The sequence below is a fragment of the Kitasatospora sp. NPDC056731 genome (assembly GCF_040687675.1).
GTDB lineage: Bacteria > Actinomycetota > Actinomycetes > Streptomycetales > Streptomycetaceae > Kitasatospora.
Map to the genome: position 1 here is coordinate 1 of NZ_JBFBNR010000048.1, position 56,135 is coordinate 56,135.

Consider the following 56,135-nt stretch of genomic DNA (forward strand, 5'->3'; position numbering starts at 1 on the left):
CGCGCTCATGGAGTCCCGCCTCGCCGACGTCGCCCGCACCACCCCCGCCTTCGCAGCGGCCCTGCGCGGCTACCGCCACGCCAAGGCCGCAGGCGGCGCCGAGCGGCCCGACCTGGTGGCGATCACCGCGGCGATGCTCCAACCGGTCGGCCTGGCCCGCTTCGCCAAGGCCTTCCCGGAGCGCACCTTCGACGTCGGCATCGCCGAGCAGCATGCCGTCACCTCCGCCGCCGGCCTCGCCACCGGCGGCCTGCACCCGGTCGTCGCCGTCTACGCGACCTTCCTGAACAGGGCCTTCGACCAGGTCCTGATGGACGTCGCCCTGCACCGGCTCGGCGTCACCTTCGTCCTCGACCGCTCCGGGGTCACCGGCACCGACGGCGCCTCGCACAACGGCATGTGGGACATGTCGATCCTCCAGGTCGTCCCGGGCCTCAGGCTCGCCGCCCCGCGCGACGCCGAACAGCTGCGGGCCCAGCTGCGCGAGGCCGTCGAGGTCGAGGACGCCCCCACCGTGGTCCGCTTCCCCAAGGCCACCATCGGGCCCGCCGTGCCGGCCGTCGAACGGATCGGCGGGATGGACGTCCTGCTGCGCACCGGCCGGCCGTCGGAGATCCTCCTGGTCGCGGTCGGCACCACCGCCGCCGCCTGCCTGGACGCCGCCCGGCTGCTGCTCGCCGAGGGCTTCACCGCGACCGTCGTCGACCCCCGCTGGGTCAAACCGGTCGACCCGGCCCTGCCGGAACTGGCCGCCGCCCACCGGCTGGTCGTCACCGTCGAGGACAACGGCCGCACCGGTGGCGTCGGCGCCGCCGTCGCCCAGGCGCTGCGCGACGCCGACGTGGACGTGCCGGTGCGGGTGCTCGGCCTGCCGCAGGAGTTCCTCGGCCACGCCGCGCGCGGGGAGATCCTGGAGGAGACCGGCCTGACCGGCACCGGAGTCGCCGCCCAGACCGCCGTCTTCGCCAAGAACCTGCTACCGAACCGAGGAGCGAACCAGCGCCATGCCGGCTGACCCCGACCGCACCGCCGCCAGCTTCGACCTCGCCGCGCTGATCGCCGAACGCGGCGCCGAGCGGTACGAGCTGCACGGCCGCCACCTCAACCCGCAGCTGCCGCGGATGCTGCACACCATCGGCTTCGACAAGTACTACGAGCGCGCCAAGGGCCCGTACTTCTACGACGCCGAGGGCAACGAGTACCTCGACATGCTGGCCGGCTTCGGCATCTTCGCGCTGGGCCGCCACCACCCGGTCGTGCGGTCGGCGATCCAGCAGGTGATGGACCTCGACCTGCCGGACCTGGTCCGCTTCGACTGCTCGCCGCTGCCCGGGCTGCTCGCCGAGCGACTGCTCTCGTACGCGCCCGGGCTGGACCGGGTGTTCTTCGGCAACAGCGGCACCGAGGCGGTGGAGACCGCGCTCAAGTTCGCCCGGTACGCCACCGGCCGCAGGCGCGTCCTGTATGCCGACCACGCCTTCCACGGGCTGACCACCGGCTCGCTCTCCGTCAACGGGGAGAGCGGTTTCCGCAAGGGCTTCGACCCGCTGCTGCCGGACACCGCCATCCCGCTCGGCGACCTCGGCGCGCTGGCCAGGGAGCTGAAGCGCGGCGACGTCGCCGCCCTGATCGTCGAGCCGATCCAGGGCAAGGGCGTCCTGGCGCCGCCGCCCGGCTGGCTGCGTGCCGCGCAGGCCCTGCTGCACGAGCACAGGGCGCTGCTGATCTGCGACGAGGTGCAGACCGGGATCGGCCGTACCGGCGAGTTCTTCGCCTACCAGCACGAGGAGGGTGTGCTGCCCGACCTGGTCTGCGCGGCCAAGGCGCTCTCCGGCGGCTACGTGCCGGTCGGGGCGACGCTCGGCAAGAGCTGGATCTTCGAGAAGGTGTACTCCTCGATGGACCGGGTGCTGGTGCACTCGGCCAGCTTCGGTGCCAACGCCCAGGCGATGGCGGCCGGACTGGCGACCCTGGAGGTGATGCGCGAGGAGAAGGTGGTGGAGAACGCGCGTCAGGTCGGCGATCAGTTGCGCGAGCGGCTGGCCGCGCTGGTCGACCGGTACGAGCTGCTCGCCGAGGTGCGCGGCCGGGGTCTGATGATCGGCATCGAGTTCGGCCGACCCAAGTCGCTCAAGCTGCGCACCGGCTGGACGGCCCTGCAAGCGGCGCGCAAGGGGCTGTTCGCCCAGATGGTGGTCGTCCCGCTGCTCCAGCGGCACCGGATCCTGACCCAGGTGTCCGGGGACCACCTGGAGGTGATCAAGCTGATCCCGCCGCTGATCATCACGGAGCGCGACGTCGACCGGTTCGTGGACGCCTTCACCGACATCATGGATGACGCGCACCGGGGGAGCGGGCTGATGTGGGACTTCGGGCGGACGCTGGTGAAGCAGGCGATCGGCAGTCGCTGAGCTGGTCCTGAGCCCGTTCCGAGCCGGTCCTGGGCGGGTGCTCGGCGGCGGTGCGGGAGTGTTGCGGGAGTGGGAAGTCGGCCGGGCCGACTTCCCACTCCGTGGGAGACACCGTGTCAGAGCTCGGTCCGGCGGCGCCGGATGACCACGACGAGATCGACAGTGGCGAACAGGGTGAGCAGACCGCAGGCGATGGCGAAGCCGGTGAGGGTCCCCCGGCTGGGGGCGCCGTCGGCGGGGGAGGCCGCCGCCCAGATCGCGAAGCCCGCCGTCGCGAGCGCGAACAGCGGCGTGAAGGTGAGCGACAGCAGGTAGCGGAGCTTGAGGTCGCTGCGGGCGGTGGCCGGCTCGGTGCCGCTGCGCCACGGCCGTCGCGGAGTGGTGGTGCGCATCGCCGTTCACCTCCGGGCCGCGCGGGTGGGGGCTACGATTCCAGCGTACGTCCGTGGGGGAGAGCGGGGGAGACGCGATGACGGGGTCGGACGCGGCGGCGGACGCCGAGGGCTACGCGGGGCTGCGGATCGAACGGGCCCGGGAGCTGGCCCGGCGGCACGGCTGGGCCTCGGTCCGGGTGCTGGAGCCGGGGGCGATGGTGACCATGGACCACCGTGAGGGCCGGCTCAACCTCGCGGTGCGCGACGGCGTGGTCGAGCGCAGCTGGGAGGGGTAGGGCCGCCCTCCCGGTGCTCGACCTTTCCGGTGGTCGGGGTGGCCGGTGGTCGCGGTGGTCGTGGCGTGCGGGCTCAGTGGCCCGGCCGCCGGGCCAACCGCTGTTCGGCGGCGACGACCAGCGGCTCCAGCAGCGGCAGCGAGAGCAGGACCAGCAGTCCGGCGGCCCAGCCGGCTAGCACGTCGGTGACCCAGTGGGTGCCCAGGTAGAGCGTGGTCAGGCCGATCGAGCAGGCGGTGGCGGCGGCGATCACCGCGCCGGTGCGCCGCCAGCGGACCGCGAGGTAGGCGAGCACGCCCCAGGTGACGACCGCGTTGGCGGTGTGACCGGACGGGAAGATGGTGCCGCCGGAGAACAGTTCGGGCGAGCCGACGTACTGGGCGTAGTGCGGGCCGAGCCGGCCGGTGACGATCTTGACCGCGCCGACCGTGACGTTGAGCAGCAGCAGCGCGACGGCCATCACCAGCAGCGGGCGCAGCCGCCCCAGCCGGTGCGCGCGCCAGCCGAGCCAGACGAAGGCGGCGATGGCGGAGGGGCCGCGTTGCCCGGCGACCACCCAGGTGTCGAGCAGCGGTTCCAGGCTGGGCCAGCGTTCGTAGGGGCGGAACAGCCGGACCGACCAGTCGAGGTCGACCAGGGCGGTGTTGAGCAGGACACCGGCCAGGACCAGCAGGTAGGCGACGCAGGTCACGGCGAGCAGGGCGGCCTGTCGGCGGCCCATCGGCGGCCAGCCGGGCTCGCGGCGGTGGGCTCGTTCGGGGCTCGGGCGCTCGCGGTGGGTGGTGGTGAGCTGCTCCGGCCCCTGGTTCGGATAGGGCGCGGGGGTACTCGGGGCTTGCACGGGGGTGACCTTACCCATCCGGCCGGGGCTATTCCGGAGGGATTTGTCATTTTCCCGTGAAATCGACAATTGGCGGGGAGAGGTCCGCCCGGGGAGTGATTTCCGCGATTCTCGGATCGAATGCCAGTGTGGTGTTCGAATGATTCTGCAAAAGCCCCGGTAAAGAAAACGGAGTGGGAGGCCGGCGCGGCCGGCTTCCCACTCCGTGGTAACCCTGTGTAGGTTCCGTGCTCAGTCGAGGGGGCCGCCCGCGACGTAGATCACCTGCCCGGAGACGAAGCCGGCGCCCTCGCTCGCGAGGAAGGAGATGGTGTGGGCGACGTCCTCAGGCAGACCGACCCGCTGGACCGGGATCTGGGAGGCCGCAGCCCGCTTGAAGTCTTCGAAGTCCATGCCGACCCGGGCGGCGGTGGCCGCGGTCATGTCGGTGGCGATGAAGCCGGGGGCCACGGCGTTGGCGGTGATGCCGAACTTGCCCAGCTCAATGGCCAAAGTCTTGGTGAAGCCTTGCAGACCGGCCTTGGCGGCCGAGTAGTTGGCCTGGCCGCGGTTGCCCTGGGCGGACGAGGAGGACAGGTTGACGATGCGGCCGAAACCGGCGTCCACCATGTGCTTCTGCACCGCGCGGGTCATCAGGAAGGCCCCGCGCAGGTGGACGTTCATGACCGTGTCCCAGTCGGACTCGGACATCTTGAAGAGCAGGTTGTCGCGGAGCACGCCCGCGTTGTTGACCAGCACGACGGGGGCGCCGAGCTCGGCGGCCACCCGGTCGACGGCGGCCTGCACCTGGTCGGCGTCCGAGACGTCGGCGCCCACGGCCAGGGCCCGGCCGCCGGCCGCGGTGATCCGGTCGACGGTGTCCTTCCCGGCGGTCTCGTCCAGGTCGAGGACGGCCACGGCGTAGCCGTCGGAGGCCAGTTGCACGGCGGTGGCGGCACCCAGGCCGCGGGCGGCGCCGGTGACGACGGCGACCCGGGGGGCGGTGCTCTGCTCGGTCATGCTCGCTCTCGTCTCTCTCGGGGTGGTCTCCGCGGGGAGCGCCCCGGGGAGGGTGGCCACACCCTACCCGCGAGTAGGGAGGGCGAACAGGGTCGGAGAGTCGCGGGTGACGGTCGGTAAGGACCGACCGGTCGGCTTTCTACTGAGAACGGGTTACCGAGAGGGCGTGGCGGGCGCGTAAATATGCCAATGTTGCCGAACCTGCGTCTACTATCCGCCCCTGCCTGCCAGCAAGGGCCCGCCGTTTGTATAGTGTCCGCCAGCAGCCACCGGCTGCACGGCTGGAGCGCCCTCCCTCATAGCTGGACGCCCACTCGCCGTTACTGCCCCACCCGGGTGTCCCACACACACCGGGTGTGACATCGGGACGGATACATGGTGCTGGGGGAGATCCCGACGACCCGCGTGTCCGCGCGACTGCAACAGTCGCCCGGACACCTGATTCGCGTTGCACAGCAGGTTCACACCAGGCTGTGGTCCGAGCATGTCGGAGCCGATCTCACGGCTCCGCAGTTCGCCGTCCTGCTGGTCCTGGCCCTCGAACCGGGTGCCGACCAGCGGACGGTCGGCGAGCGAGCCTCGCTGGACAAGGCGACGATGGCGGAGATGGTCGCGCGGCTGGTCCGCCGCGGCTTGGTGCTGCGAAGGCGTGACCCGGCCGACGGCCGGCGAAAACTGCTCGCTCTCTCGCAGAGCGGTGCCCAGGCGGTGCGTGAGGCCACCGGCGGTGTGGTCCGCGTGCAGCGCACCCTGTTCGAGCCGCTGACGGCGGAGGAGCAGGTGGAGATCGTGCGGGTGATGGCCAAGATAGCCAGGCTGGAGCCCGCCGCGGTCGCCGTGTTCTCCGACGCGCGGCCGACACTGGACGCGCAGCGGGCGATCGGCTACCTGATCAGGGTGGGCCAGCAGGTGCACACCAAACTCTGGTCGGAGCACGTAGGTGCGGAGCTGACGGCTCCGCAGTACGCGGTGCTGGACGCGCTTGAACTGGAACCGGGCGCCGACCAGCGCACGGTCGGTGAGCTGGCCTCGCTGGACAAGGCGACGATGGCCGAGATGGTGAGCCGGCTGGTGCGCCGTGGTCTGGTGCAGCGCCGGCGCGACCCCTCGGACGGGCGCCGCAACCTGCTGTCGCTCTCGCCGGCGGGCCAGGACCTGCTGCACCGTTCGACGGCCGGCGTGGCCGAGGTCCAGCGGCTGCTGCTCGCCCCGCTGGACGAGAGTGAGCACGGGCCCGCGCTGGCGCTCCTCGGCAAGGCGGCGCGGCTCTAGAGGGATCCTTTGAGCGCCAGCCAAAACGATTCGCCAACGTACGGAAGGCCTGGTGTGTTGAGGGCTTGAGGCGTTGACGGCTCAAGGTGCTGGTGGCCTGAGGTGCCGGAGGCCGCTGCTCGTCGGCGTCGGCGGATCGTGGCACACCGAAGACCGCCCACCCCTGCAGGGGTGGGCGGTCGTTCGACATGACCGCTCGTCAGAGAAGTCGGACGGCGGGTGCCGTCAGTTCCAGTCGAACTCCTGCGGGTCCGGACCGATCCGCGTGCCGGTGGCGACACCGGCGATCGCGGCGAGGTCCTCGGCGTCCAGCTCGAAGCCGGCGACGTCCAGGTTCTCCCGGATGCGGGCGGGGGTGACCGACTTCGGGATCGCGATCACGCCGCTCTGCAGGTGCCAGCGGAGCACCACCTGGGCGACCGTGCGGCCGTGCTTCTCGGCGATCTTCGCCAGCACCGGCTCGGCGAGCAGCTCCTTGCCCTGGCCCAGCGGGCTCCAGGCCTCGGTGGCGATGCCGTGCTGAGCGTGGAAGGCGCGCAGCTCGGTCTGCGGGAAGTACGGGTGCAGCTCGACCTGGTTCAGCACCGGGACGACCGAGGTCTCGTCGAGCAGTCGGGTGAGCTGCTCGGGCCCGAAGTTGGAGACGCCGACCGACTTGACCCGGCCGTCCGCCTTCAGCTGCTCGAAGGCCTTCCAGACGTTCAGGTAGCTGCCGTGCTTCGGGCGCGGCCAGTGGATCAGGTAGAGGTCGACGTAGTCGAGACCGAGCTTGGCCAGCGACGCGTCGAACTCGCGCAGGACGGCGTCGCGACCCTGCTCGCCGGACCAGTCGCGGGTGCCCGAGTTCCACAGCTTGGTGGTGATGTAGAGGTCCTCGCGGGCGACGCCGCCGGCCAGGGCCTCGGTGATCGCCTGGCCGGTGCCGGCCTCGTTCTCGTAGATGGCCGCGGTGTCGATGGAGCGGTAGCCCGCCTCGATCGCGGTGCGGACGGCGGCCGTGGCCTCGTCGTCCGGGACCTGCCACACGCCGAATCCGAGCTGCGGGATCTGCGCGCCGTCGTTCAGCGTGACGTTGGGGATGTTGCTCACGGGAAGGGGTGCCCTCCTGGTTGTCCGTCTGATTCCAGAAGGGGGCAACTGGGACCCGGGCGGGATTGTTCCCGCCGTTCGGGGGAATCTTGCGGGGCCGGAGGCCCGCTCCGGCGGGGATCCGGGGGCCGGGCGGAGAAAAAACCTGTTGCGCAGATCACATCGGGGTTGGCAGGCTCGTGGCCATGACCTCCTGAGATCCGGGCCCTTCGTGCCCTTCCCGCCCCCGTCCGGCCGTCCCGTCCGGCGGTCCCGTTCGGTGCCGCCCCGGACGCGCCGATGCCGCCGGGCGAGGCGCCGCGCTGTCGCCCGCCGCCGCCCGTCTTCCGCTGTTCGCGCGAGCCGGGCCTGCGGTGCCGCGAGACCCGTGCCTCCGGCTCGTGACCTTCTCCCGGCGTGCCCGCTCACGCCTGCTCGCACCCTCCAGGACCTCCAGCACCGTCCCGCACCCTCCTGTATCGGAGTGTCATGCTGCTCACCCCCCTGCCGTTGGCCGACCCCGGTAGTCCCGATCTCTCCTCACCCCCGGCCTTCCTGCGCTGGCTCCAGCGCGGCCAGCGGCGCGGGCAGGTGCTCGCCACCTGCTGGGCGCTGTTGGAGATGGGCGGCCAGGCGGCGCTGCCGATAGCGCTCGGGTGGGGCGTGCAGGCCGCTGTCGACGGCGAGGCCGCCGGGATCTGGCGGGCCGGCGCCCTCGCGGTGGCGCTCGCCGTGCTGTCCGCGCTCGGTGCTGTGCTGCTGCACCGGCAGGCGATCTGGAACTGGATCCACGCGGCGTGCCACGTGAAGCAGCTGGTGGCCCGGCAGGCCTCTCACCTGGGCGCCGGGTTGTCCCGCCGGATCGCCACCGGAGAGGTCGTCGCGGTCGGCAGCGGGGACGTCGAGCGGATCGGCTGGTACGTCGAACTCGTCGCCCGGGTCCGGGCCGCGGTGATCGTCTGGCTGGCCGTCAGCTCGGCCGTGCTGGTCGTCGAACCGGTGCTCGGGGTCGGGGTGCTGCTCGGCGTCCCGGTGCTGGCGGCCGCCGTCTGGCCGCTGATCGGGCCGTTCGAGCGGCGGTACGAGCAGCAGCGCACGCTCGGCGGCAAGGCCACCGAGCTGGCCGCCGACACCGTGGCGGGGCTGCGGGTGCTGCGCGGCATCGGCGGCGAGGAACTGTTCCTCGACCGGTACCGGGCCGCCTCCCAGAAGGTCCGGGCCGCGGCCGTCCGATCGGCCCGGATCTGGTCGCTGATGCAGGCCCAACAGGTCCTGCTGCCGGGCCTGTTCGTGATCGGGGTGACGTGGTACGGCGCCCGGCAGGCGGCCGCGGGCGAGCTCGCCGTCGGCACCCTGATCGCCGTGTACGGCGCCACCGCCTTCCTCGCGGCGCCGCTGCGGATCCTCGGGGAGGCCGCGCACGCCTGGAGCGTCGCCCGGGTCTCCGCCGGGCGCGCCGTCCGGGTGCTCTCGCTCAGCCGCACCAGCGGCGTGGCCGAGGCCTCGCTGAACAAGCCGGGGAACGCCGACCTGTTCGACCCGGCGACCGGGCTGACCGCGCGGGCCGGGGAGCTGACCGCGGTCGTCTGCGGGGACCCGGACTTCGCAGGGGCGCTCGCCGGGCGGCTCGGCGGGCACGTCCCGGCCGCCGAGGACGAGCCGGAGCAGCCCTCCGTCCGGCTCGGCGGGACGGAGCTGGACGCGGTGCCGCTGGCCGAGGCCAGGGCGGCGGTGCTGGTCCACGACAAGGAGCCGGTGCTGCTCTCCGGCACCCTGGCCGGGCTGTTCGACATCCCGTCCTCGGGGCGGGTCTCGGTGGCCGAGGCGCTGGCCGCCGCCCGGTCCGACGACGTGCTGGAGGCCCTGGTGGACGGCTCGCCGGAGTGTGCGGGCGACGCGATGCTCGCCCGGATCACCGAGCGCGGGCGCTCGCTGTCCGGCGGGCAGCGCCAGCGGCTCGCCCTGGCCCGCGCGCTGCTGGCCGACCCGCCGGTCCTCGTCCTGGACGAGCCGACCAGCGCGGTGGACGCCCACACCGAGTCCAGGATCGCCACCGGACTGCGGGACACCCGGGCGGGGCGCACCACCGTGGTCTTCGCGACCAGCCCGCTGCTGCTCGACCAGGCCGACCGGGTGGTGCTGCTGCGCGACGGCCGGGTGGCCGTGGCCGGGCGGCACCGCGACCTGATGCGGACCGAGCCGGCCTACCGGGCCGTGGTCACCCGCGAAGAGGAGCCGGCACCGGTGGGGGAGCCGGTATGAGCGGCCGCGTGGGCACCCGCGCCGTCCGCCCCGCCCGACCCGCCGCATACCTGAGGAGCACGCCATGAAGCCCCCCGTCCATGAGGAGCAGGGGCCGGCCACCACCCTGCCGGTCGGCTCACCGGCCGCCGTGCGCGCCTACCTGCGCCTGCTCGCCCGGCGCCACCGCCGAGGGTTCTCCGCGGTGGTGTCGCTGCACTCGGTGGCCACCGTGGCCGGGCTGGTCGGCCCCTGGGTGCTCGGCAGCCTGGTCGAGTCGCTGGCCACCGGAACCGCCGAGGCCACCATCGCGGTCGCGGTCGGCTGGTACCTGCTGGCGCTGGTGGTGCAGTCCGCCTTCACCGGCTGGTCCCGGATGCGCGGTGCCGTCCTCGGCGAGCGGGTGCTGGCCGACCTGCGCGAGGACTTCCTGGTCCGCTCGGTCGCGCTGCCCACCGGCGTGCTGGAGCGGGCCGGCACCGGGGACCTGGTCTCCCGGGGCACCACGGACGTCGACCGGCTGGACAAGTCGGTGCGCGAGGCCGTGCCCGAACTCGCCGTCGCCATCGTGTCGTTGCTGCTGGTGATCGGCGCCCTGCTGGTCACCTCGCCGCTGCTCGCGCTCACCTCGCTGATCGGCCTGCCGCTGCTGCTGGTCAGCTCCCGCTGGTACTTCAAGCGCGCGCCGCAGTCCTACCGCAACGAGTCGGCCGGGTACGCCGCGGTGAACACCGTGCTGGCCGAGACGGTGGACGCCGGGCGGACGGTGGAGGCGCTGCGCCTGGGCGACCAGCGGATCGCCCTGACGGACCGCAAGCTGGGCGAGTGGCTCGCCTGGGAGCGCTACACCCTGTGGCTGCGCTCGGTCTGGTTCCCGACCATCGACGCGGTCTACTCCTCGGCGGTGCTGGCCACCCTGGTGCTCGGCGGGCTGTTCACCCTCAAGGGGTGGATCACCGTCGGCCAGTTGACCACAGGAGTGCTGTACGCGCAGATGCTGACCGGCCCGGTCGACCTGATCCTGCGCTGGTACGACGAGCTGCAGATCGGCCAGGCCTCACTGGCTCGGCTGGTCGGCGTCCGCGAGGTGCCGGAGCACGAGGGCGACGAGTCCAGCCACCCGGACGGCCGTCGGGTCGAGGCCCGGGACGTCCGGTTCGGCTACCGCGAGGGCGCCGACGTCCTGCACGGCATCAGCCTGGACGTCGCGCCGGGCAGCCGGGTCGCGCTGGTCGGGCCGTCCGGGGCGGGCAAGTCCACGCTGGGGCGGCTGCTGGCCGGGATCTACGCCCCCGGGCACGGCAGCGTGACGCTCGGCGGGGCGGCGCTGGCGCGGATGCCGGCCGAGCGGGTGCGGGCGGAGGTCGCCCTGGTGAACCAGGAGCACCACGTCTTCGTCGGCACCCTGCGGGACAACCTGCGGCTGGCCGCGCCCGGGGCCGAGGACACCGAACTGCGCTCCGCGCTGGACGCGGTGGACGCCGGCGGCTGGGTGGACGCGCTGCCGCACGGCCTCGACACCGAGGTCGGCTCCGGCGGCACCGCGCTGACCCCGCCGCAGGCCCAGCAACTGGCGCTGGCCCGGCTGGTGCTGGCCGATCCGCACACCCTGGTGCTGGACGAGGCCACCTCGCTGCTGGACCCGCGCGCCGCCCGGCACCTGGAGCGCTCGCTCGCCCGGGTGCTGGAGGGCCGCACGGTGATCGCCATCGCCCACCGGCTGCACACCGCGCACGACGCGGACGTGATCGCGGTGGTCGAGGGCGGCCGGATCAGCGAGTACGGCAGCCACCCGGAGCTGGTCGCGGCCGGCGGCCCGTACGCGGCGCTCTGGCGCTCCTGGCGGGACGAGCGGTAGCGGGCCGGCGCCGTCGAACCCGTACGGCGCCGTTGATCCGTACGGCATTTCAAACCCGCACGGGGCCGGATTGCCCCGTGCGGGTTACTCCCTCGCCCATCAGGGCGTGTAACCGGGCAAATCGGATCCCCGGCCCGCAGACTGCTCCGGTGACCAAGATTTCGGACGGCTCGTCCGGCTCCAAACGCAGCGAGATCGCTGGGATCCCCACCCGGTACATCGGGATCGGCGTCCTCGTCGTCCTCGCCGTGTGGTTCCTGTTCGCGAACCTCGACAGGGTGAAGATCCAGTTCTGGGTGTTCACCGTCACCGCGCCGCTCTGGATCGCACTGCTCGCCACGCTGCTCGCCGGCGGCGCGCTGGGCTGGCTGCTGAAGGGGCGTCGCGGCCGGTGACCAGCGCTCCCGGGCCGGCCCAGGCGGGGCCGTCGGCCTTCACGCCGCTGATCGAGGTGCGCGGCGTCAACAAGCACTTCGGGGACCTGCACGTCCTCCAGGACATCGAGCTGACCGTGGGCCGCGGCGAGGTCGTCGTGGTCATCGGACCGTCCGGCTCCGGCAAGTCGACGCTCTGCCGGGCGATCAACCGCCTGGAGCCGATCGAGGACGGCACCATCCTGATCGACGGCGAGCCGCTGCCCGAGGAGGGCAAGGGGCTGGCCCGGCTGCGCGCCGAGGTCGGCATGGTGTTCCAGTCCTTCAACCTGTTCGCGCACAAGACCGTGCTGCAGAACGTCTCGCTCGCGCAGATCAAGGTCCGCGGCCGGCCCCGGGCGGAGGCGGACGCCAAGTCCCGCGCCCTGTTGGAGCGGGTCGGGCTGGAGGCGCACGCCGACAAGTACCCGGCCCAGCTCTCCGGTGGCCAGCAGCAGCGGGTGGCGATCGCCCGGGCGCTGGCGATGGACCCGAAGGCGCTGCTGTTCGACGAGCCGACCTCGGCGCTCGACCCCGAGATGATCAACGAGGTGCTGGACGTCATGCGCCAGCTCGCCCACGAGGGCATGACGATGGTCGTGGTCACCCACGAGATGGGCTTCGCCCGGGCCTCCGCCAACCGGGTGGTCTTCATGGCCGACGGCCGGATCGTCGAGGACCGCGCCCCGGAGGACTTCTTCAACGCTCCGGAGAGTGAGCGCGCCCGGGACTTCCTGTCCAAGATCCTGAAGCACTGAGGCGGCGCCGTGACGAGGAAGACCACCGCCGCCCGGGGCCGGACGGCGCTCGCCGTCGTCCTGCTGCTCGCCGGGCTGGCCGCCGGCTGCGGCAAGCCCGGCACCCCGCCGCCCAAGGGCCCGCAGGCGAGCGCGCTGCCCAGCTACCAGGTGCGCGACGCCGCCTCCATCACCGGCTCGCCGACCCTGGACGCCGCCCGGAGCCGGGGACACCTGGTGGTCGGCGCCAAGGAGGACCAGCCGTACCTGGGCGAGAAGAACCCGGCCACCGGCGTGTACTCCGGCTTCGACATCGAGATCGCCAAGATGGTCGGCGCCTACCTCGGCTTCGCGCCGGACCGGATCGAGTTCAAGACCATCGCCTCGGCCAACCGCGAGACCGCGCTGCAGAACGGCCAGGTGGACTTCTACGTCGGCACCTACACCATCAACGACAACCGGAAGAAGCTGGTCGGCTTCGCCGGACCGTACTTCGTCGCCGGGCAGTCGCTGCTGGTGCGCAGGAACGACAACACCATCCACGGCCCGCAGGACCTGGACGGCAAGAAGGTCTGCTCGGCGGCCGGCTCGACCCCGTACCAGCGCATCCAGTCGCAGTTCCCGAAGGCGAAGCTGATCGGCTACGACACCTACTCGGCCTGCGTGGACAACCTGATCACCGGCCAGGTCGACGCCGTCACCACGGACAACGCGATCCTGCTGGGCTACGCGGCCAAGGCGCCGGACGAGCTCAAGGTGGTCGGCCCGCTGTTCTCCCAGGAGCCGTACGGGATCGGCACCCCGAAGAACGACACCGTGCTGCGCCTGGCCCTGGACGACGCGCTGGCGCAGAACGAGCAGAACGGCGACTGGAAGAAGGCCTACGACGCGACCCTGGGCCTGTCCGGGGAGCCGGCGCCCACACCGCCGCCGATCGACCGGTACTGAGAGGGCCGCGCCGTGAAAACGCTGACCGACAACTGGTCGACCTACTGGGACGGCTTCCTCGGCACGCTCTCGCTGTTCGCGGTGAGCGCCGTGCTGTCGCTGGTGCTGGGAGTGATGATCGCGGGTTTCCGGGTCTCGCCGGTCCGGCCGCTGCGGGTGTTCGGGACGGCGTGGGTGACGCTGCTGCGCAACACGCCGCTGACCCTGCTGTTCTTCATCGTGGTGCTGGGCCTGCCGCGCTTCAACATCACGCTGCCGTTCTTCGTCTTCGCGGTGGCCGCGCTCGGCTGCTACACCTCGGCCTTCGTCTGCGAGGCGATGCGCTCGGGCATCAACACCGTGCCGGCGGGGCAGGGGGAGGCGGCGCGCAGCCTGGGCATGAGCTTCGGGCAGACGATGAGCGTGGTGGTCATGCCGCAGGCGTACCGGTCGGTGGTCGCGCCGATCGGCAGTGTGATGATCGCGCTGGCGAAGAACACGGCGATCGCCGGCTCGTTCAGCGTCACCGAACTGCTCGGCACCTACCGGACGATCAACGAGCTGGGCTACAGCATCATCTGGACCTTCGTCTGGATCGCCGTCGGCTACCTGATCATCACCCTGGCCGTCAGCGCCGTCTTCAACCTGCTGGAACGACGAGTGGCGGTGTCGCGATGACCATTGGATCCTCGGCGCTGTACGACATCCCCGGCCCGAAGGCGCTCGCCCGCCACCGGCTGTACGGCGGGATCGCGCTGCTGCTGATCGCGGCGCTGATCGGCTGGATCGTCTACATGCTCTTCCACACCCACCAGTTCACGTACCAGAAGTGGATGCCCTTCGAGTACCGGGGCGTCCAGGACCTGCTGCTGAGCGGGCTCGGCAACACCCTCAAGGCCTTCGGCTGGACGGTGCTGTTCGCGCTGCCCTTCGGCGCGCTGTTCGCGGCGGGGCGACTGTCCGACCACAAGGTGGTGCGGGTGCTCTCCACGGTGGTGGTGGAGTTCTTCCGGGCCATGCCGCTGCTGGTGATGATCTTCTTCGTCTTCGTCGCGCTCAAGGTGCAGCCGCTGTGGGCGCTGGTGGCCGGGCTGGTGCTGTACAACGGCTCGGTGCTGGCCGAGGTCTTCCGGGCCGGCGTGCTCGCGGTGCCCAAGGGGCAGCGCGAGGCGGCCTACGCGCTCGGCCTGCGCAAGACCCAGGTGATGACGTACGTGCTGGTGCCGCAGGCCAACCGGGCCATGCTGCCGGCCATCATCAGCCAGCTGGTGGTCGCGCTCAAGGACACCTCGCTGGGCTTCCTGATCACCTACGAGGAGTTCCTGCACGCGGGCAAGCTGATCGCCACCAACCTCGACTACGACCTGCCGTTCATCCCCGTGGTGATCGTGATCGCGCCGATCTACATCGGCATGTGCCTGCTGCTCTCCTGGCTCGCCCGCTGGGTCGAGCGCCGCAGCCGGCGCAGCCCGAGCATGCGGGGCGGGGCGCCGGTGGTCAAGGCCGGGGTGGCGATGGGACTGCCGCCGTCCGCGCAGCAGTGAGAAGGCTGGTTCGATCCTGAACCATAGGTGCGGGTGGGGATAGAGCGGGCACCTCCAATTTCCTCTTATGATTGCGGAGGCTCGACGACGACGACCGGGGGAGGGGCCATGGAGCCGGTATTCGACTCACGGCACATCAGGACGTTCCACGAGGTCGTCAGAGCAGGCTCCTACTCGGCCGCCGCCCGCGAGCTCGGCTACACCCAGCCCGCCATCACCCAGCAGATGAAGGCGCTCGAACGCACCGTCGGCGTCGCGCTGTTCACCCGGGCCGGGCGCGGACTGCGGCTCACCGAGGCGGGCGAGGCGCTCTCCCGGCACGCCGAACTGATCCTCGGCAGCCTCTCCGCCGCCCAGCAGCAGCTCGCCGCGCTCGCCCGGCTGCGGGCCGGGCGGGTGCGGGTCTGCGCCTTCCCCAGCGCCAACGCCACCCTGATACCCGAGGCGATGGCCCGGCTGCTCGCCGAACACCCCGGTGTGCGGGTCGAGCTGCTGGAGGCCGAACCGCCGGACTCCGTCCAGCGACTGCTGCGCGGGGAGTGCGACATCGCGCTGGCCTTCCGCTACCCCGGCAGCGCGACCGAGGTGCCCGACGGGCTGGACGAGATCCCGCTGATGGAGGACCTGCTCACCGTGCTGCTGCCGGTCGGACACCCGCTCGGCCGTCGGCACGCCGTTCGGCTCGTCGACCTCGACGGCGAGCGCTGGATCGCCGGGTGCCCGCGCTGCCGGGCCAACCTGCTGAACGTCTGCGCGGAGGAGGGCTTCGCGCCGGACATCGTGTTCTCCACGGACGACAACCTCGCGGTGCAGAGCCTGGTCGCCGCCGGGGTCGGGATCGCGCTGATGCCCGCGCTGGTGCTCTCCTTCATGTGCCACCGCAAGGTCACCGGGCGGGCCGTCGAACCGCACCTGCGCCGGCAGGTGAGCGCGTACGTGCTGCGCGAGCACCGGCGGATACCGGCCACCGGGCTGGTGCTGGACCATCTGCGGCGGGCGGCGGCGAGCCGGATCGGGTGTTGAGTCGTGGCTCCGGTGGGTGCTCGCCGGGGCGATTCATAAGCTGAGGTTGGGGGGAAGCTTAAGAACCATCGTTGGACGTGATGGGTTGGTGCAGCCGAACCTGCTGGCATGACACCCCCAGCCACGGTCGGCAGCGACCGGCTCACCGAGCGGATGACCGCCCTGATCGGCGAGATCCGTGCCGTCGTGGACCGCGGACTGCCCCCGGAACTCACCGCCTACCTGGTCGGCGAACGCCTCGCCCCGCACCTGCACGCCGACCCCGACGGGCCCGACGCGCTGCTCACCCCCGCCCAGCGCGAGGGCGACCCGAAGTGCTACCGCCAGCACGTCCTGCACGCCGAGGAGGACGGCGGCTTCTCCGTCGTCGCCCTGGTCTGGCTGCCCGGCCAGCAGACCCCGATCCACGACCACGTCTCCTGGTGCGTGGCCGGCGTCCACCAGGGCCAGGAGAGCGAGACCCGCTACCGGCTGGTCTCCGACGGCCGCACCGCCCACCTCGTCGAGACCGAGCACGTCGCCGGCCCGGCCGGCACCGTCGCGGCCTTCGCCCCGCCCGGTGACATCCACCTGGTGCGCAACGCCTGCAACAGCACCGCCATCTCCATCCACGTGTACGGCGCGGACGTCTCGCGGCTCGGCACCAGCATCCGGCGCGTCTACCGGCTGCCCGCCGACCAGCAGCAGTGAGGGCGGCGTGGCACTGACCCTCCGGGAGCGCGCCACGCGCACCCGCTCACTGCCCCCGCTCGGCGGGGACGCCCCCGGCCTGCTGCTCGCGGCGGCCGGGGTGGCCGCCGCGATCGCCGTCCACGCGGCCGTGCCCGCCGTGCCCAAGCTCACCGCCGCCGTCGTGCTCGGCATGGCGGCGGCCCACCTGCCCGGGCTGCGCCCGGTGGTGCGTGGGGTGGCCCGGCCAGGGCTGTCCATGGCCGGCAAGCGGCTGATGCGGCTCGGGATCGTCCTGCTCGGGCTCAAGCTCAGCCTGGACGACGTGCTCGGCCTCGGCTGGGCCACCGTCGCCATGGTGCTCGCGGTGGTCGCGGCCACCTTCACCGGCACGCTCTGGCTCGGCCGACGGCTCGGCCTGCCGGGCGACCAGCCGCTGCTGGTCGCCACCGGGTACTCCATCTGCGGCGCCTCGGCGATCGGCGCGGTCAGCCAGGCGGCCGGCAGCGAGGAGGAGGACGTCGCCTCCTCGGTGGCCCTGGTCACCCTGTGCGGGACGCTGGCCATCGTCGTGCTGCCGCTGCTCCAGCAGCCGTTCGGGCTGGGCGACGTGGAGTTCGGGCGGTGGGTCGGCGCGAGCGTGCACGACGTCGGGCAGGTGGTCGCCACCGCGCAGACCGGCGGGGCGGGCGCGCTGCGGGAGGCCGTCCTGGTCAAGCTGATGCGGGTGGTGCTGCTGGCGCCGCTGGTCGCCGGGATGGCCGTCGCGGTGCGGCGCCGGGCGCGACGGGGTGGGGCGGCCGTCGTCGGGGCGGACCAGGAGTCGGGGGAAGACCCTGCGAAGAACCCGGTCAAGACCGGCAGCCGCCCGCCGATCGTCCCGCTGTTCGTGGCGGGGTTCCTCGCGATGATCGTGCTGCGGACCACCGGGGTGCTTCCGGAGCGGGCGCTCACCCTCGCCGGGGATGCCCAGGAACTGCTGCTGGCCGCCGCGCTGTTCGGCCTCGGCAGCGCCGTGCACCTGCCGACCATGGCCCGCACCGGCGGGCGGCTCGCCCTGCTCGGGCTCGGCTCCTGGGTGGTCGTCGCGGGCGTCTCCTACGCCGGGGTGCTGGTCACGACGTAACGGGCGCAGGGGCGGACTCGGCTATTGTCGGGCGGGTACTCGTCCGCCGGGACGCTCCTGCACCCGAGTCCGCTGAGGAAGCCGCATGTCCACCGCACTGCCCGAACGGGACGCTCACGAGGCCGTCGTCACGCTCGACCGGCGGGACGGCCCGTTCGGCGAGGTGGTACTGCGCCAGCGGGGTCGGCACTTCGAGATCATCGCCAACGGCTGCTTCCTGATGGACACCGCCGACGGCCGCTCCGAACGCCTGCTGATCCAGGCGGCGTTGGACGAACTGGACCGCACCGGCGCCCCCGCAGAGCCCTCGGTGCTGATCGGAGGCCTCGGCGTCGGCTTCTCGCTGGCGTACGCGGCGGCCGAGCCGCGCTGGGGGCGGATCGCCATCGTCGAGCGCGAGACCGCCATCATCGACTGGCACCGGAACGGGCCGCTCGGCGTCTTCTCCGGCGGCGCGCTGGAGGACCAGCGGGTCCAGGTCCTCCACACCGACCTGCTGGAGTACCTGGCGGCGGCCGACGGCGAGCGCTACGACGCGCTGTGCCTCGACATCGACAACGGCCCGGACTGGACCGTCACCGACTCCAACGCCGGGCTGTACGGCGCCGACGGGCTCGCGGTGCTCTGGCACCGGCTGCAGCCGGGCGGGGTGCTGGCGGTGTGGAGCGCCCAGCCCTCCGCTGACTTCGAGGAGGCGCTGCGGGCGGTGGGCTTCTCCGACGTCGTCACGCACGAGATCCCGGTCAGCCGCGGCGTGCCGGACGTGGTCCACCTGGCCCGGCGCGCGGGCTGACGGCGCAGGGCCTCGCCAACCCTCCTGTCGCGTCCGGGCGTTGTCCGTGGCAGCGGCCAACTGCCGGCTCTCGGCGTCGCGTTGTCGCGGCCCCCTGGTGGTTGGATCCTGTCGGAGGGGGCCGTTGCCGGGGCTCAGCCGAACGGCCTGGTCTCCGGGCCCGAAGCCTCCGCCGCGTCGGCCTCCGTCGCTTCGTCCGGGGTGGGCGGGAGGCTTTCCGGGGCGAAGGGGTTGAAGTCCGGCGGGGGCACCATGACCGGCGTGCCCTTGCGCGGGGCGTCCTGCGCGGGAACGGCCGGCGGCGCGGAAGGCGGCGGCGGGACGGCCGGGCCCTGCGCCGCGAGCGTGGTGCCGAACGGGTCCGACTGGTCGGCCGTCACCGTGCCGAACGGGTCGGTGGTCGGGGCGGCCGCTGCCGGGGACGTGTCCGGGGTGGGCGGGAGGCTTTCCGGGGCGAAGGGGTTGAAGTCCGGCGGGGGCACCATGACCGGCGTGCCCTTCCGCCTGGCTGGCGCCGCCTGCGGCTCGGCGTCGGCCGGGGAGGCCTCCGCGACGGGCGCGAACGGGTTGAAGTCCTCGGGCGGGAGCTGCACCGGCGTGCCGTGCAGGTCCGCCGGCACCTCCTCCGCCTCTTCCGGCTCCTTCTCGACGGGAGCGGGAGCGGCAGCAGGTGTGGCGGGCGCGGGTGCGGGCACGGCGCCGGCCACCTCCCCGTCCCAGCCGAACTGAACGCTCTTCAGCAGCTCCGCGAACGCCCGCGTGTACAGGTCCCAGTCCTCCGGCTGCGCCGTGGACAGCTGGACGCAGAGCACGGTGCCGCCGTCCGGCAGCGGGACGAAGGCCTCGACCGCCGAGGTGACCACCCAGCGCCGCTGCCCGTCGGCGGACAGCGGCCCGGGCACCGGGACGGTCCGTCCCTCGACCAGGACGGCGGCCGGCCCGGCCGGCAGCAGGACCGTCCACACCTCGGCGTGCCGCCGGACGGTGGCGAGTTCGGTGGCGAGCGCGGTGATCGGCAGCGGGTGCCGGGCGAGCGAGACGACGAGGGCGGCGTCGGAGGCCCGGCCGCCCACGTCCAGCGCGCAGACGCCCGCGTAGACCGTGCCGGCGTCGTGGACCAGGTCGGCGAGGGTGGCGGCGATGACCGCGAAGTCGCGGCGCCGCTCCGGACCGTCACCGCTGAACAGCTCCTCGGCGACCTCGGCCAGATGCCCGGTCAGTTCCTCGGCGGCCGCGGCGGTGGCCGGGGCGACGTCGCCCGCCCCGCCCGCCGGCGCGGGCACCGTACGGGAGCAGACCCCGGCCGGACCACCGGGGGAGGTCAGCGGGTGGAAGCCGGGCGGGACCACCAGCCGGACCTCGGCACCCGCGCCGGTGGCCAGTTCGACCGGCTGGCGGGTCTGCTGCCCGGCGGCCAGCGCGGCCAGTGCCGGGGCGAACGGCGGGCGCAGCTTGGGGTCGGCGAACTCGCCGGTGACCGGCAGGTGGAACAGCGCGGCCGAGGTGGTGCCCCGGTCGGAGATCGCGCCGCGCACCGCCCCGCCGCCGTAGCGGGTGTGGAGGGCGGCGGTCACCCGGTCGGCGACCCGGGCGCCGCTACCGGGGCGGGCCGTGCCGGCGGTGAGCACCGTGCCGAGCCGCTCCACGGCCGCGTGCACCGGGCCGTTCGGGGCCAGCGGGAGGCCGAACAGCGCCTCGGCGGCGGGGTGTTCGGCTGGGCGCAGGGTGCTGAGCGAGGCCGCCGGATGGCGGGAGGTGCGCTCGTCGAAGAGGGCGTCGGTGAGCGTGCCGAGGGTCGCGCAGACCTGCTCCGCCGCTGCGAAGGGATTGGCCTCCGCGCTGAACTGGACGTCCTGGGTCAACTGTTGAGCCCCCCGCTCTGCTGCGTCTGCGGTCCGCTGGTTCGGGTGGGTCCGCGCGCGCCGTGGCGGCGTGCCGTCGGATCCGTGCTCATTCCTATCAGAGCCCGCTGTCGGGACCGAACCGGCGGATCACCCGATGGGAGCCGCGGTCGTTTCGCCCGTGGCCTGCGGGGACGTTTCGCCGGACGGTGCGGTGGCGAGCGCGGTGACCGCCTCGGCGATCCCGGGGACGGCGAACAGCCCGGCGAGCTCCCGCACCAGGCGCCCGGTCGGGCCGTCAGGACGCTCGTCCGCGAAGAACGAGGCGAGTTCGGCGGCGAGCGCCGGCTCCCGGGCGGCGGTGAGGGTGAGGGTGGCGACGAACTCCTGCACCAGGTGCAGCTGCAGGTCCTCCAACGGCACCGAGCGTTCGGCCAGCCACTCCAGCGAGGTGATCTCGGCGTTGGCGATCCAGGCCCGGACGGTCAGCCGCAGCCCGGGGCTCGGCGCGGGGATCGCCAGGTGGGAGAGGATCTGGTCGTGGGCGGCCCGCCGCACCTCGTCGATCACCGCCGAGGTGCCCGCGCTGGCCGCCACCGAGCCGCCGCGCAGCAGCGCCGCGAAGCCGGGTCCGTGGCTCTGCACGAAGTCCAGGTAGCGGCCCATCACCCGGTACAGCCGCTCGGACAGCGGCCCGTCGGCGGGCTCCTCGAAGCGCGCCGAGAGCTCCCGCCCGGCCCGCCGCAGCGACTCCTCGTACAGCGCCTGCTTGCCGGGGAAGTAGTGGTACACCAGCGGCCGGGAGGCCCCCGCGGCGGCGGCGATGTCGTCGATCGACACCTCTTCGGGCGGGCGCCGGCTGAACAGCTCCAGCGCGACGGCGATCAGCTGTTCGCGCCGCTCGTCCACGCTGAGCCTGCGGCGCGGCCGCTCACCGGCAGCCGCCCGGCCCGGCGTCCGGCCCGCCGCCCGGTCCGGGGCCTGCTCCGGCGCCTGCTCCGGGGCGGGGGTCCGTGCAGCGCGGGCGGCCGTCGGCGACGGCGTACGGGAGGCCATGCGCGCCACCCTATCCGCCGTCCGGGGCGGGGCCTATGCGGCGTGGAGGTCCAGGTAGCGGCGGTAGGCCTCGCGGCCGTCGGGGACGAAGTGGTCGCGGGCGAGGCGGTCGGCGAGCTCGGCGGGGGTGAGCCAGGCGTGCCAGGCGACCTCGGACTCCTGCGGCTGGACCGGGCCGTCCCACTCGGCCTCGTACATGTCGCTCCACCAGGAGAGCCGGTCCTGCCGGAAGAGGAACTTGAAGAGCGGGCGCGGGGTGATCCCGTGCACGCCGAGCTCCTCCTCGGCCTCGCGGACGGCGGCCTCGGCGTACGTCTCGCCGGAGCCGACCACGCCGCCGACGAACATGTCGTACGCGCCGGGGGCGAACAGCTTGGTGTCGGTGCGGCGGTGGACGAAGATCCGCCCGGCCGGGTCGCGGACCAGGATGAAGACGCACCGGTGGGTGAGCCCCTGCCGGTACACCTCCCCGCGCAGTGCCGTCCCGATCACCCGGTCGTGCTCGTCGACGACGTCCAGCAGTTCTTCGGCAGGGTTGGTCATGACGGACAGGTTAGGGTTTCGGGGCCCGCTTCGAACGCTTTTCGAGTGCGATCCGAGCTCGATTCGCATGTGATCCGCATGTGATTCGCATGTGATTCGCGTGCGATCGGACGCGGGCGGGAACGCAGGAACCGGACAGGCTGAGGGTGGCGCGCGGTGGTGGAGATCTGGGGCGAGACGGCCGAGGGGTTCGAGCCCGTACGGGAGGCCTTCGCGCGGAACTTCCACGAGTACGGCGAACTGGGCGCGGCCTTCGCGCTGTACGTGCGCGGTCGCAAGGCGGTCGACCTGTGGGGCGGTGACGCCCGGCCCGAGGTCGGCGGGCGGCCCGCGCCGGCGGTGCCCTGGACGGCGGACACCGCCCAGGTGCTGCGCTCGGTCACCAAGGGCCTGACCGCGACCACCGCGCTGCTGCTGGCCGAGCGCGGCCTGCTCGACCTGGACGCCCCGGTGGCCTCCTACTGGCCCGAGTTCGCGCAGGCCGGCAAGGGCGGGGTGCCGGTGCGCTGGCTGCTGTCGCACCAGGCCGGGGTGCCCGCGCTGGACGTGCCGCTGCGGCTGGAGGACGTGCTCACCTGGGAGCGCGCGGTGGCCGCGGTGGCCGCGCAGGCGCCCGCCTGGGAGCCGGGCACCGCGCACGGCTACCACCCGTACACCTTCGGCTGGCTGGTCGGCGAGGTGGTGCGGCGGGTGAGCGGGCGCACGATCGGCCAGTACTTCGCCGAGGAGATCGCCCGGCCGCTCGGGCTGGACCTGTGGATCGGGCTGCCGGCCGGGGCCGCGCCGAGGGTCGGCCGGCTGGTCGACCTGCCCGCCCCGGAGGCGGCCCGGACCGGGCCGAGCGGTCTGCGGCTGCGGCCCAAGCAGTCCGTCCGGGACGCCTACCAGGACCCGGCCTCGCTGACCGCGCGGTCCTTCGCCTCGGTGCGCCCCGGGGTGGACCTCAACGACCCGGCGGTGCAGGCCGCCGAGATCCCCGGCGCGGGAGGCATCGGCACCGCCCGCTCGCTGGCCCGGTTCTACGCGGCGCTGATCGGCGCCGCCGACCGCCCGGACGGCTCCGGCGCGCTGCTGCCGCCGCTGCTCGGGCCCGGGGTGCTGACCCGCGCGGTCGGGCCCGAGGTGAGCGGACCGGACCGGGTGCTGATCGTCAACTCCACTTTCGGCCTGGGCTTTTGGCGGCACGGCCCGACCGCGCCGATGGCCTCCCCGGCGAGCTTCGGCCACCCCGGCCGGGGCGGCTCGCTGGGCTTCGCCGACCCGGAGCTCGGGCTGGGCTTCGGCTACGTCACCAACGGCATGCAGCCGGGCGTCACCGGCGACATCCGCTCGCGCAACCTGATCCGTGCGGTGCGGGGGTGCCTGGGGCTGTCCGGGTAGCGGCGGGCGCGGTCCCGAGCCGTCAGGCCTGGCCGGTCTCGAAGCGGGTGATCTTCGGGCCGGTGAGGGTGAAGCGCCAGGCGGTGCGCATCTCGCCCCAGGTGTCGTTGGTGAAGTTGGCGATCAGCGCGTGGCCGCCGTCCGATTCGGTCTGGACGTCCATCCGGCCGCGGACGGTGAAGATCTCCTTGTCGATCCACTGGGGCAGGTCGCGGTCGGAGCCGTCGTCGGACATGGTCGCGTCCGGGGTGAGGGTGGCCAGGAAGGCGTCGCGGTCGCCCGCGTTGACCGCGGCGACGAAGGCGCGCACGGTGGGGTCGGAGAGCTTGGCGGGGGAGATGGTCATCGGGACTCCCGGGGGTGAGGGACGGGGAGTCCTGTCTACGGCGTTCGCCGGGTGTGTTCGGGCATGTCGGCGGCGCGTCGAGAAAATCGCGCATTCATGTGCTTAGATCCCGAAATGGGCGTTTTGCCCTACGGAGGGTTGCGCAGCGTGGACGTCCCAACGGGCGTTCGCGGTGCGGCCACGGGGAGTGGCGGCGGAGCGGGAGGCCGGGACCGGCCTCCCGCTCCGTGTTTACGTGGTTCCTGGTTCCTGTTCCTGGTTCCGCGTTTCGCGCAGGCCGCGGCCCGGCTAGAAGAGGCCCACCGCGTCCGGGGAGTAGCTGACCAGCAGGTTCTTGGTCTGCTGGTAGTGCTCCAGCAGCGCCTTGTGGTTCTCCCGTCCGATGCCGGAGTTCTTGTAGCCGCCGAAGGCCGCGTGGGCGGGGTAGGCGTGGAAGCAGTTGGTCCACACCCGGCCGGCCTGGATGGCGCGCCCGGCGCGGTGGGCGGTGTTGAGGTTGCGGGTCCAGACGCCCGCGCCGAGCCCGTACTGGGTGCCGTTGGCGAGGGTGATCGCCTCGGCGAAGTCCTCGAAGCGGGTGACCGAGACGACCGGGCCGAAGATCTCCTCCTGGAAGACCCGCATGCTGTTGACGCCCTCGAACACCGTCGGCGTCACGTAGTACCCGCCGGCCAGGGCGCCGCCGAGGTCGGCCCGCTCGCCGCCGGCCAGCAGCTTGGCGCCCTCGGCCTGGCCGATCTCGAAGTAGGAGAGGATCTTCTTCAGCTGTTCGGCGCTGGCCTGGGCGCCGACCTGGGTCTCGGTGTCCAGCGGGTCGCCCTGGCGCATCGCGCGCACCCGCTCCAGGCCGTCGGCGAGCAGCCGCTCGTAGACCGAGGACTGGATCAGTGCCCGGCTGGGGCAGGTGCACACCTCGCCCTGGTTGAGGGCGAACATCGCGAAGCCCTCGACCGCCTTGTCGTAGAAGGCGTCCGAGGCGTCGGCGACGTCCGCGAAGAACAGGTTGGGGCTCTTGCCGCCGAGTTCCAGCGAGACCGGGATCAGGTTGTCGCTGGCGTAGCGGGCGATCAGCCGCCCGGTGGTGGTCTCGCCGGTGAAGGCGATCTTGCGGATGCGGTTGCTGGAGGCCAGCGGGGCGCCGGCCTCCTCGCCGAAGCCGGTGACGATGTTGACCACGCCGGGCGGCAGCAGGTCGGCGGTCAGCTCGGCCCACAGCAGCACCGAGGCCGGGGTCTGCTCGGCGGGCTTGAGCACCACCGCGTTGCCGGCCGCGAGCGCCGGGGCGAGCTTCCAGATCGCCATCAGGATCGGGAAGTTCCACGGGATGATCTGGCCGACCACGCCCAGCGGCTCGTGGAAGTGGTACGCCACGGTGTCCTCGTCCAGCTGGGACAGGCCGCCCTCCTGGGCGCGCAGCGCGCCCGCGAAGTAGCGCAGGTGGTCGACCGCGAGCGGGAGGTCGGCGGCCAGCGTCTCGCGCACCGGCTTGCCGTTCTCCCAGCTCTCCGCGACGGCCAGCCGCTCCAGGTTCGCCTCCATCCGGTCGGCGATCCGCAGCAGCGCCTGGGCCCGCTCGGCGGGCGGGGTGCGGCCCCAGCCGGGGGCGGCGGCGTGGGCCGCGTCCAGCGCGGCCTCGATGTCCTCGGCGGTGCCGCGGGCGACTTCGGTGAACACCTCGCCGGTGACCGGGGTCGGGTCGCCGAAGTACTCGCCGCGCACCGGCGGGGTCCAGCCGCCGCCGATCCAGTGCTCGTACCGGGAGCGGTAGGCGACGATGCTGCCGGGCGTGCCGGGGGGCTGGTAGACCGTCATGCTCTGGTGTCTCCTCGCGACGTCGGGCGCCGCCCGGACCGGGTGGCGGGGCGGCGCGCCGGGCCGCGCCCGGCGCGGGGCGGCCCGGCGGGAGGGTGTGGACACGCAATTCCGGGCGGACGCCCGCCGGGGCGTCCGCCGTCGAGCACGATAGCCGCCCGGCGCGGGCGCGGCTACGGTCCGTGCGCCCGGCCCGTACGGAGGGTTGCGCGTTCCGGCCGTCGCGCGGGGCGCGCACCGTGTCTCCGCGCTCCGTCCGGGACGGTGTCAGACCGCGTGGTACCGGCCGGTGCGGGACTCCCAGTACAGGTAGCCGGCGAGCCAGGTGACCAGCCCGTCCGCGTACCGCTGGGCGATCGTCCGTTCGACCCGGGAGAGCCCCAACTCCCGGTAGACGTCCGGCAGTCGGCCGTGCAGGTCTCGGCACCGCTCGACCATCAGCTGCGCCTCCTCCAGCACCACCGCGCAGGCCTCCTCGGCCGAGCAGCGGCGCTCGCGCTGGACGATCATCACCAGGTTGTTGACGTCGCCGCGCGGGGCCTCCAGCGGGAACGACCGGACGTCGTTGCTGAGCGAGGGGATGTCGGCTGCCAGCTGGCGCAGTTGACGCAGGACCGGGTGGTGCAGGACGGCGGCGGGCACCTCGAACTGGCCGAGGCGTTCGACCATGTCGAAGATGGTCTCCATCGCCGCGGTGCCTCGTCTGAGCACCAGGTAGCCGTCGCGGTCGGGTGGCCGGGTGGAGATGCGGCCGGCGGCCTCGGCGGGGTGACTGGCCAGGTACCACTCCCAGTTGTACGCGGCGCGGGCCTGCCAGCGGGCGGGCATGCCGCGCACGCTGCGGTCCCAGAGGTCGGCGAAGGCGGTCTCGACCGGCGAGTCCTGGTCGGGGCGGGCTCCGTGCAGGACGGCGATCAGCCGCTCGCAGATGGGGGCGACCTCCGTCGGGCGGCGGCCGAGCGGGCCGTCGAACTGGTCGTCGAAGAGGAAGTAGAAGCCCATCAGGTCGGCGGCGAGGGAGAGTTCGTCCGGGCCGGTGTCGGGGTAGCCGAGGGCGGCGAGGTCGACCACGTCCCAGTGGGCGTACCCGGGGTGGTCGACGTCGGGGAGCAGCGGGTGGCGGACCAGCCAGTCGCGGTGCAGCGCGGTGGCCTGCGGTCCGTGCGGGCTGCGACGGTGCGGGAACGGAATCTGAAGTGAGGTGTCGTCAGACATCGGACTCCCGGTGCGGCGAAGGGTGGGGGTACTAGTGGTTCGAACGTTGGGTGTGGGGGGAGTTGACGCGGCGAGGCTTCCGGGGAGAGGGTGATAGCGAAAGATCATCTTCGCCTCGCGGGCCGTAGGGTATCTGATGTAATGATCGGACGTTAGGGGTATAGGGCAATTGCCCTTGGCAAGGCGTCCGAACCCTCACCGTCCGCCCCAGCCTGCGCGAATGCCCCACAGCGAGTGCCACGCAGCGCTAACCTCGGCTCCACGGGCAGTGATGCGAGCAGCGACACGGGCTGTGACGCGAGTGGCGAGGCGGAGGCACGACGGTGACCGAGCAGGACAACGAACTTCGGACGGGATCAGGTTCCGGCCGGGACGGCGACAGCACCTCGCCGAGGGTCAGGCTGCGCGACCGCGACGCCGAACTCCGCTCCGTCGAGACGGCCGTCGACAAACTCTGCTGCGAATTCGCGGCCGGCGGCACCGAGATCGGCGAACTGCTCGCCTTCTCCGGCCGCCCCGGCATCGGAAAGACCAGCCTGCTGCACGAGGTCCGACGGGTCGCCAAACTCCGCGACCGCGCCACGGTGTTGTTCGCCCGCGGCGGCGAACGCCAGTTCAACGAGCCCTACCACGTGCTGCGCCAGCTCCTCCAACCCCTCCTCACCAGCCTGCAGCCCGACGAGTTCCGCCAGGTCATGGGCACCTGGGAGGAGGTCGTCGGACCGGCCATGGGCCTCAAGCGGCCCAAGGCCGGCGCCCGCCGCCTCGACCCCCAGGGCGTGCGCGACGGCCTCGACTACGTCCTCACCCAACTCGCGCCGCGCCGGGCCCCGTTGGTCATGATCGTCGACGACCTGCACTGGGGCGACCACGAGTCGCTCTCCTGGCTCACCCAGTTCGCCGTCCGCTCCCGCGAACTGCCCGTCCTGCTCGTCTTCGCCTTCCGCGAGGACGAGAGCGACTGGCCGACCGAGATCCAGCAGCACCGCAAGGCCGTCCTCGGCCTCGCCACCAGCAAGCACGAGCTCAACCGGCTCTCGCTGGTCTCCGTCACCGACATGATCCGCGCCGAACTCGGCGACAAGGCGGAGGACGCCTTCTGCTACGAGTTCTGGAACGTCGTCAACGGCAACCCCTTCGAAGCCGTCGCCCTGCTCGACCAGGTCCGCGACCAGGACCTCGAACCGGTCGAGGAGAACTCCCAGCAACTGCGCGAACTCGCCGTCGACGCCACCGGAATGACCCTCAAGAGCTGGATCGACCGGCTCGGCTCCGGCACCCTGCGCTTCGCCTGGGCCTGCGCGATGCTCGGCACCGACATCCGGGTCGACCTCGCCACCCGGATCTGCGCCCAGACCACCGAGGGCGCCCGCGACGCCATCAAGCAGCTGCGCAAGCAGCGCGTGCTCACCCAGACCCCCAACGGCAACCTGGAGTTCGTCCACCCGCTGATCGGCAGCTCGATCTACAACACCATGCCGGAGGCCACCCGCACCGGCATGCACGGCGTCGCCGCCGCCGAGATCGAGAACGCCGGACTCGGCCTGCTCGCCGCCTCCCGCCACCTCGTCGAGACCTTCTCCGGCGAGGGCGACGACAAGACCGTCCGCAAACTGCGCCGGGCCGCCGTCGAACACCTGCTGATCGGCGCCCCCGAAGCCGCCCAGCGCTGCCTGCACCGCGCCCTCAACGAACCCCCGGCCGACGACATCCGCGCCGAGGTGCTGTACGAACTGGGCTGCTCCGCCCTGCTCACCGACCCCGTCGCCACCGTCAACCAGCTCAAGCTCGCCCTCGACCCCGACGAGGGGCCGCTGCGCCCCGAACTGCGGGTCGACGCCACCTTCCGGCTCTCCGAGGTGCTCGCACACAGCGGCGAACTGCGCCAGGCCGCGGTGGTCTGCCAGGACGAGGCCGAGCAGACCACCGACCCGGCCGGCCGACTCCGGCTCCAGGCCGCCTCGTTCATGTGGCACGCCTTCCGCAAGTCCGAGGACGACGGGCCCGGCCGATCCACCCGGCTCGGCCTCATGTGCGACGGCCTCAGCACCCGCGACGCCGCCGACCGGGCCGTCCTCGCGATGCGCGCCTGGGACCTCACCCTGCGCGGCGCCCCCTCCGCCGAGGCGCTGACCTACGCCGACGCCGTCCTCGACGCCGGTCGCCTGCCCAAGGGACTCGGCTGGACCGACAGCACCTGGGGCTTCGAACTGCCCTCCATGCTCGGCCTCACCTACACCTACAACGACCGCATCGCCCAGGCCGAGCGGCTGTTCGCGGACGCCATCATCCAGTTCGAGGTCGCCGGGTGGAGCGGTGCCCACCGGGGCTTCGCGTACTTCCTGATGGGCCTCGCCCGCTTCCGCCGCGGCCTGCTCGCCGAGGCCGAGGACTTCCTGCGCCGCGCGCTGCGACTGTCCGAGCGGATCGGCCCCAAGCTGCCGCTCGCCTGGGACGCCGTCGGCGTCCTGGTGGACACCCTGCTCGCCCGCGGCCGGACCGAGGAGGCTTGGGAACTCGCCGTCGAGTTCGGCTTCCACCCGCCGTACCACACGACCGCGATGGTGCTGCCCGACGCGCCCTCGCTGTACGGCAAGCTGTTGATCGCCAAGAAGCGCTACGCCGGGGCGGCCGCCGCACTCACCGAGGCCGGCGCCCAACTGGAGGCCCGCGGCTGGCACAACACCGTCTGGGCGCCCTGGGCCGGCCACCTCGCCATCGCGATCGCGGCCGACGAGCCCGACCGCGCCCGCGAGTACGCCCAGAAGGCCGTCCAGGACGCCCGCACCTTCGGCACCGCCTCGGCGATCGGCACCGCGCTGCGGCTGAACGCCCAGATCGAGGACGGCCAGCAGGCGGTCGAGCTGCTGGAGCAGGCCGTGATGTACCTCGGCCAGTCGCCGGCCGGGTACGAGCACGCCGTCGCGCTGGTCGACCTCGGCGCCGCGCTGCGCCGGGTCGGGCGGCTGGAGGACGCGCAGGAGTACCTGTACCAGGGCATCGAACTGGCCCAGCACTGCTCGGCCGAGGGACTGGTCGACCAGGCGCGGCGGGAGCTGGCCAACTACGGCCTGCGGCCCAACCGGCTGGGGCTGCGCGACTTCCGGGAGACGCTCAGCCAGCCCGAGTGGGAGGTCGCCAACCTCGCGGTGCAGGGCGTGCCGCCGCAGCGCATCGCCGACGAGCTCGGCGTGCACCTCAGCCTGGTCAACCGCCGACTGGCCGCCGTCTACCGCAAGGCGGGCAGCGGGCCGGACGGCCTGGCCTCCGCCCTCGGGCTGCCGACGCAGCCGCGCGGGGCCGCCCGGCCGGGGGCGGAGCCCGAGGAGGCGTAGCCCGCGGTGGCAGGGGGCGTGGGCGGCGGGCGCCCGGGCGGCGCGCGGAGGCACGGGAGCGCTCCCGGGGCGGTCGCCGTCGTTAGGGCGTGTCTGACAATTCCCGCCGGGCGCACGACGCCGGGCATCCCGCCTGAACGCACCGGCGAAACGTCCAAGTACACCCAGTACGAGGACGCTTCGCCGGCACGCCCAGCCGGGCGCGTAATGGGGGTACCTCCCGGCCGAAGGCTGGGGGAGCCGCGCGCTGATCCGCCGCGAATTGTCAGACACGCCCTAGGCTGACGCAGACGTGGGGGCGCCGCGGCGACCCCCTGGACGGACCCGGAACCGGGGCGGTCACGGCACCCCGCGACCGCCAGTGAGGAGCAGGCCATGGCGAGCGAGGCCACCAGCGTGCGGCACGAACCCCTCGACCCCTCGGGCGCGGGCGCCGCGATCGAGCGCTGGACGCTCTCCGCCGGCCCGTACGAGGCGAGCGTGCTCACCCTCGGCGCCACCCTGCACACCCTCACCGGCCCGGACCGCGCCGGGCGCCCCGCCCAACTGCTGCTCTCCACCGATCAGCTGACGCAGATCCTCGGCCCGGCCCGGCACTACGGCACCGTGGTCGGCCGGTACGCCAACCGGATCGACGGTTCCAGGGTCACCATCGACGGCGAGGAGCACCCGCTCGCCCCGACCGGTGGCGGCATCACCATCCACGGCGGGCCGGACGGCTTCGCGCAGCGGATCTGGGAGGCCGAGCGGATCGAGGGCGGGGTGCGGCTGCGGTTGCACAGCCCGGACGGCGACCAGGGCTTCCCCGGCGCGTTGGACATCACTGTCTCCTACACCCTGGACCCGGCCGGCGAGCTGGTGATCGCCTACCGCGCCGTCACCAGCAAGCCGACCGTGGTCAACCTGACCAACCACGCGTACTTCAACCTTGCGGGTGAAGGGAACGGCGACGTCCTCGGCCACCTGCTCACCCTCGACGCCGACTCCTACACCCCGGCCGACGAGCGGCAGATCCCGTACGGGCGGACCGAGCCGGTGGCCGGCACGCCGTTCGACTTCACGGTGGCCACGCCGATCGGCAAGTCGGTGCACGACGACCACCCGCAGCTGGCCGGGCCCGGCGGCTACGACCACAACTGGGTGCTCCGGGCCCGGCCGGCCGACGGCGGCCCGGCCCGGGCGGCGCTGCTGGAGGACCCGGTCAGCGGGCGCACCCTGGAGGTGCTGACCACCGAGCCGGGCGTCCAGGTCTACACGGCCAACAAGTTCCAGGGGGCGGTCACCGGCGCGAGCGGTGTCCCGTACGGGCCGTTCGCCGGGATCGCGCTGGAGACCCAGCACTTCCCGGACTCCCCGAACCACCCGGCGTTCCCGAGCACCGTGCTGCGGCCGGGGGAGGAGTTCCGCTCGACCACCGTGCTGCGGCTGGGCGTCAGCTGAGCGCTCCGGGCACGTCCGGGGTGAGGTCCTGCGTGAGGTCCTGCTGGAGGTCCCGTGCGAGGTCCCGTGCGAGGTCCCGGCGCATGCAGAGCCGGGGCCAGCGGTCGAGACCGTGCTCGGCCTCCTTGCGGCGGATCTCCCGCAGGCCCGGGGTGAGCTCGTGGTCGGCGAGCGGGCGGAAGCCGCAGCGGGCGTAGTAGGGGGCGTTCCAGGGGACGTCGGCGAAGGTGGTGAGGGTGAGCGCGGGGGCGTCGGTGCCGGCCGCGAGGTGTTCGATCAGCGCCCGGCCGATGCCCCGGCGGGCGTGGTCGGGGTGGACCGACACCTGTTCGATGTGCAGGGCGCCGTCCACCGGCTCGGCGAGCAGGTAGCCGGCGATCGGACCGGGACCGGGACCGGGTTGCTGGGGCAGGTCGGTTCCGTGGGGCAGGTCGGTCGCGTCGGGGACGGCGACCAGGGCGATGCCCGCGTCCAGGTAGTGGGCCAGCTCGTGCGGGGCCGGTGGTTCGTCGTCGGCGATCTCCGGCATGCCGATCGCGGCGAAGGGGGCCCCGGCGGCCCGCTCCAGTTCGCACAGCAGCGGCAGTTCGTCCCTCATGGCGGCTCTGATACGCATGCGTTCAGTCTGCTGCAAGCGGTTTTCGGCCAGGGATGGTGGTGCTCTCGGCCATCCGGCACCGGCTCGAAGCGGGCGAACCCGGACATTTGGTCGCACTGTCAACTACCGTGCGGCTACGTCCAGGACACGTGGGCGTAACGATCGCTGTTTCTTGCAGAAACTTGCTGCAAGGACTTTCCGTCGCTATTGCACCGCTGTTAACTTCCTTCCGAGCCCGACGGCAGCAACGGTGCAGTCGGCACGAGGCAGCCATTATGCGCCTGTCTCCGAAGATCTCGGGCACCCCCACCCTCCCAAGGAGTTCTCATGCGGCGTGGCATCGCGGCCTCTGCCCTCGTTGTGGCCCTCGCGGTCTCGATGGCTGCCTGTGGCAGCAGCGGCTCCAGCTCAAACGGCAAGGCCGACGGGCCGGTCACCCTCACCTACTGGGACACCTCGAACGCCACCAACGAGGCGCCGAACTACCAGGAGCTGGTCAAGAAGTTCGAGGCCGCCAACCCGAACGTCAAGGTCGACTTCGTCAACGTCCCGTTCGACCAGGCGCAGAACAAGCTCCAGACCGCCATGGGGGCCAAGGGCGCTCCGGACGTGTTCCGCTCCGAGGTCGGCTGGACCGCCGCCTTCGCCAAGGCCGGCTACCTGGAGCCGCTCGACGGCACCCCGGCCGTCGCCGACACCTCCGCCTTCCAGCCCAGCCTGATCCAGCAGGCCAAGTTCGACGGCAAGCTGTACGGCGTGCCGCTGGTCACCGACACCCTGGGCCTGCTCTACAACAAGGAGCTGTTCGCCAAGGCCGGCATCACCGCCGCCCCCAAGACCTGGGACGAGCTGAAGACCGACGCCGCCGCGCTCAAGGACAAGGCCGGTGTCGACGGCTTCTGGCTGAAGGCCGCGGACGGCTACTACGCGATGCCGTTCCTGTTCGGTGAGGGCACCGACACCGTCGACGCCGCCGGTAAGAAGATCACCGTCACCTCGCCGGAGGCCGTCAAGGCCATCGAGACCTACAAGACGATGTTCACCGCGCCCGGCATGGCCAAGGCCGACGTCACCACCGACGCCTACGCGCACATGATGGACGCCTTCAACAACGGCAAGGTTGCGGCCATCGTCCAGGGCCCGTGGGAGATCACCAACATCTACAAGGGCGCCGCGTTCGCCGACAAGAGCAACCTCGGCATCGCGCCCGTCCCGGCGGGCTCCAGCGGCAAGTCCGGTGCGCCCACCGGCGGGCACAACATCTCCGTCTACGCCGGTGCCGACCAGGCCCACAAGGCCGCCGCCGAGAAGTTCGCCGCCTTCATGACCTCGGCGGAGAGCCAGGCCTTCATCGCGCAGAAGAACTCCACCCTGCCGACCCGTTCCGACGCCTTCACCGCCGACGTCAAGGCCGACCCCGGCATCGCCGGCTTCCAGGCCGTCCTCGGCAGCGCCAAGCCGCGCCCCGAACTGCCCGAGTACAGCTCGCTGTTCTCCTCGCTCGGCACCAACCTGGGCAAGGCCGTCCAGGGCACCGGCACCCAGGACGCGCTGAACACCGTCGCCACCGACTACGCCAAGCTGCTGCCGGGCTTCGCCAAGTAGTCGCCGTCGGCCGTCCGGGCCGCCGCCGCTCCAGGCCCTGTCCGGCTGGAGCGGCGGCGGCCACCCGGCGGGCCCGGCGGCCGGACCCGCTCCCCCCGAGACTTCCCCCCGAGAAGGTGTCAATCGATGTCAGTCGCCGTGCAGGGCGCCACCGGCAAGGGCAGCCCGGAGCGCGAGCAGCGTCCGGGCCTGCTGGAACGCGTCAAGCGCTCCTACGCCAAGCACTGGTACGCCTACGCGATGATCGCCCCCGTGGTGCTGGTCCTCGGTGCCCTGGTGCTCTACCCGCTGGTCCAGGGCCTCTGGCTCACCCTGACCGACGCCAACAGCCTCAACGTCGCCCGCAAGATCGGCGTCAACGAGATCCCGGCCAGCTACAACTTCGTCGGCTTCCACAACTACGCCGACATCCTGTGGGGCCCCGGCTCGTACGACCGCTTCTGGTCCCACTTCGTCTGGACCATCGCCTGGACGGCCATCTGCGTCTTCCTGCACTACACCCTCGGCCTGGGCCTCGCCCTGCTGCTCAACAAGAAGCTGCGCGGCCGCGCCGTCTACCGGATGCTGCTCATCCTGCCCTGGGCCGTGCCGACCTTCGTCACCGTCTTCTCCTGGCGACTGATGCTGTCCGACGGCGGTGTCGTCAACAGCATGCTCGGCTTCCTCCACCTGCCCGAACCCGGTTGGCTCACCGACCCGTGGGCGCAGAAGTCCGCCGCGATCCTGGTCAACACCTGGGCCGGCGTGCCGTTCATGATGATCTCGCTGCTCGGCGGCCTGCAGTCGATCCCGGCCGAGCTGTACGAGGCCGCCGAGATGGACGGCGCCACGCCGTGGCAGCGCTTCCGGTACGTCACCCTGCCCGGGCTGCGGGCCGTCTCCTCCACCGTCGTCCTGCTCGGCGTGATCTGGACGTTCAACCAGTTCAACGTCATCTTCCTGCTCTTCGGCACCGGTGCGCCCGACGCCCAGCTGCTGGTCACCTGGGCCTACCGCCTCGGCTTCGGCCAGATCCCCCGGGACTACGCGCAGTCCGCCGCCTACGGCGTGATCCTGCTGTCCATCCTGATCGTCTTCACCGCCTTCTACCGGCGCTGGCTCGCCCGCAACGAGCAGGCCAACGGCTGAGGCCCCGGACCCAGTTGACCCACGAAGGCAGGTACCCCCGATGAGCACCACCACCGAACTCCCCACCCCCGCGACGGCCGTGGCCCCGGCCGCCCGGCCGGCCAAGGCCCGCCGGCGCGGCGAGAGCAGCCCGCTGGCCAGGGCGCTGTCCCACGGCACCCTGATCGTGGCCGGCCTGATCGCGCTGTTCCCGGTGGCGTGGATCCTCTTCGTCTCGCTCGGCCCGGACAAGACCGACTACCTCCACCCCGGCGCGATCCTCGACAAGCTCACGCTGTCGAACTACCACCACGTGCTGTTCGACACGGACTTCTTCACCTGGTTCGGCAACGCCCTCCTGGTCTCCGGCGTCACCACCGTGTTCGGCGTCCTGGTCGCCGCCACCACCGGCTACGCCGTCTCCCGGATGCGCTTCCCCGGCCACCGGCCGCTGATGTGGTCGCTGCTGGTCACCCAGATGTTCCCGATCGCGGTGCTGATCGTGCCGATGTACACGATGCTCTCCGACCTCGGCCTGCTGGACAGCTACCTGGGCCTGATCCTGGTCTACTCGACCACCACCGTGCCGTACTGCGCCTGGCTGCTGAAGGGCTACTTCGACACCATCCCGGTGGAGATCGACGAGGCCGGCCGGGTCGACGGGCTCAGCCCGTTCGGCACCTTCTGGCGGCTGGTGCTGCCGCTCGCCCGCCCGGGCCTGGCGGTGGCCGCCTTCTACTCCTTCCTCACCTACTGGGCCGAGGTGCCGTTCGCCTCCACCTTCATGCTCAGCTCCGACAAGTACACGCTGGCCGTCGGCCTGCAGACCTTCGTCAGCGAGCACGACGCCCAGTGGAACCTGATGGCCGCGACCGCCGTGCTGATCGCGATCCCGTCGGCAGCCTTCTTCTACCTGGTGCAGCGCCACCTGGTCACCGGTCTGACCGCCGGTGCCTCCAAGTCGTAACGCTCCTCGCTCCTCTAGTCCCCAAGGGATACCGTCCATGACCCAGAACCTGGCCGACACCTCCCGGCCTGCCGCCGACGCCGCCGCCCACGAGGCGGTCACCCCGGCTCCTGTGACTGGCGGCGCCTCCAGAGGCTGGTGGCGGGACGCGGTCATCTACCAGGTGTACCCGCGCAGCTTCGCCGACTCCAACGGCGACGGCATGGGCGACCTGCCCGGTATCCGCAGCCGCCTGCCGTACCTGCGCGACCTCGGCGTGGACGCGGTCTGGCTCTCGCCGTTCTACGCCTCGCCGCAGGCGGACGCGGGCTACGACGTCGCCGACTACCGAGCCGTGGACCCGATGTTCGGCAGCCTGCTGGACGCCGACGCGCTCATCCGGGACGCCCACCAGCTGGGGCTGCGGATCATCGTCGACCTCGTCCCCAACCACTCCTCGGACCAGCACGAGTGGTTCCAGCGCGCCCTGCGCGAGGGCCCCGAGTCCCCGCTGCGCGAGCGGTACCACTTCCGCCCCGGCAAGGGCGAGAACGGCGAACTGCCGCCCAACGACTGGGAGTCCATCTTCGGCGGCCCGGCCTGGACCCGCAGCGAGAACCCGGACGGCACCCCCGGCGACTGGTACCTGCACCTGTTCGCCCCCGAGCAGCCCGACTTCAACTGGGAGAACCGGGCCGTCGCCGACGAGTTCCGCTCGATCCTGCGGTTCTGGCTCGACATGGGTGTCGACGGCTTCCGCATCGACGTCGCCCACGGCCTGGTGAAGGCCCCCGGCCTGCCCGACCTCGGCGGCGCGGACCAGCTCAAGCTGCTCGGCAACGACGTCATGCCGTTCTTCGACCAGGACGGCGTGCACGAGATCTACCGCAGCTGGCGCAAGATCCTCGACGAGTACCCGGGCCAGCGGATCGGCGTCGCCGAGGCCTGGACCCCGACCGTCCAGCGCACCGCCAACTACGTGCGCCCCGACGAGCTGCACCAGGCCTTCAACTTCCAGTACCTGGGCACCGGTTGGGACGCCGCCGCGCTGCGCGGGGTGATCGACGTCTCGCTCGACTCGATGCGCCCGGTCGACGCCCCCACCACCTGGGTGCTGTCCAACCACGACGTCACCCGGCACGCCACCCGCTTCGCCAACCCGCCCGGCCTCGGCACCCAGATCCGCACCGCCGGCGACCGCGAGCTCGGCCTGCGCCGCGCCCGCGCCGCCACCCTGCTGATGCTCGCGCTGCCCGGCTCCGCGTACATCTACCAGGGCGAGGAACTCGGCCTCCCGGACGTCACCGACCTGCCGGACGAGGTCCGCCAGGACCCGTCGTTCTTCCGCAAGGCCGGGCAGGACGGCTACCGCGACGGCTGCCGCGTCCCGATCCCGTGGTCCGGCACCGAGGCCCCGTACGGCTTCGGCCCGGTCGCCGGCGGGCCGTCCTGGCTGCCGCAGCCGGCCGAGTGGGCCGCGCTGAGCGTCGAGGCGCAGACCGGCGACCCGGCGTCCACCCTGGAGCTGTACCGCAGCGCGCTCGCCGTCCGCCGTTCCCAGGACGACCTCGGCGCCGGGACGGCCGTGGAGTGGCTGGAGGGCCCCGAGGGGACCCTGACGTTCCGCCGCGGCTCCTTCGTCTGCACCGTCAACGCCACGGACGAGCCGGTCCGGATAGCGGCGCCCGGAAAGCTGCTGCTCTCCTCGGTGGAGCTGGTGGTCGACGGCGACGAGACGGTGCTCGCGCCGGACAGCACCGGCTGGTGGGCGGTCTGACGTGGTTGCAATAGGCTCTGGGACCGTGACTACGGCGCGACTCTCAGACATCGCGGCGCAGGCGGGGGTCAGCGAAGCCACCGTCTCCCGCGTACTCAACGGCAAGGCGAACGTCTCCGCCGCCACCCGGCAGACCGTGCTGGCGGCGCTCGACGTGCTCGGCTACGAGCGGCCGACCCGTCTGCGCCAGCGCAGCGCCGGCCTGATCGGGCTGATCACGCCGGAGCTGAGCAACCCGATCTTCCCCGCACTGGCCCAGGTGATCGAGCAGGTGCTCAGCCGGCACGGGTACACCCCGGTGCTGTGCACCCAGACGCCGGGCGGGTCCACCGAGGACGAACTGGTCGAGATGCTGGTCGACCGGGGTGTGGCGGGCATCGTCTTCGTCTCCGGGCTGCACGCCGACTCCACCGCCGACCACGACCGCTACGCCCGGCTGACCGGGCGCGGGGTGCCGTTCGTGCTGATCAACGGCTACAGCGTGCGGATCGACGCGCCGTTCATCTCGCCGGACGACCGGGCCGCGATGTGGATGGCCGTCCAGCACCTGGCCGAACTCGGGCACGAGCGGATCGGGCTGGCCGTCGGGCAGCGGCGGTACGTGCCGGTGCTGCGCAAGATCGAGGGCTTCACGGCGGCGATGCGCGAGGTGCTGGGACGGAGCCAGGAGGAGGCCGAGGAACTCGTCCACCACACGCTGTTCAGCGTGGAGGGCGGGCACGCGGCGGCCGGCGCACTGCTGGACAAGGGCTGCACGGCGATCGTCTGCGGCAGCGACATGATGGCGCTCGGGGCGATCCGGGCGGTGCGGCAGCGTGGACTGTCGGTGCCGCACGACGTCTCGGTGGTCGGCTTCGACGACTCGCCGCTGATCGCCTTCACCGAGCCGCCGTTGACCACGATCCGCCAGCCGGTCGAGGCGATGGCGACCGCGGCGGTGGACGCGCTGCTGGAGGAGGTCGGCGGAAACGCGGTCCAGCGCGGGGAGTTCATGTTCCAGCCGGAGCTGGTCATGCGCGGCTCCACGGGGGCCTGCGCGCGCTGAGGGCGGTCAACGGATGGGCCCCGGAGAGCTGTTGCTCTCCGGGGCCCGTTGCGTGCCGCCCGGGTGCCGGGTCAGCCCTCGTGGTCCGTGGGGCGGCTCTCGGTGAGCCGTTGGCCGTCGGTGGCGTCGCCGGTGCGGGTCTCGGTGCGGCGGCCGCGGGCCAGGTAGTCGCGCAGGACGAGTTCGACGGCGTCCTGCGGGTTCTTGGTGCCGGAGAGCATCATCGCGTCGATCGCGAGGTTGGCGTCGAGTGTGACGGTGACCTGGGCCATGGTGACTCCTCCTCGGGTGCGGAGCAGCAGCATGCCCGCTGGGGGCGGGCTTTGACCATGGCCTCGGGCGGTCCTGCCCGGCGGCCTTCCTGCGGCGCCGGGCGACCGCCGGGGCGGGCGGCGGCTGACAGATAACAGATGATGAAATCTGTTATCTGAAATCTGTTATCTGTCAGCCGTCAGTTGTCAGCTGTCACCCGCGGGTCGTGCTCAGACCCGGCCGGCGAAGTCCGGCGCCCAGTTGGCGACGGTCTGCAGGCGCACGCCCGAGCTCGGGTTGGCGGCCTCGACGTACTGGCCGCCGCCGATGTAGATCGCGACGTGGTAGACGCCGGAGTTCTGGCCGTTGTTGGACCAGAACAGCAGGTCGCCCGCCTGCAGGCTGTCCAGCGAGACGCGGGTGCTGGCGGCGGCCTGGTCGGCGGCGACGCGCGGGACGGAGACGCCCGCGGCGCGCAGCGCGGCCTGGGTCAGGCCGGAGCAGTCCCAACCGCCGTTGCCGGTACCGCCGTAGACGTACGCCTGGCCGACCTTCGACTGGGCGAAGGAGACCGCGGCGGCCATGCTGCCGGTGGCGGCCGGCGCCTGAGCGGGGGTCTGCGCCTGGGCGGCCGGCTTGGAAGCCGGCTTGGTGGCCGGGGCCGGGGCCGGGGCCTGCGGCTGGGCGGTCGGCTTGGCGTTCACGGCGGCGCCGTTGGAGGTCTGGCCGGACTTCTGCGAACGGTCGAACCAGGTGAAGTCCGAGCCGGACTGGTCGGTCTGAGCCGACTGCTGGGCCTGGCCGCCGTCCTTGAACGAGAGGCGCTGGCCCGGGTAGATGGTGTCCGGACCCTCGGTCAGGGTGCCGCGGTTGAGCTCGTACAGCCGCTGCCAGCCGCCCTGGAGGTTGTGCTTGTCGGCGATCGAGGACAGCCAGTCGCCGGAGGCGACGGTGTAGTCGTCGCCCTGGGGCTGGGCGCTGTTCTGGGCCTGGCTCTGGCCCTTCTGCGCCGAGGTGCCGTTGGCGGAGTCGGCGGGGGCCTGTGCCTGGTCCTGGGCCGGTGCCGCCGGCTTGGCGGGCTTCGCGGCCGGGGTGGCCGGGGCCTGGCTCTGCGCGGGCTTGGCGGCCGGGGTGGCCGGCTTCGCGGCGGGCTTGGTGGCGGTCGAGCTGGCAGCCGAGCCGGTGGTCGAGCCGGCCGAGGTGTCGACGGTGGCCGCGGCGCCGCCCTTGGTCAGGCCGGCCTGGACCGAGCACACCGGCCAAGCGCCGGGGCCCTGCGAGGCGAGGACCTTCTCGGCGACGGCGATCTGCTGCGCCTTGGTGGCCTGGTTGGCCTGGGGGGCGTACGCGGTGCCGCCGAAGGCGGCCCAGGTGCTGGAGGTGAACTGCAGTCCGCCGTAGAAACCGTTGCCGGTGTTGATGCTCCAGTTGCCGGTGCTCTCGCACTGGGCGACCTTGTCCCAGGTGGCGACGGAGGCGGCGGAGGCGGTGCCGGAGGTGAGGCAGGGGATGGTGAGGCCGACGCCCGCGACGCCGATGGCGGCGATCACGCGTCGGGTACGACTGGACAGACGGGTGCCGTTGGTGGGCAGCATGAAGACGTAGTCCTCTCCCACGCCTGCGAGGTGAGCTGTCGGATTCGGGCTGGAGTTGCCCGGCCGCGCTGTGGGCGCGGCTTCACCCCTAGCCCTGGATCGTTCCGGGGAACGGTCCGGGGCGACTTACCTGTGGGTCCCCCGCTCCTGCCGTGGTGCGTTTTCGCGCTGCCAGGACATCCGACGGCAGGACTCGGCGTCGCGGATGAACTGGGTTCGTGTGGCCACGAACGGGGAGCACGTTAAGCAGACTTAAGTTCAAACTGCAAACACCTGTGACGCGCATCACGGTTTGGCGAGAACGGTCGTTCCCCTTGCTCGCCATGATCGGAAATGGCCGATTTCCGGCAACGTCGAGAAGGGCGTGCACAACTGTCTGTGCTTCAGGGTGCGGGTGACGGCGGGTCGGGTCGCCCGGGGGCCTGCCCGCCGAGAAGGAGGTGCGTCCACGCTGCGGCCGTCGGGGGATGGATCGAGCGACGGTGAACAAATGCGGATAGAACGGACATCACACCTATTCGCCCCTTAACTCCCTTACGGGACAGGCAGGAAGGGCCCGGAACGTAGCCGTTCCGGGCCCTTCACGCGTGCGGTGACCGCTACTGGCCGGCCGACTCCTCGGTGGCGGTGCGAGCGGCGTGGGCGGCGTGACCGCCCCGGCCGGAGTGGTCGGCGTGCGCGCCCTCGGCGGCCTCCGCCGCCTCGGCCTCGGCCTGCGCCAGGGCCTCGGGGGAGGGTGTCGGCAGCGCGGCCAGGTAGGTGGCGGCGATCAGCTGGCCGACCGTCGGGTAGGCGCCCAGCGGCGCCGCGGACGGGCAGCCGGTCTCCTCGGCGGCCGTGGCGAGCAGCTCGGAGTCGGCCTCCGGCCCGATCACCAGCGGGGCCAGCGCCGGGCGCTGGGAACCGGTCTCCTTGAGGTGGTTGACGGCTGCGGCGACCGAGCCCGGCACGTCGAGCGCGGCGGGCACGACCGGGACGGCCAGCCGGGCCGCCAGCAGGACGCCGGTGATGCCGGCCGCGGCGGCGGCCTCCTCGCCGCCGACGGTGGTCAGCACGACGCCGTCCGCGGCGGTCGCGATGGCGAACAGCCGGGCCCGGTCGGCGCGTGCCAGGCCGGCCTCGGACAGGCGCACGTGCACGGCCTCGGCGAGCAGCGGGTGCGGGCCGAGCACGTCGGTGACGGGGGCTCCGTATTCCGCGGCGAGGGCGTGAAGTTCGGTCAGGAATCCGTGCGGGCCGGGTACCAGCGGCACCAGGACCGGCGCGGGCAGGCCCGCCTCGGCGGCCATGGCCAGCAGTTCGGCGACGGTGCGGTCGTCACTGTCGACCCCCTGGGCGGCTTCGCCCGGGAGGTAGCCGACGGCGGTCTGGATGCCGCTCTGCTCGCTGCGGACGATCGACAGCAGCTCCTCGACGACCGAGCGGGACTCGGGCCCGGCGGTCGCGGGCACGGCGAGCACCAGGGCCGGGGAGCCGGCCGGGATCTCGGGGCGCTCGGGGCGGCGGTGGCGCCCCCGCGCACGGGAGCCTGGAGTGCGGACGGGCAGTGGCGCGCCCGGGATGGCTGCGGTGCTCATGCCGGAGATCGTAGGACATCGGCCCGTCAGGCCTGCATTCGGCTGCCGTTCGAGTTTCACGTGGTCATGGCGGGTGTGCCGCGTTCCCGCCGTGTCCGTCCGGGCGGTTTGCCCGCAATCCGGACATATCTCACCCAGCCTTCGAGCGATCACCGCTCGTAGCCCTGACGTGTCCGACGGGGCGTCGAGTTGCCTGTGTGGCGCGTGAGATGTCTCACAGCCAGGAGGTCGCCTGACGGAGCGTCACGGCAGCGCGACTCCGGGCGCCTGAAGATCAACATTCAGCGGGGAATCGCTCACGGCCGGTTATCGAGAATCTGGCGATTCACTCGGCTATGTCCGTTTACGTACCGTCAGGAGAAGGGCCCGTGAAGAGTTCGGAACTGCCGGTGAAAGGCCTCGTGCACCTGCAATGTCCCGTGCTGATGCACGTGCACAGCAGCTATCATCGCGTCAAGTGAGGCGTTGTGCCGGGCCGGTACGGGGCCGGTCCGTTCGTTCGGCGGGTGCCGGGGGCGCCGCGCTGGACGACCACTCCGGAGCTCTTCGGGAGATTTCTATGCACGACTCGCAGGACACGCACGGCTCGTACGACACCTACAACGGGATGGCGGCCGCCGACCTCAAGGGGGTTCTCTGGCAGAAGAGCCTGCACAGCAACTCCCAGGGGAACTGCGTCGAGTTCGCGGCCCTGCCGGGGGGCGATGTGGCGATGCGCAACTCGCGCTTCCCGGAAGGGCCGGCGCTCATCTACACCCGGGCCGAGATCGCCGCCCTGCTGCTGGGGGCCAAGGACGGGGAGTTCGACCACCTGGCGGTCTGACCGGCCGCCGTCCTGCCATCGGGGGGCCGTCGTGGGTGCTGACACCGCGACGGCCTTTGTCTTGTCCGGGGCCGGTCCGAGGCCACGCGACGGGTGCTCTCGCGACGGGCGCTCTCTCGACGGGCGTTCTCGCGGCCGACCGCGCGCAGGCGCGGCGGGTGGTCCCGCGCACGGTTGGGGGCCCGGACGCGGACGGGGGTCGGGCCGCCGGGGTGCCCGGCCGTCAGTCCGGCCGGCTCGTCCGGGGGGCCGGCCCGGCAATCGTCGTGGGAATCGTCCTGAGGACTGAGCCGGAGCCCGTGGCGCACCTGCGCCAGGCCCGTCGAGCCGCCCCGCGGAGCCCGGGGTGCGGTCCTCCCGGGGCCTCCCTCGGCCGGCCGCGCGCCGCCTGGCGCTAGGCCGAGCGCCGGTGCCGTCCACCGAGTTCGGAACCGGTGGCCGGCTCCGCCTCGAACAGGGCCCAGACCACCTTGCCGCTGCCCAGCGGGTGCCAACCCCAGGAGCGGCTGAAGGACTCCACCAGGTGCAGTCCGCGGCCGGACTCGGCGACGAAGTCCGCCTCCCGGGCGACCGGGCCGATGCAGCTCGGGTCGCTCACCGCGCAGACCACCTGGGGAGAGCGGTGGACCAGGCTTATTCGGATCGGCAGCCGGCCTTCAGGGGTCGGCTGTATGGGAAAGTCGTACTCGCCCTGGGCGCCACCCGCATGGTCGGGCCGTGCGCCGATCGCATGCCGCAGTGCGTTGGTCACCAGCTCCGAGGCCACCAGCGCGACGTCGTCGAACAGCTCCATCAGGCCCCAGCGCTGAAGAGAGGTTCTGGCGAAGTCGCGCGCGGTTCTGACGGCTTCGAAGCGAGGAGCGAGCGTACAGGTGACCACATGGGGGTCAACCGCCAAAGCCGTACCGGTGCTCATGAAGAGCTCCTCCCATAAGGGGGCGGACACGGCTGGACCCGCCGGGGTCATGCCGGTCACCTCCGACTCGCTCGGCCGCTCGGCCGCCCCCTCGACCAGCGCGCGCGCACACGATCCCCCGGTGGCGCGGGGGAACGCTGCCGGGTCGGTGCACGGAGTCGCGCGTGGGGTCGACGCGGAGCCCGCGGGATTGCCAGGGATGTGCAGGTGCACGTGCACCATGGTGGTGTGCGCTCACTGCAGATGCAAGAGTCGATTCACGTGCAGTCGCACTATTGGCATATGCAAGCGCCGGATGCACGTGCATCCTGGTGTGTGGAGTGTGGAACTGATAGGAACATCCGTCAGTATCGGCACCGTGAGCGCTCAACTGATGGCAGACTGTGCGCTGTTTGCCCTAGGTGGAGGTTTCGACCGCATGACCACAGTTCAGCCGGGCGGCGGCTCGATGGTCCGCCGGATCCTCCTCGGGTCTCAGCTGCGTCGCCTGCGTGAGACGCGCGGCATCACGCGCGAGGACGCCGGCTACGCGATCAGGGCCTCCGAGTCCAAGATCAGCCGCATGGAACTCGGCCGCGTCAGCTTCAAGGAGCGCGACGTCGCCGACCTGCTCAGCCTCTACGGCGTGGACGACGGCCTGGAGCGGGAGGCGCTGCTCGGGCTGGTCCGCGAGGCCAACAAGTCCGGCTGGTGGCACAGCTTCAACGACGTGCTGCCGGGCTGGTTCCAGACCTACGTCGGCCTGGAGGAGGCCGCCCAGCTGATCCGCACCTACGAGGTGCAGTTCATCCCCGGACTGCTGCAGTCCGAGGAGTACGCACGGGCGGTTTTCGGACAGAGTCGACCGGTCGTCAGCGAGGAGGAGATCGAGCGGCGGGTCAGCCTCCGCCTGCGTCGCCAGAAGCTGCTGACCGAGGGCGCCAGCCCGCGGCTGTGGGCCGTGATCGACGAGGCCGCGCTGCGCCGCCCCGTCGGCGGGCCCAAGGTGATGCGCGGCCAGGTGCAGTACCTGATCGACGTCGCCGAGCAGGCCAACGTCGTGATCCAGGTGATGCCGTTCCGATTCGGCGCGCACGCGGGGGAGTCCGGGGCGTTCACGATCCTGCGCTTCCCTGAACAGGACCTCGCGGACGTCGTCTACCTGGAGCAGCTCACCAGCGCGCTGTACCTCGACAAGCGGGACGACGTCGACGCGTACATCCAGGTCATGGAGCGGCTCTGCGTGGACAGCCTCACGCCCGAGCGGACCGTGGACCTGCTGGCCTCGATCCTCAAGGAGCGCTGAAAGGAGCTCTGAGAGGAGTGCTGAGGGGAGCTCTCAGCAGAGCGTACGGGTCCGGCGGCCCGCGATCGGTCGCCCGGGCACCGAGCCGCCGTCCACCCGCCGTCAGCCGCGGGCCGGCGGCCGTTCGCGTTCCGGCGGCAGTGCCTGCGGCGGGGTGCCCAGCTCCCAGGGCAGGTCGTAGCGGCGGAACAGGTCGGCCCGGATCAGTGCCAGCGGGAGTTCGGCGCCCGGCAGCAGCACCCCGATGCAGCCGCCCATCAGCGCGCTGCGCAGCACCGCGTGCTCGGCGGCCGGGTCCGGCGCGCCCCAGTCGAGCAGCAGACCCTGGAGGATGGCGCCGAGTTGCTGCTGCTCCGGGTCCTGGACGAAGGCGCCGGAGTCCGGGTCCAGGATCAGCGCGAGGTGCGAGCGCATCACCCGCGGATGCTCCAGGGCGAGGGTGAGGACCGCGTCGATCGCGCGGGCCAGCCGGGCCGCCGGTGTGGCGTCCGGGGTCAGCTCGGCGAGCGCGCCGGAGAGCGACTGGTGCATCATCCGGTGCGTCGCGGACTGCATCAGCAGCCGTTTCCCGTCGAAGTAGTACGAGAGCAGGCCGCGCGCGAGCCCGGCCCGCTCGGCGATGTCGGTCAGCGTGGTGCCCGCGTATCCGTGCCGGTCGACCAGTTCGACGGTGGCTCGCATGATGCGCCGACGGGAGCGTTGCCGCATCTCCTCATTGACCGAATCCCCGCGAGGTGCCATCGTGTCTGCTCCGAACGTTCGTTGGCTCCGGGCCAATATACTGGCGGAGCCGGTAGTCGCACCGTGAAACCGCGCGCCGGTGGGCGCCGCTCGGGCGCCCGGTACGAAGACGGCCGGCTCCACCAAAACGGGGGTTTGGTGGAGCCGGCGCCATTGTCCGACGGCGGGGGCCGGGGGCCGGCCCGGGCGGCGGTCGACGGTCAGCGGTTGGTCAGGACTTCGGTCCGCGCCGCGCTCGACCCGACCGAGGGGTAATCGTAGTCCGGCACCGGCGCGGGAGCCGACTTCCGCCGCCGGTCGACCAGGGCGCCCACCGCGGCGATCAGCAGGCCGAACAGCGCGACCGCCGCGACGAATACCAGGGCCGGCCGGTAGCCGTCCAACTGCGCCTGCGGGCTGTCACCGCCGGCACTGCCGGCGGTGATCATCGCGGTCGCGCCGGCCAGGACCACCGCGGTGCCGACCTGGATCGCGGTGTTGACCAGGCCGGAGGCCAGGCCCTGCTCGTCGTCGCCCACGCCGTCGGTGGCGGCGATGTTCACCGAGGGGAAGGCCAGCGCGAAGCCCACGCCGAGCAGCAGCATCGAGGGCAGGACCAGACCCACGTACGAGCTGTGCTCGTCCAGCCGCAGGAACAGCGCGAACGCGCCGACCAGGGCCAGCAGGCCGATCGGCAGCAGCCGGCCGGTGCCGAAGCGGTCCACGATCGGGCCCATGAACGGTGCCGAGAGCGCGATGAAGGCGCCGGCCGGCAGCAGCCCGAGGGCCATCTGCAGCGCCGACCAGCCCAGCAGGTGCTGCAGATAGAGGGTGACGACGAACTGGAACCCGCCGTACGCGCCGGCCATGGCGAAGGCGATCACGTTGGCCCGGGCGACCGAGCCGTTGCGGAAGATGCCGAGCCGGACCAGCGGGTGGGCGGTGCGGCTCTCCACCAGCAGGAAGGCGGCGGCCAGTGCGGCGACCACGACCAGCGAGCCGACGGTGCGCAGGCTCAGCCAGCCGGCGCCCTGCGCCTCGGTGGCGGTGAACACCAGCAGCAGTACGGTCGCGGTGCCGGTGATCGCGCCCAGCACGTCGTAGCCGCCCTTGGCGCGCTCCTCGGCGGGGCGGGGGAGCAGCCGGACCGCGAAGAACAGGGCGAGCAGCGCGACCGGGACGGGCATCAGGAACGTCCAGCGCCAGCCGACCGAGGTGAGCAGCCCGCTGAGCACCAGGCCGAGCGAGAAGCCGCTGGCGCCGCAGGTGGTGTAGATCGACAGCGCCCGGTTGCGGGCGGGGCCCTCGGCGAAGGTCGTGGTGATGATCGACAGGCCGGCCGGGGCGGTGAAGGCGGCGCTGACGCCCTTGAGGAAGCGGGCGGCGATCAGCAGCCCGCCGTCGTCGACCAGGCCGCCGAGCAGCGAAGCGGCGGCGAAGACGCCCAGGGCGACCAGGAAGACCCGGCGGCGGCCGAGCAGGTCGGCGGCGCGGCCGCCGAGCAGCAGCAGGCCGCCGTAGCCGAGCACGTAGCCGGAGACCACCCATTGCAGGGCGGAGGTGGAGAGGTGCAGCTCGGAGCCGATGGACGGGAGGGCGACGCCGACCATGGAGACGTCCAGGGCGTCCAGGAACATGGCGGCGCAGAGCACGATCAGGGTGCCCCAGAGGCGGGGTGTCCAGCTCAGCCCGCTGGTTGACGGAGCGTCGGGTGACGTGGCGGTCGCGGTGGTCATGGGGAGGACAGTACATGCGCGTGCATTCAATGCAAATGAATAAGATGTGAACACATAATTTTACGGCGCACATGCTAGGGTGACACCGTGGCTGATCTCGACTCCCCGGCGGAGGCCGGTCTCGTCGCGCAATGGCGCGACCTGCTGGCCCGGCATGCCGCCACGGCCTGCATGCTCGATCGCGAGCTGGGTGACAAGTGCGGGCTGGGCGTGAGCGAGTTCGAGGTGCTGGAACGCCTGGTGGAGGGGTGCCAGGGCGGCGGCCATGCGCTGCGGGCGCAGGAGCTGGCCCATACCGTCCACCTCAGTCAGAGTGCGCTGTCCCGGGTGATCGCCCGCCTGGAGAAGGGCGGGCTGGTCACCCGGGCGATGTGTGAGAGCGACCGGCGGGCCATCGTGATCACCCTGACCGGGACCGGTCGGGAGCGGTACGAGCAGGCCAGGCCGCTCCATCGTGAGGTGCTCGAACTGACCCTCGGTGCCCCGCTCGGGCCGTTGGGCGAGTCGCCGACAGGCTGACCTGCCGGCAAGCCGTCCGTCGGCAAGCTGCCCCTTCGGCAACCTGACCCGGCGTCAATCTGGCGGGCTGGCAGCTGGATTGGGCCGTTTCGGAGGGGTGAGAGCCTTCTCAGAGGAGCGAGGTCAGCCCCGGCGCGACGGCCAGCAGGACGGCTGCGGCGGGTGCGGCGAGGGCGACGACGGTGAGCCGCAGCCGGTGCGGGACGGACAGTCGCGGGCGGCCCGCGAGCAGTCGGTCCACTCGCCGCGGGGACTGTGCCAGACCGGGCGGGCAGGAGCCGAACACCCCGCGGTCCAGGTTGAGTTCGGCCAGTGCGAGCGCAGTGGTGTGCCGGCCGTGCCGGCGCGCGGCCCGGTCGTCGGCCGCCAGCTCCACCAGCTCCTCCACCTGGGCCCGGAAGGCGCTGAAGACGCCGACCCCGGGGAAGCCGGAGGCGAGCGCCTGGGCGCACTGCTGAAGCCAGTGGTGCCGGGCCCGGACGTGCCCGCGCTCGTGGCTCAGGACGGCGGCCAACTCCCGGTCGGTCAGCTGCTGGAGGGCGCCGGTGGTGACCACCAGGCGGGAGTCCGGGCCGGGCAGCGACCACGCCTCCGGGCGGATGTTCTCCAGCACCACCAGCCGCTCCCGGCGACTGCGGGCGGCCGCGATGGCCTCGGGCAACTCCGGGGCCCGGACCGTCAGTTGAGCATGCCGGTGGTCGCGGAGCGCCTTCGCGGAACGGACCTCGCGGGTGAGCGCCAGCACCGTCTGCAGGCCGCCCGCCGCCAGCACCGCGGCGCACAGCCGGCCCCAGCCCTCGGCGTCCTGGAGGCCGTACGCGGCCTCGACGCCGCGCGGGGCGCCCGAGAACACCAGGGCACGCAGTTCGGGCAGCGCGGCGGAGGCGGCCAGCAGTAGGCCCAGGACGCAGCACAGCAGCACGGCCACCACCAGGCACTGCCATGCCAGCAGCGCCAGCACCGGTTCGCGCTCCGCCCAGCGGGCCCGGGCCAGCAGCCGGGGCGCGACGGTCGAGAGCAGCAGTCCGAGCAGCAGCAGGCCGATCAGGGCAGTCATCGCATGGGCTCCCCGAGTACGCACGGAACGCGACAACGCGCTCCCTGCCAACCTATGCGCTGATGACGTCCGGAGGAACGACTTTCGACCGGCCAGTGACCAACGCCACGTCAGGGGTGGGGTCTTGGATCGATCGGGGCTCACATGGTCAGGAGCATGGCGAACATGCCGATGCCCATGGTGAGTCGGCAGGCCCGGGGCAGCCCGGCGGTGCCGAGTGCCAGGGTCCCGGAGGGGGTGTGCAGGAGCCGGGTGCCGGCCCACAGGGAGTAGGCGCCGAAGTAGAGCAGGAGGGAGCCGGTCAGCAGCGGCGTGCCCGCGTCGGCGGCGTGGTGGTGATGGCCGGGGGTGGCGGTCATCGCGAGCGCCATGTACGTCATGGCGAGCGCGCCGATCGCGTGGTGCAGCCGGTGTGCCCGGCGGGCCGGGGCGCGTACGGCGGCGAGCAGGAAGGCGGCGGCGGGGAGGCCGAACACCCAGGCCCAGACGGTGGCCGGGACGGCGCCGCCGGTCACGGCCATGGCGGCCATGCCGAGCCCCATCAGGGCCTCGGCGGCGTCGGACTCCCGGGCGAGCAGGCGTCGGGTGCCGAAGTGGTGAGTGGTGCCGGCGGCGCAGGGGGAGTGGCGCAGCCGGGTGAGGCAGTAGGCCCCGGCGGTGGCGGTGAGGAGCGCGAGCAGCCAGCTGATCAGCGAGGGTCCGTGCAACGGCGGCCTCCCGGGGCGGCGGGGGCGGGCGGCCGGCGGCGGTGTGGCGGGGGCGGCGAACTCGCCCGCGGCCCGCCACACCATCGCCCGCCGACCGCGGTCTGGACGGTCGTCCCGTCCACGATCACCGCTGTGGCCGGGGCGCGGGCAGGGCGCGCACCGGGGCGCACAGTGGTGCCCCCCGGTGTGCGGCCACCGGGCACACGCTCCGCCGCCCCGGCCGGCGCTCAGCCCGCGAGCCGCCCCGAGGCGACGACCCGGCTGAGGAACCGTCGCGTCCGCTCCTCCCGCGGATCGCCGAACACCTGCTCCGGCGGCCCCTGTTCGAGCACCACCCCGTCGTCCAGGAAGCAGACCTGGTCGGCCACCTCGCGCGCGAACCCCATCTCGTGGGTGGACAGGACCATCGTCATCCCCTGCTCCTTGAGGTCGCGCACCACCGAGAGCACCTCCCCGACCAGGACCGGGTCGAGCGCCGCGGTGATCTCGTCGAGCAGCAGCAGCCGGGGCCCGGTTGCCAGCGCCCGCACGATGGCGACGCGCTGCTGCTGTCCGCCGGAGAGCCGGTCCGGGTACTCCTTCGCCTTGGCCGCCAGCCCGAGCCGGTCGAGCAGTCCCAGCGCCTCAGCCTCCGCCTCGGCCCGCCCCCGTCCGTGCACCCGGCGCGGGGCGAGCGTGATGTTCTCCAGCACGGTCAGGTGCGGGAACAGGTTGTAGGACTGGAACACCACGCCGATCCGGCGGCGGACGGCGTCCTGGTCGGCGCGCGGGTCGGTGATCTCCTCCCCGTCCAGGAAGACCGCCCCGTCGTCGATCCCCTCCAGCAGGTTGACGCACCGCATCAGCGTGGACTTGCCGGAGCCGGACGCCCCGATCAGCGCCGTCACCGAGTGTTCGGGCACGGCGAACCCCACGTCGCGCAGCACCACCTGGCCGTTGAAGGTCTTGCGCACGGACTCCAGCCGGAGCACGTCCCCGCTCACACCGCACCTCCCTGGAACTGCCGACGGTTCGTCCGGGCGGTCAGCCAGTCGGCGAACCGCGTCAGCGGAATGGTCAGCACGATGAACACCAGCCCCGCCACCAGGTACGGCGTGAAGTTGAACGACCGGGCCGCGATGATCTTGGCCGCGTACACCGCGTCGATCGCCCCGCCGATCGAGACCAGCCCGGTGTCCTTCTGCAGGCTGACCAGGTTGTTCAGCAGCGGCGGCACGACCCGCCGCACGGCCTGCGGGAGCACCACGTACCGCATCGCCTGCGCGTTGGTGAGCCCGAGCGACCGGGCCGCGGCCCGCTGGCTGGGGTGCACCGACTCGATGCCGGAGCGGAAGACCTCCGACACGTAGGCGGAGTACGTCAGCACCAGCGCCGCCCCGCCGAGCACCAGCGGATCGGTGGTCACCCCGCTGAGCCGCAGCGCCGGCACCCCGGTGATCATCACCAGCAGGCAGATGATCATCGGCAGCCCGAGGAAGAAGTCCACGTACGCGGTGGCCAGCAGCCGCACCGGGAGGAACACCGGCCCGCGCAGCGTCCGCAGCACCGCGAGCAGCAGGCCGAACACCAGGATCAGCGCGCCGCAGCCGAGCATCAGCTCCAGGTTGAGCCGCAGCCCCGTCAGCACCTCGGGCAGCGCCTGGCGGGCGTAGTCGGCGTTGAAGAAGGTCTTCCGAGTCACCTCCCAGCCGGGGGAGTTGACGACCAGCAGGTAGAGCGCGACCGCCATCGCCAGGGTCGACCCGGCGGCCGTCAGCGCCGACCGGCGGGCCCGGCCGCGCCGGTACGCCTCGTGTGCCAGCCGTCGTTCGGAGGGGCGGTAGCCGTCGTCGTCCCCCTTGCCCCCGCCGCCGTCGCGGCCCCTCCCGTCGCGACCCTTCCCGTCGAGGCCCTTCCCGGCGCGGATCTTCCCGCCCCGGCCCGTGGCGACCGACGCCGGACCGGCCGCCACCGCGTCGCCGCTCACTTGAGCACCGGTGCCGAGACGGCGTCGGAGAGCCACTGCTTCTCCAGCTTCGCGAGCGTGCCGTCGGAGCGCAGCGCGTCCACCGCCTGCGACACGCAGCCGGTCAGCTTCGAGCCCTTGTCCAGCACCAGGCCGAACTGCTCGCTCTTCGACGCCCCCTCGAACTGCCCGACCACCTGCGCCTCGGGGACCTCGGCGCCGGTGATGTAGAAGGCCGTCGGCAGGTCCACCACGAGCGCCTCGACCTGGCCGTTCTTCAGCGCGGCCTTCGCGAGGTCGTTGGAGTCGAACACGGCCGGCTGGACGCTCGGCTTGATGGTGTTGGTGATGGTGTCCAGGCTGGTGGTGCCGACCTGCGCGCCCAGCTTGGCGCCCTTCAGGTCGGCGATGCTCTTCGCGCTCGCCGCCTTGGAGTTCTTCAACGCGATGACGGCCTGGCGCACGTCGTAGTAGCCGGAGGAGAAGTCGACGGCCTGCTTGCGCTCGTCACTGATGGACACCTGGTTGATATCGAAGTCGAAGTCCTTGGCCCCCGGCGAGGTGGCCTTGCCGAACGGCGCGACCACCCAGCTGACCTTCTCCTTGGGGTAGCCCAGCTTCTCCGCCACCGCGAAGGCCACGGCGGACTCGAACCCCTTGCCGTTCTCCGGCTTGTCCTCGGTGAACCACGGGTCGTAGGCGGGCTTGTCGGTGCCGACGGTCAGCGTCCCCGCCGTCCGGGTCGCCAGCGCTCCCGGCGCGCAGCCCGCGGCGCTACCGGCCGCACCTGAGGAGCCCGAGGCGGCGGCCCCGTCGGACTTGGCGTCCTGCGGCGCGCACGCGGTCAGCGCGGCGGCCGCGGCGATCAGCGCGGCGAGGGGCAGAGCGGCGGACGGCTTGCGGATGGTCATGGCAGGGCTCCAGTGAGGAAGGGCAGGGCGGGACAGGGGAGGCGACGGGGCGGGCCGGGGCCGGCCGCGGGCCCGGCGGGTCACTTCCCCCCGGTGGCGGCGCCGGAACACACACGGCATGGTCGGCGTACGGGCCCGCGTCCGCGGTGCCCTCCGAGCCGGATCAGCGACAGCGGCGGCAGAGGCCGCGCACGCGACAGCAGGCGTGACAACGAGAGGGCACCCGGAACAGGCCGATGTGGCACTCGGTCACCGTGATCACCGCCGGGAGCATGGCGGGAGGTTCGCATTCCGACGGTGCATCTGTCCAGAACATCCAGATCCCTGTCCACATGGCGGACGCCCGGCCGGCGGGCCCGCGTCCCGGGCCCCGCCCGGGCCTCGGCGGAGCCGCGCCGGAGCTTTGTCGGTCGCGACCCCCTTGAACAGGAGAACCTTTCGTACTTATGGTGTCTCCGTTGAAATAACTCCTGTCGAAGTGAGTCCCCGATGCAGAATCTTTCGCCAAGGCTCGCTGCGGCGGCCGAGGCCCCGGTCTCGACCCTCGCCGGCCACCCGGCCTGGCTGCGCCTGAAGGAGGCCGTCGAGACGCTGCGCCCGCTGCAGTCCAAGGACGGCTCGATCGACCTGTCCGCCGTCCAGCGGCACACCGTCGACCCGCTGGTGGCCACCGTCCGCGGCGCCGTCGAGGAGCTCGCCCCGCTGTTCCCGCACGACGCCGCCTACCTGGCCGCCGTCGATGCGGACCTGGCCAAGTGGGCCGACACCGGCTACCGGGAGCCCGACTTCCTGGACTCGCTGCTCGCCTTCCACCCCGCCGACCAGCGCGAGGACGGCCTGGAGCACCTCGTCGTCTTCCCGATGTACACGCAGAACGGCAACCCGGACCGCAACCTGGAAGCCGTCCTGCTGAGCGTCGTGTGGCCCGACTGGCTGGCCGAGCTGGAGCGGACCCGCTTCGACAACCCGATGTTCGTGCCGATCACCTTCACCGACTTCACGGCCGGCTACGACACCAACTCCGCCGTCCTCTTCCCCGAGACGGTCGCCGTGCGCAAGGCGCCGGAACGTTTCACCTGGGGCGGCATCTTCTGCGACCGCGAGGCCGCCCGCTTCCGCGCCGTCACCACCAGCGCCGTCCAGCAGCTCGGCCTGGAGATCCCGGCCGACGCCGAGGGCCTGCTCAAGGACCAGGACCGCGCGCAGGAGACCTTCGTCCTGTGGGACCTCGTCCACGACCGCACCCACAGCCACGGCGACCTGCCGTTCGACCCCTTCATGATCAAGCAGCGCAGCCCGTTCTGGATGTACGGCCTGGAGGAGCTCCGCTGCGACCTCACCACCTTCAAGGAGGCGGTGAAACTGGAGGCCGAGGGCAACGCGCACGCCCGCGACGTCCAGTACGCGGTCCTCTTCGACCGCCTGTTCCGCTTCCCGGTCAGCGGCGACCGCGTCCGCAACTACGACGGCATGGGCGGCCAGCTGCTCTTCGCCTACCTGCACAAGCACGACGCGCTGCGCTGGCGCGACAACCGCCTCAGCATCGACTGGGACCGGGCCCCGCAGGTCACCAACGCGCTCTGCGCCGAGATCGAGACCCTCTACCGCGACGGCATCGACCGGCCCAAGCCGGCCCACTGGATCGCCGCCTACGAGCTGGTCGCCCGCTACCTCACCCCGCACCCCGCCTCCACCTGGGCGAAGGGCTCCGACGCGCTGCCGCTCGACATCACCGACGGCAAGGCCCTCAACAAGGCGCTGTGCGACGCGGTGCTCCCGGACGAGTTCCCGCTGAGCATGTTCTACGAGGCCCTGTCCAAGAAGCTCGGCGGCGTCATCGCCGCCACCGCCGGCATCACCGGCACCGGTATCCAGGGAGCCGCCGCGTGACCACGACCACCAAGTCCCCGCTGGCCGGCAAGGTCATCGCCGTCGCCGGAGCCAGCGGCCCGGCCGGCCAGGCGGTGCTGCGCCGCCTCACCGCCGACGGCGCCACCGTGATCGGTGCCGACATCGACGCCCAGCGCCTCGACTCCGCGCTGGACGCCACCCGCATCGCCGTGCGCGGGGCCAAGGTCAGCGGACAGGTGATCGACCTGCTCGACCCGCAGGAGGTCCACGACTGGGCCGACCACCTGGAGGCCGAGCACGGCCACGTCGACGGTCTGTTCCACCTGGTCGGCGGCTGGCGCGGCAGCAAGACCTTCTTCGACACCCGCCTGGACGACTGGGACTTCCTGCACGACACCGTCGTGCGCACCCTCCAGCACACCTCGCTGGCCTTCCAGCCCGCCCTGGTCCGCAGCTCCGCCGGCCGCTACGCGATGATCTCCGCCGCCGCGGCCCACAAGCCCACCGCCGGCGGCGCCGCCTACGCGGCCGCCAAGGCCGCCACCGAGGCCTGGACCCTCGCCATGGCCGACTCCTTCAAGAAGGAGAGCACCGCCCCCGACGGCGAGCCCACCGCGGCGGCTGCCATCCTGGTCATCAAGGCGCTGGTCAGCCCCGAAATGCGGGCCGAGAAGCCGGAGGCGAAGTTCGCCGGCTTCACCGACACCGCCGACCTCGCCGGACACCTGGCGGGCCTCTGGGACCGCCCCGCAGCAGAACTGAACGGACAGCACCTGTGGCTGACAGCCCGATGACCGACCTCACCCGTACGGACGCGGTACGGCGGCACGACCCTGCCGTCCGCGGCTTCGCCAGCGACAACTACGCCGGCGTGCACCCGGAGATCCTCGCCGCGATAGCCCTCGCCAACGGCGGCCACCAGATCGCCTACGGCGAGGACGACTACACGGCCCACCTCCAGGACGTCTTCCGCCGACACTTCGGCGACAAGGCCGAGGCCTACCCCGTCTTCAACGGCACCGGCGCCAACGTGGTCGCCCTCCAGGCGCTGCTCCCGCGCTGGGGCGCCGTGGTCGCCGCCGAATCCGCCCACATCAACGTGGACGAGGGCGGCGCCCCGGAGAAGATGGGCGGCATCAAGCTGCTCACCGTCCCCACCCCGGACGGCAAGCTCACCCCCGAGCTGCTCGACAAGCAGGCCTGGGGCTTCGGTGACGAGCACCGCGCGCAGCCGCTCGCGGTCTCCATCACCCAGAGCACCGAGCTCGGCACCCTCTACACCGCCGACGAGATCCGCGCGATCACCGAGCACGCCCACCAGCTCGGCATGCTCGTCCACGTCGACGGCTCCCGCCTGGCCAACGCCGCCGCGGCGCTCGGCCTGCCGCTGCGCGCCTTCACCACGGACGTGGGCGTCGACGTGCTGTCCTTCGGCGGCACGAAGAACGGCCTGCTGTTCGGCGAGGTCGTGGTGGTACTCAACCCCGAGCGGGTGCGGAACATCAAGTTTCTGCGCAAGACCTCGATGCAGCTCGCCTCGAAGATGCGCTTCCTCTCCGTCCAGTTCGAGGCGCTGCTCTCCGGCGACCTCTATCTGCGCAAT

Annotated in this window: 51 protein-coding genes and 1 riboswitch (1 of these 52 running past the window's edge); of the genes, 29 read left to right on the top strand and 22 right to left on the bottom strand. The window is 72.4% G+C overall.

Features of this window, described 5'->3' with window-relative positions; translation table 11 throughout:
- Nucleotides 1-1,015: transketolase C-terminal domain-containing protein (locus AB0R04_RS32595; protein ID WP_363377222.1), on the top strand; the 1,015-nt coding region annotated here is incomplete at its 5' end.
- Complete coding sequence (locus AB0R04_RS32600; RefSeq protein ID WP_363377223.1) at nucleotides 1,005-2,411, top strand: aspartate aminotransferase family protein; 1,407 nt, start codon at nucleotides 1,005-1,007, stop codon at nucleotides 2,409-2,411. The genes AB0R04_RS32595 and AB0R04_RS32600, both read left to right, overlap by 11 nt.
- A 116-nt stretch (nucleotides 2,412-2,527) precedes the next feature.
- Here the strand turns inward: AB0R04_RS32600 and AB0R04_RS32605 are convergent, their stop codons facing one another.
- Complete coding sequence (locus AB0R04_RS32605; protein ID WP_363377224.1) at nucleotides 2,528-2,803, bottom strand: DUF6343 family protein; 276 nt, start codon at nucleotides 2,801-2,803, stop codon at nucleotides 2,528-2,530.
- A 77-nt stretch (nucleotides 2,804-2,880) separates the two neighbouring features.
- Between AB0R04_RS32605 and AB0R04_RS32610 the strand changes: the two genes are divergently transcribed.
- Nucleotides 2,881-3,081 (top strand): I78 family peptidase inhibitor, encoded by a 201-nt coding sequence (locus AB0R04_RS32610; protein WP_363377225.1) that lies wholly within the window; start codon nucleotides 2,881-2,883, stop codon nucleotides 3,079-3,081.
- Nucleotides 3,082-3,154: 73 nt separating this feature from the next.
- Here AB0R04_RS32610 and AB0R04_RS32615 read toward each other — a convergent pair whose 3' ends face one another.
- Complete coding sequence (locus AB0R04_RS32615) at nucleotides 3,155-3,922, bottom strand: phosphatase PAP2 family protein (RefSeq protein ID WP_363377226.1); 768 nt, start codon at nucleotides 3,920-3,922, stop codon at nucleotides 3,155-3,157.
- 231 nt (nucleotides 3,923-4,153) lie between these two features.
- Nucleotides 4,154-4,921, bottom strand: a complete 768-nt coding sequence (gene fabG, locus AB0R04_RS32620; RefSeq protein ID WP_063350105.1) for a 3-oxoacyl-ACP reductase FabG — start codon at nucleotides 4,919-4,921, stop codon at nucleotides 4,154-4,156.
- Between the two features lie 375 nt (nucleotides 4,922-5,296).
- Between fabG and AB0R04_RS32625 the strand changes: the two genes are divergently transcribed.
- Complete coding sequence (locus tag AB0R04_RS32625; RefSeq protein WP_363377227.1) at nucleotides 5,297-6,193, top strand: MarR family transcriptional regulator; 897 nt, start codon at nucleotides 5,297-5,299, stop codon at nucleotides 6,191-6,193.
- Nucleotides 6,194-6,418: 225 nt separating this feature from the next.
- Here AB0R04_RS32625 and AB0R04_RS32630 read toward each other — a convergent pair whose 3' ends face one another.
- Nucleotides 6,419-7,282 (bottom strand): aldo/keto reductase, encoded by an 864-nt coding sequence (locus AB0R04_RS32630; protein ID WP_363377228.1) that lies wholly within the window; start codon nucleotides 7,280-7,282, stop codon nucleotides 6,419-6,421.
- 468 nt (nucleotides 7,283-7,750) lie between these two features.
- Between AB0R04_RS32630 and AB0R04_RS32635 the strand changes: the two genes are divergently transcribed.
- The 11 genes from AB0R04_RS32635 to AB0R04_RS32685 all read left to right on the top strand — a co-directional run bounded on the left by AB0R04_RS32635 (nucleotide 7,751) and on the right by AB0R04_RS32685 (nucleotide 18,592).
- On the top strand, nucleotides 7,751-9,523 hold the full coding sequence (locus AB0R04_RS32635; RefSeq protein WP_363377229.1) for an ABC transporter ATP-binding protein: 1,773 nt from the start codon (nucleotides 7,751-7,753) through the stop codon (nucleotides 9,521-9,523).
- A 64-nt stretch (nucleotides 9,524-9,587) separates the two neighbouring features.
- Complete coding sequence (locus tag AB0R04_RS32640; protein ID WP_363377230.1) at nucleotides 9,588-11,360, top strand: ABC transporter ATP-binding protein; 1,773 nt, start codon at nucleotides 9,588-9,590, stop codon at nucleotides 11,358-11,360.
- A gap of 149 nt (nucleotides 11,361-11,509) precedes the next feature.
- Nucleotides 11,510-11,755 carry a LapA family protein gene (locus tag AB0R04_RS32645; RefSeq protein WP_363377231.1) on the top strand — a complete coding sequence of 82 codons (246 nt, stop codon included), beginning with the start codon at nucleotides 11,510-11,512 and terminating at the stop codon, nucleotides 11,753-11,755.
- Nucleotides 11,756-11,802: 47 nt separating this feature from the next.
- Nucleotides 11,803-12,531, top strand: a complete 729-nt coding sequence (locus AB0R04_RS32650; RefSeq protein WP_063351563.1) for an amino acid ABC transporter ATP-binding protein — start codon at nucleotides 11,803-11,805, stop codon at nucleotides 12,529-12,531.
- Between the two features lie 9 nt (nucleotides 12,532-12,540).
- Nucleotides 12,541-13,458, top strand: coding sequence for a glutamate ABC transporter substrate-binding protein (locus tag AB0R04_RS32655; RefSeq protein ID WP_363377232.1), 918 nt, complete (start codon nucleotides 12,541-12,543; stop codon nucleotides 13,456-13,458).
- 12 nt (nucleotides 13,459-13,470) lie between these two features.
- Nucleotides 13,471-14,115: an amino acid ABC transporter permease gene (locus tag AB0R04_RS32660; protein WP_363377233.1), complete on the top strand. Its 645-nt coding sequence runs from the start codon at nucleotides 13,471-13,473 to the stop codon at nucleotides 14,113-14,115.
- Nucleotides 14,112-14,981: an amino acid ABC transporter permease gene (locus tag AB0R04_RS32665; RefSeq protein ID WP_363377234.1), complete on the top strand. Its 870-nt coding sequence runs from the start codon at nucleotides 14,112-14,114 to the stop codon at nucleotides 14,979-14,981. Before AB0R04_RS32660 ends, AB0R04_RS32665 begins: the two co-directional genes overlap by 4 nt.
- A gap of 108 nt (nucleotides 14,982-15,089) precedes the next feature.
- Nucleotides 15,090-16,004, top strand: a complete 915-nt coding sequence (locus tag AB0R04_RS32670; protein WP_363377235.1) for a LysR family transcriptional regulator — start codon at nucleotides 15,090-15,092, stop codon at nucleotides 16,002-16,004.
- A 108-nt stretch (nucleotides 16,005-16,112) separates the two neighbouring features.
- A complete protein-coding gene (locus tag AB0R04_RS32675; RefSeq protein ID WP_363377236.1) occupies nucleotides 16,113-16,694 on the top strand; it encodes a cysteine dioxygenase family protein in 582 nt (193 codons plus the stop codon).
- Nucleotides 16,695-16,707: 13 nt separating this feature from the next.
- Nucleotides 16,708-17,799 (top strand): putative sulfate exporter family transporter, encoded by a 1,092-nt coding sequence (locus tag AB0R04_RS32680; RefSeq protein WP_363377263.1) that lies wholly within the window; start codon nucleotides 16,708-16,710, stop codon nucleotides 17,797-17,799.
- Nucleotides 17,800-17,884: 85 nt separating this feature from the next.
- Nucleotides 17,885-18,592 (top strand): spermidine synthase, encoded by a 708-nt coding sequence (locus AB0R04_RS32685; RefSeq protein WP_363377237.1) that lies wholly within the window; start codon nucleotides 17,885-17,887, stop codon nucleotides 18,590-18,592.
- A gap of 134 nt (nucleotides 18,593-18,726) precedes the next feature.
- On the opposite strand, the gene AB0R04_RS32690 is transcribed toward AB0R04_RS32685, so the two are convergent.
- The 3 genes from AB0R04_RS32690 to AB0R04_RS32700 all read right to left on the bottom strand — a co-directional run bounded on the left by AB0R04_RS32690 (nucleotide 18,727) and on the right by AB0R04_RS32700 (nucleotide 22,032).
- Nucleotides 18,727-20,454 carry a hypothetical protein gene (locus AB0R04_RS32690; protein WP_363377238.1) on the bottom strand — a complete coding sequence of 576 codons (1,728 nt, stop codon included), beginning with the start codon at nucleotides 20,452-20,454 and terminating at the stop codon, nucleotides 18,727-18,729.
- A gap of 129 nt (nucleotides 20,455-20,583) precedes the next feature.
- Nucleotides 20,584-21,489, bottom strand: coding sequence for a TetR/AcrR family transcriptional regulator (locus tag AB0R04_RS32695; protein ID WP_363377239.1), 906 nt, complete (start codon nucleotides 21,487-21,489; stop codon nucleotides 20,584-20,586).
- A gap of 33 nt (nucleotides 21,490-21,522) precedes the next feature.
- A complete protein-coding gene (locus AB0R04_RS32700; RefSeq protein ID WP_063350117.1) occupies nucleotides 21,523-22,032 on the bottom strand; it encodes an NUDIX domain-containing protein in 510 nt (169 codons plus the stop codon).
- Between the two features lie 156 nt (nucleotides 22,033-22,188).
- Between AB0R04_RS32700 and AB0R04_RS32705 the strand changes: the two genes are divergently transcribed.
- A complete protein-coding gene (locus AB0R04_RS32705) occupies nucleotides 22,189-23,412 on the top strand; it encodes a serine hydrolase domain-containing protein (protein WP_363377240.1) in 1,224 nt (407 codons plus the stop codon).
- A gap of 22 nt (nucleotides 23,413-23,434) precedes the next feature.
- Here AB0R04_RS32705 and AB0R04_RS32710 read toward each other — a convergent pair whose 3' ends face one another.
- The 3 genes from AB0R04_RS32710 to AB0R04_RS32720 form a co-directional block, all read right to left on the bottom strand.
- Nucleotides 23,435-23,758, bottom strand: a complete 324-nt coding sequence (locus AB0R04_RS32710; RefSeq protein WP_363377241.1) for a nuclear transport factor 2 family protein — start codon at nucleotides 23,756-23,758, stop codon at nucleotides 23,435-23,437.
- A 288-nt stretch (nucleotides 23,759-24,046) separates the two neighbouring features.
- Complete coding sequence (locus tag AB0R04_RS32715; RefSeq protein ID WP_363377242.1) at nucleotides 24,047-25,570, bottom strand: aldehyde dehydrogenase family protein; 1,524 nt, start codon at nucleotides 25,568-25,570, stop codon at nucleotides 24,047-24,049.
- A gap of 267 nt (nucleotides 25,571-25,837) precedes the next feature.
- Nucleotides 25,838-26,785: a terpene cyclase gene (locus AB0R04_RS32720; protein WP_363377243.1), complete on the bottom strand. Its 948-nt coding sequence runs from the start codon at nucleotides 26,783-26,785 to the stop codon at nucleotides 25,838-25,840.
- A 323-nt stretch (nucleotides 26,786-27,108) separates the two neighbouring features.
- Between AB0R04_RS32720 and AB0R04_RS32725 the strand changes: the two genes are divergently transcribed.
- Entirely contained in the window at nucleotides 27,109-30,120 is a 3,012-nt protein-coding gene (locus tag AB0R04_RS32725) for an AAA family ATPase (protein WP_363377244.1), read from the top strand.
- 375 nt (nucleotides 30,121-30,495) lie between these two features.
- On the top strand, nucleotides 30,496-31,560 hold the full coding sequence (locus AB0R04_RS32730; protein ID WP_363377245.1) for an aldose epimerase family protein: 1,065 nt from the start codon (nucleotides 30,496-30,498) through the stop codon (nucleotides 31,558-31,560).
- On the opposite strand, the gene AB0R04_RS32735 is transcribed toward AB0R04_RS32730, so the two are convergent.
- On the bottom strand, nucleotides 31,553-32,176 hold the full coding sequence (locus AB0R04_RS32735; protein ID WP_363377246.1) for a GNAT family N-acetyltransferase: 624 nt from the start codon (nucleotides 32,174-32,176) through the stop codon (nucleotides 31,553-31,555). The genes AB0R04_RS32730 and AB0R04_RS32735 overlap by 8 nt on opposite strands.
- 309 nt (nucleotides 32,177-32,485) lie before the next feature.
- Here AB0R04_RS32735 and AB0R04_RS32740 point away from each other — a divergent pair, with 309 nt between their 5' ends.
- From AB0R04_RS32740 to AB0R04_RS32760, 5 genes are all read left to right on the top strand, one after another.
- Nucleotides 32,486-33,763 carry an extracellular solute-binding protein gene (locus AB0R04_RS32740; RefSeq protein ID WP_363377247.1) on the top strand — a complete coding sequence of 426 codons (1,278 nt, stop codon included), beginning with the start codon at nucleotides 32,486-32,488 and terminating at the stop codon, nucleotides 33,761-33,763.
- Nucleotides 33,764-33,889: 126 nt separating this feature from the next.
- Complete coding sequence (locus AB0R04_RS32745) at nucleotides 33,890-34,891, top strand: sugar ABC transporter permease (RefSeq protein ID WP_063350124.1); 1,002 nt, start codon at nucleotides 33,890-33,892, stop codon at nucleotides 34,889-34,891.
- 40 nt (nucleotides 34,892-34,931) lie between these two features.
- Nucleotides 34,932-35,837, top strand: a complete 906-nt coding sequence (locus tag AB0R04_RS32750; protein ID WP_363377249.1) for a carbohydrate ABC transporter permease — start codon at nucleotides 34,932-34,934, stop codon at nucleotides 35,835-35,837.
- Nucleotides 35,838-35,874: 37 nt separating this feature from the next.
- On the top strand, nucleotides 35,875-37,593 hold the full coding sequence (locus tag AB0R04_RS32755; RefSeq protein ID WP_363377250.1) for a glycoside hydrolase family 13 protein: 1,719 nt from the start codon (nucleotides 35,875-35,877) through the stop codon (nucleotides 37,591-37,593).
- A gap of 25 nt (nucleotides 37,594-37,618) precedes the next feature.
- A complete protein-coding gene (locus AB0R04_RS32760; protein WP_363377251.1) occupies nucleotides 37,619-38,638 on the top strand; it encodes a LacI family DNA-binding transcriptional regulator in 1,020 nt (339 codons plus the stop codon).
- Nucleotides 38,639-38,709: 71 nt separating this feature from the next.
- Here AB0R04_RS32760 and AB0R04_RS32765 read toward each other — a convergent pair whose 3' ends face one another.
- From AB0R04_RS32765 to AB0R04_RS32775, 3 genes are all read right to left on the bottom strand, one after another.
- A complete protein-coding gene (locus tag AB0R04_RS32765) occupies nucleotides 38,710-38,910 on the bottom strand; it encodes a hypothetical protein (RefSeq protein WP_063350127.1) in 201 nt (66 codons plus the stop codon).
- A 210-nt stretch (nucleotides 38,911-39,120) separates the two neighbouring features.
- Nucleotides 39,121-40,506: a transglycosylase family protein gene (locus tag AB0R04_RS32770; RefSeq protein ID WP_363377252.1), complete on the bottom strand. Its 1,386-nt coding sequence runs from the start codon at nucleotides 40,504-40,506 to the stop codon at nucleotides 39,121-39,123.
- A riboswitch (cyclic di-AMP (ydaO/yuaA leader) is annotated at nucleotides 40,493-40,653 on the bottom strand. Its footprint overlaps the gene before it by 14 nt.
- Before the next feature lie 431 nt (nucleotides 40,654-41,084).
- Nucleotides 41,085-42,062: a hypothetical protein gene (locus AB0R04_RS32775; protein WP_363377253.1), complete on the bottom strand. Its 978-nt coding sequence runs from the start codon at nucleotides 42,060-42,062 to the stop codon at nucleotides 41,085-41,087.
- Nucleotides 42,063-42,621: 559 nt separating this feature from the next.
- Here AB0R04_RS32775 and AB0R04_RS32780 point away from each other — a divergent pair.
- Entirely contained in the window at nucleotides 42,622-42,885 is a 264-nt protein-coding gene (locus tag AB0R04_RS32780) for a DUF397 domain-containing protein (RefSeq protein ID WP_063350130.1), read from the top strand.
- A 394-nt stretch (nucleotides 42,886-43,279) separates the two neighbouring features.
- On the opposite strand, the gene AB0R04_RS32785 is transcribed toward AB0R04_RS32780, so the two are convergent.
- A complete protein-coding gene (locus AB0R04_RS32785) occupies nucleotides 43,280-43,801 on the bottom strand; it encodes an ATP-binding protein (protein WP_363377254.1) in 522 nt (173 codons plus the stop codon).
- Between the two features lie 418 nt (nucleotides 43,802-44,219).
- On the opposite strand from AB0R04_RS32785, the gene AB0R04_RS32790 reads away from it, so the two are divergent.
- Entirely contained in the window at nucleotides 44,220-45,086 is an 867-nt protein-coding gene (locus tag AB0R04_RS32790; protein ID WP_063350131.1) for a helix-turn-helix transcriptional regulator, read from the top strand.
- 102 nt (nucleotides 45,087-45,188) lie between these two features.
- Here the strand turns inward: AB0R04_RS32790 and AB0R04_RS32795 are convergent, their stop codons facing one another.
- Both AB0R04_RS32795 and AB0R04_RS32800 read right to left on the bottom strand, forming a co-directional pair.
- Nucleotides 45,189-45,767, bottom strand: a complete 579-nt coding sequence (locus AB0R04_RS32795; protein ID WP_244293512.1) for a TetR family transcriptional regulator — start codon at nucleotides 45,765-45,767, stop codon at nucleotides 45,189-45,191.
- A 260-nt stretch (nucleotides 45,768-46,027) separates the two neighbouring features.
- Nucleotides 46,028-47,542, bottom strand: coding sequence for an MFS transporter (locus tag AB0R04_RS32800; RefSeq protein ID WP_363377255.1), 1,515 nt, complete (start codon nucleotides 47,540-47,542; stop codon nucleotides 46,028-46,030).
- Between the two features lie 87 nt (nucleotides 47,543-47,629).
- Between AB0R04_RS32800 and AB0R04_RS32805 the strand changes: the two genes are divergently transcribed.
- Nucleotides 47,630-48,061 (top strand): MarR family transcriptional regulator, encoded by a 432-nt coding sequence (locus tag AB0R04_RS32805; RefSeq protein ID WP_363377256.1) that lies wholly within the window; start codon nucleotides 47,630-47,632, stop codon nucleotides 48,059-48,061.
- 109 nt (nucleotides 48,062-48,170) lie between these two features.
- On the opposite strand, the gene AB0R04_RS32810 is transcribed toward AB0R04_RS32805, so the two are convergent.
- The 5 genes from AB0R04_RS32810 to AB0R04_RS32830 form a co-directional block, all read right to left on the bottom strand.
- Nucleotides 48,171-49,118 carry a M56 family metallopeptidase gene (locus AB0R04_RS32810; protein ID WP_363377257.1) on the bottom strand — a complete coding sequence of 316 codons (948 nt, stop codon included), beginning with the start codon at nucleotides 49,116-49,118 and terminating at the stop codon, nucleotides 48,171-48,173.
- Nucleotides 49,119-49,258: 140 nt separating this feature from the next.
- Nucleotides 49,259-49,825: a DUF5134 domain-containing protein gene (locus AB0R04_RS32815; RefSeq protein WP_363377258.1), complete on the bottom strand. Its 567-nt coding sequence runs from the start codon at nucleotides 49,823-49,825 to the stop codon at nucleotides 49,259-49,261.
- Nucleotides 49,826-50,052: 227 nt separating this feature from the next.
- Nucleotides 50,053-50,808, bottom strand: coding sequence for an amino acid ABC transporter ATP-binding protein (locus AB0R04_RS32820; RefSeq protein WP_363377259.1), 756 nt, complete (start codon nucleotides 50,806-50,808; stop codon nucleotides 50,053-50,055).
- Nucleotides 50,805-51,626, bottom strand: a complete 822-nt coding sequence (locus tag AB0R04_RS32825) for an amino acid ABC transporter permease (protein WP_244293715.1) — start codon at nucleotides 51,624-51,626, stop codon at nucleotides 50,805-50,807. The genes AB0R04_RS32820 and AB0R04_RS32825 overlap by 4 nt, the downstream gene beginning before the upstream one ends.
- 161 nt (nucleotides 51,627-51,787) lie before the next feature.
- Complete coding sequence (locus AB0R04_RS32830; RefSeq protein WP_363377260.1) at nucleotides 51,788-52,681, bottom strand: ABC transporter substrate-binding protein; 894 nt, start codon at nucleotides 52,679-52,681, stop codon at nucleotides 51,788-51,790.
- Nucleotides 52,682-53,170: 489 nt separating this feature from the next.
- Here AB0R04_RS32830 and AB0R04_RS32835 point away from each other — a divergent pair, with 489 nt between their 5' ends.
- The 3 genes in view from AB0R04_RS32835 to AB0R04_RS32845 are tightly spaced (each overlapping or abutting the next) and all read left to right on the top strand, a layout consistent with a single transcriptional unit that may run on beyond the window.
- Complete coding sequence (locus AB0R04_RS32835) at nucleotides 53,171-54,571, top strand: DUF6421 family protein (protein WP_363377261.1); 1,401 nt, start codon at nucleotides 53,171-53,173, stop codon at nucleotides 54,569-54,571.
- Nucleotides 54,568-55,326: an SDR family NAD(P)-dependent oxidoreductase gene (locus tag AB0R04_RS32840; RefSeq protein ID WP_363377262.1), complete on the top strand. Its 759-nt coding sequence runs from the start codon at nucleotides 54,568-54,570 to the stop codon at nucleotides 55,324-55,326. Before AB0R04_RS32835 ends, AB0R04_RS32840 begins: the two co-directional genes overlap by 4 nt.
- Nucleotides 55,323-56,135, top strand: the 5' portion of a protein-coding gene (locus AB0R04_RS32845) for a low specificity L-threonine aldolase (protein ID WP_363377264.1). The gene runs 264 nt beyond the window's last position; only the first 813 of its 1,077 coding nucleotides appear in the window; it begins with the start codon at nucleotides 55,323-55,325; the stop codon falls past the right edge of the window. Before AB0R04_RS32840 ends, AB0R04_RS32845 begins: the two co-directional genes overlap by 4 nt.

Coding starts and splice junctions, on each gene's coding strand:
- AB0R04_RS32605 (WP_363377224.1), bottom strand. CDS start 2,803: ATGCGCACCACCACTCCGCGACGGCCGTGGCGCAGCGGCACCGAGCCG.
- AB0R04_RS32700 (WP_063350117.1), bottom strand. CDS start 22,032: ATGACCAACCCTGCCGAAGAACTGCTGGACGTCGTCGACGAGCACGAC.
- fabG (WP_063350105.1), bottom strand. CDS start 4,921: ATGACCGAGCAGAGCACCGCCCCCCGGGTCGCCGTCGTCACCGGCGCC.
- AB0R04_RS32800 (WP_363377255.1), bottom strand. CDS start 47,542: ATGACCACCGCGACCGCCACGTCACCCGACGCTCCGTCAACCAGCGGG.
- AB0R04_RS32670 (WP_363377235.1), top strand. CDS start 15,090: ATGGAGCCGGTATTCGACTCACGGCACATCAGGACGTTCCACGAGGTC.
- AB0R04_RS32640 (WP_363377230.1), top strand. CDS start 9,588: ATGAAGCCCCCCGTCCATGAGGAGCAGGGGCCGGCCACCACCCTGCCG.
- AB0R04_RS32830 (WP_363377260.1), bottom strand. CDS start 52,681: ATGACCATCCGCAAGCCGTCCGCCGCTCTGCCCCTCGCCGCGCTGATC.
- AB0R04_RS32685 (WP_363377237.1), top strand. CDS start 17,885: ATGTCCACCGCACTGCCCGAACGGGACGCTCACGAGGCCGTCGTCACG.
- AB0R04_RS32740 (WP_363377247.1), top strand. CDS start 32,486: ATGCGGCGTGGCATCGCGGCCTCTGCCCTCGTTGTGGCCCTCGCGGTC.
- AB0R04_RS32625 (WP_363377227.1), top strand. CDS start 5,297: ATGGTGCTGGGGGAGATCCCGACGACCCGCGTGTCCGCGCGACTGCAA.
- AB0R04_RS32695 (WP_363377239.1), bottom strand. CDS start 21,489: ATGGCCTCCCGTACGCCGTCGCCGACGGCCGCCCGCGCTGCACGGACC.
- AB0R04_RS32610 (WP_363377225.1), top strand. CDS start 2,881: ATGACGGGGTCGGACGCGGCGGCGGACGCCGAGGGCTACGCGGGGCTG.
- AB0R04_RS32600 (WP_363377223.1), top strand. CDS start 1,005: ATGCCGGCTGACCCCGACCGCACCGCCGCCAGCTTCGACCTCGCCGCG.
- AB0R04_RS32765 (WP_063350127.1), bottom strand. CDS start 38,910: ATGGCCCAGGTCACCGTCACACTCGACGCCAACCTCGCGATCGACGCG.
- AB0R04_RS32730 (WP_363377245.1), top strand. CDS start 30,496: ATGGCGAGCGAGGCCACCAGCGTGCGGCACGAACCCCTCGACCCCTCG.
- AB0R04_RS32795 (WP_244293512.1), bottom strand. CDS start 45,767: ATGCGAGCCACCGTCGAACTGGTCGACCGGCACGGATACGCGGGCACC.
- AB0R04_RS32635 (WP_363377229.1), top strand. CDS start 7,751: ATGCTGCTCACCCCCCTGCCGTTGGCCGACCCCGGTAGTCCCGATCTC.
- AB0R04_RS32735 (WP_363377246.1), bottom strand. CDS start 32,176: ATGCGTATCAGAGCCGCCATGAGGGACGAACTGCCGCTGCTGTGCGAA.
- AB0R04_RS32835 (WP_363377261.1), top strand. CDS start 53,171: ATGCAGAATCTTTCGCCAAGGCTCGCTGCGGCGGCCGAGGCCCCGGTC.
- AB0R04_RS32720 (WP_363377243.1), bottom strand. CDS start 26,785: ATGTCTGACGACACCTCACTTCAGATTCCGTTCCCGCACCGTCGCAGC.
- AB0R04_RS32665 (WP_363377234.1), top strand. CDS start 14,112: ATGACCATTGGATCCTCGGCGCTGTACGACATCCCCGGCCCGAAGGCG.
- AB0R04_RS32745 (WP_063350124.1), top strand. CDS start 33,890: ATGTCAGTCGCCGTGCAGGGCGCCACCGGCAAGGGCAGCCCGGAGCGC.
- AB0R04_RS32710 (WP_363377241.1), bottom strand. CDS start 23,758: ATGACCATCTCCCCCGCCAAGCTCTCCGACCCCACCGTGCGCGCCTTC.
- AB0R04_RS32790 (WP_063350131.1), top strand. CDS start 44,220: ATGACCACAGTTCAGCCGGGCGGCGGCTCGATGGTCCGCCGGATCCTC.
- AB0R04_RS32780 (WP_063350130.1), top strand. CDS start 42,622: ATGCACGACTCGCAGGACACGCACGGCTCGTACGACACCTACAACGGG.
- AB0R04_RS32750 (WP_363377249.1), top strand. CDS start 34,932: ATGAGCACCACCACCGAACTCCCCACCCCCGCGACGGCCGTGGCCCCG.
- AB0R04_RS32755 (WP_363377250.1), top strand. CDS start 35,875: ATGACCCAGAACCTGGCCGACACCTCCCGGCCTGCCGCCGACGCCGCC.
- AB0R04_RS32675 (WP_363377236.1), top strand. CDS start 16,113: ATGACACCCCCAGCCACGGTCGGCAGCGACCGGCTCACCGAGCGGATG.
- AB0R04_RS32715 (WP_363377242.1), bottom strand. CDS start 25,570: ATGACGGTCTACCAGCCCCCCGGCACGCCCGGCAGCATCGTCGCCTAC.
- AB0R04_RS32775 (WP_363377253.1), bottom strand. CDS start 42,062: ATGAGCACCGCAGCCATCCCGGGCGCGCCACTGCCCGTCCGCACTCCA.
- AB0R04_RS32785 (WP_363377254.1), bottom strand. CDS start 43,801: ATGAGCACCGGTACGGCTTTGGCGGTTGACCCCCATGTGGTCACCTGT.
- AB0R04_RS32810 (WP_363377257.1), bottom strand. CDS start 49,118: ATGACTGCCCTGATCGGCCTGCTGCTGCTCGGACTGCTGCTCTCGACC.